This window comes from Stenotrophomonas sp. YJH_SMC_138, from assembly GCF_059369855.1.
This window is the reverse complement of sequence record NZ_JCAFTB010000001.1, coordinates 737410-793083: the sequence shown is the minus strand read 5'-3', so window position 1 is coordinate 793083 and position 55674 is coordinate 737410. Positions and strand designations below refer to the sequence as shown.

The window sequence follows — 55674 nt, the reverse complement described above, 5'->3', positions numbered from 1 at the left end:
CGTCGGTTGCGTCCTTGCCGCGCATCCCTGCGCCGGTCTGATGGCTTAGAACATTCCTTCAAACGGGTTCCAGCTGGCGCGACCTTCCACCTTCTCCAGGTAGTAGCTGTAGTTGGTGCTGGAGGCGACCAGCAGATTCATCGCGATGAACAGCATGCGCCCGACGACGTCGGGAAGGAACATGCTGACGATGGCCAGCGCGATGTTGATGCCGATGACCACCAGCGCCTTGCGCCACATGCCCAGGATCAACAGGTAGATCGCACCGAAGAACAACGCGAAGAAGTTCAGGTTGATCTTCAGGCGGTCACCGAACGACAGCGCCTTCCAGGCCTGCTTGAAACCGGGATTCTTGGGCGCGCCATGCTGGCGGAAGAAGTTGAAGCGGAACTGCCACTTCGGGCTGAACTGGGACAGGTCAGTGGTATTCATTTGGGGGAAACATCCCTGTGAGAAAACGTTTTCATGATAAGGCAAGTCCTATTCAGGATCCAAGGGCTGCCGTCAAAAATGTGACGCGTGCCGTGTTCCACAGGCTGCGGCCGGGTGCCGCACCGTCACCCGCCCGCCTTGTTTTTAGGATAGGGTGCGCAGTTCCGCTGCCGCCCCGGTTGGACCCGTGCGGCGGCGGGATGTCCATGGAGGTTGCATGACCACACCTGCTACACCGGAAAACGCACCGGGACCGGTGCTCCTGCCGACACCTGAAGTGGTGCAGGCACAACAACTGCTCGCACGCCAGCAACTGGCGGTGGCGATGGACCGTGCGCGCACGGCCGCCACGCGGGACGCGGCACCGGCCGCGCTGGAAAGCGAGTAACCCGCAATACCGTCGATCGCGCTGGCATGTCGCCAGCGCGATCACGGCGCGTGCCGCCGGTCAGAAGCGCGCGGTCATGCTGAGGAAGTAGCTGCGCCCGGCGACGAAGTAGTCGGTGGAGCCTTCCGCATACAGCTTCTTGTCGGCCAGGTTGCTGACGCCACCGCGCAGGGTCAGCACCTCGTTGACGTTCCATGCCACGGTCAGGTCATACAGGGTGTAGGCCTTGAGGAAGGTCGTGGCGGTGCCGGTCTGCTTGCCGGTGTACTGCGCCGACAGGCTGCCGGAGAACACCGTATTCGGCGACCAGTCCAGCGACGAGTAGCCGGAGAATTCCGGCGTATCGATCAGGTTGCGGCCGGTGGTCAGGTTCCTGGCTTCCTTCATCCAGGTCGCCGAGGTGCGCCAGCGCCACTGCTCACCGAAGCGGACGTTGAAGTTGCCTTCCATGCCGCTGGTGCGCGCGCGCTGCACGTTGCTCATGCGCGTCCACCAGATGCCGTTGAAGCGGCCCAGCGGTGCGTATTCGATCTTGTTCCGGAAGTCGGTGTGGAAGTAGGTCACGCCAACATCGATCAGGTCATTGTCGAAGCTGATGCCGATCTCGCGGTTGGTGCTGGTTTCCGGATCCAGGTCCGGGTTGCCGGCCATGTAGCACCCGCCGCGGGTATACCCCAGCGGGATCAGCGAGGTGCAGCCACGGCCGCCGGACTGGGTGGCAGCGGTGGCCGAATTCTCGGTCAGGCTGGGCGCACGGAACCCCTTGGAGACGCCACCGCGGATGGTCCACTGTTCGGCCGGATGCCAGACCAGGTACGCACGCGGGCTGACGTGGCCGCCGAACTTCTCATGGTGGTCCAGGCGCGCGCCCACGGTCAGGGCCAGGGTGCGGTGCAGCTTCAGTTCGTCTTCGACAAACAGCGCCCAGGTATCCACTTCCAGGCTGGAGCCGCTGACGGCGTTGCCGGCGTAGTCGATCGGCGCGCGGCCGATGGTATCGGTGTTGGTCAGTTCCTGGCGCTTCCACTGCCCACCCACGGCAAACTGGTGTTCAACGCCCAGAGTGAACGGCGTGGTCAGGCTGCCTTCGATGATCGTGTCGGTGGCCTCTGAGCGGCCGGTGGCGCCGATGTCGTTCTTGTATTCGGTCCAGTACGCGCTGAGCCTGGAGGTGCCGAAGCTCCACGTGCCATCGTGGTTGAGCGCCAGCGAGCTGCGCTTGAGCTCACTGGCTCCCCAGGCGCCTTCGTCCTGCTTTTCCAGCGACGCATCGATGAAGGCCTGCTGCACGCCATGGCCGGCTTCCAGCGACAGTTCCTGTGCGTCGCTCAGCTTCCACTGCAGCAGCGCATCGACAGTGCGGTCCTTCTCGCCGGCGTAGGCATTGCCGTAGACACCGTGGTTGGACTGGTCCGAATCACGGCGCATGCTGTTGGCACCGATGCGCAGGCCGAAGCGTTCGCCCAGCGGGCCGGAGAAGGTCGCGCCGATCTGCTGGGTATCGCCGCGCTTGCCATCACCGGGACGGGTGTAGCTGTGGGTGGCGCTGCCGTTCCATTCGTCGCCGATGCGCCGGGTGATGATGTTGATCACCCCGCCCATGGCGTCGGAGCCGTACAGCGAGGACATCGGCCCACGCACCACTTCGATGCGTTCGATCTGGTCGGGCGAGATCCAGTTCAGGTCCTGGCGGCCGAGGTCGGGGCGGTAGTTGGTCGCGGCCGAGCTGCCCATGCGCTTGCCGTCCACCAGCACCAGCGTGTAGTTGGACGGCATGCCGCGCAGCTTGATCTTGGACTGTTCGCCGACGGCGCTGAGGCCGCCGGTCACGCCCGGCACGCGGCTGAGCAGGGTGGCCAGGTCGGGAACCGGCTGGCGCTCGATGTCCTCACGGCTGATCACGCTGATGCTGGCCGGGGCATCCTTGATCCATTGCTGGCTGCCCGAGGCGGTGACCACCACGGTATCCAGATCCTTGGTGGAGGCATCGGTGCCGGCCTCTGCAGCGGCCAGGCCTGGCAGGGCCAGCAGGCAGGCGGAGGTCAGGGCAGGGGCCAGGCGGGTGCGCGGCAGGCGCGCGGAACGGGAACGGGACGATGGGGACATGGCGGCTTCCATGGGAGGTGGGGTGACCCGGTGGAAGCAGCAGGCGCAGGCAGACAGCAGGCAGCCACCCTTCCGTGGGTCGTCGGTGCGCGCGGTGTGGACCGGCGCAGCTGGGTGGGTCGCGGCCGTGCGGAAGACGGTGACCTGCCTGGTTAATGAAATGATAACCGTTCGCGTTTGATACGATCTAGTACCCGGGGCGATGCAATGACATCTGGCCATCCCCCGACGTGATCGCCTGCTATTTGCTGAATGGGGATAAATCCCGGCGTAGGCCTTCGCACCCGGCTTACATTCAGCGCCCTAGACTGGGCCGCATTTTCGATTCCGCCCCGTTGGAGATCGTGTGGGTTCCGGTAGTGACAGACATCGACTGTGCGGCCTGAAGCCGACACAGTCTGGACAAGTGCGGGCGCCGGGAAAGCGCGCCGGGAACCTTGGTGCATGCAGCCCGGCCGGGATGGCCGGCCGTGCCGACGGCGCGGAGTAGGCGGCGATGGGGGTGCAGACCATCCATGCGGAAGCAGAAGCGCCCCGGCTCGACGCCGGCTGGGCGCTGCTGCCCGCTGAATCTCCGTTGCAGATGCCCGAACAGACCCTGCGCGAAGGTGCACTGAAGGTCCGGCGGCATCGCACGTCGCCGCGCCTGATCGGCCTGCGCCGGCTGTACATCTTCGGTGGCACGCTCGGCATGACCGCCGCGGCCACGCGGATGATGTGGCGGGTGCTGTCGGCCAATGGCATCAGCGTGCTCGAAGCCTGCCTGCTGGTGCTGTTCGTTGGCCTGTTTGCCTGGATCGCGCTGTCTTTCGCCAGCGCCCTGGCCGGCTTCCTGACCGCCGTGTTCGACCGTGGCTATCGCCTCGGCATCGACCCGGACAAGCCGCTGCCGACCGTGCACAGCCGCACCGCGCTGCTGATGCCGACCTACAACGAAGACCCGCGCCGCCTGCTGGCGGGCCTGCAGGCGATCTACGAGTCGGTGGCGGCCACCGGCCAGCTCGGCCGATTCGATTTCTTCGTGCTCAGCGATACCCGTCGCGAGGACATCGCCGCTGCCGAGGAGCGGGTGTTCGGCGAGCTGCGCGAGCGGGTGCCGGACGGGCAGATCCGCCTGTTCTACCGCCGCCGTGGTGACAACAGCGGGCGCAAGGCCGGCAACATCGCCGACTGGGTCCGTCGCTTCGGCGGTGCCTACCCGCAGATGCTGATCCTCGACGCCGACAGCCTGATGACTGGCGACAGCATCGTGCGCCTGGTGGCCGGCATGGAGCACAACGCCGACGTCGGCCTGATCCAGACCCTGCCGTCGGTGATCGGCGGCCGCACCCTGTTCGCACGCATGCAGCAGTTCGGTGGCCGCGTGTACGGGCCGGTGATCGCCCGTGGCGTGGCCTGGTGGCATGGCGCCGAGAGCAACTACTGGGGCCACAACGCCATCATCCGTACCCGCGCCTTCGCCGACCACGCCGGCCTGCCGGCGCTGCCGGGGCGCAAGCCGTTCGGCGGCCACGTGCTCAGCCATGACTTCGTCGAAGCAGCGTTGATGCGTCGTGGCGGCTGGGCCGCGCACATGGTGCCCTACCTCGGTGGCAGCTATGAAGAGGGCCCGCCGACGCTGACCGATCTGCTGGTACGCGACCGCCGCTGGTGCCAGGGCAACCTGCAGCACGGCAAGGTCGTGGGCAGCCGCGGCCTGCACTGGATCAGCCGCACGCACATGCTGATCGGCATCGGCCACTATTTCACCGCACCGATGTGGGCAATGCTGATGCTGATCGGCATCGCCATCCCGCTGTTCCAGGAGGGCATCGACTTCAATGCCCTGCTGCACCTGTCGCCCAGCGTGTACTGGCGCGCACAGGACGAAGAGCAGGTGGTGCGCCTGTTCGCCGCCACCATGGCGGTACTGCTGCTGCCCAAGGTGCTCGGTTACCTGGCGATGCTGCTGGACCCGGTCGACCGCCGTGGCTGCGGCGGTGCGATCCGTGCCTTCGTGTCGATGCTGGTGGAAACCGTGCTGGCCGCGCTGATGGCGCCGGTGGTGATGTACGTGCAGTCGCGGGGCGTGGCCGAAGTGTTGTCCGGCCGCGATTCCGGCTGGGATGCGCAGCAGCGTGACGACGGCGGCATCTCGTGGCTGGCACTGATCCGCGGCTACGGTGGCCTGGGTGTGTTCGGCGCCTTCATGGGCGTGCTGGCCTGGGCCGTGTCGCCGTCGCTGGCGGCGTGGATGGCGCCGGTGGTGATCGGCATGGTGTTGGCCATTCCGGTGGTGGCGCTGACCTCCTCGCGTGGTCCGGGCGCCTTCCTGCATCGCCTGGGCCTGCTGGACATTCCCGAAGAGAACATCCCGCCACCGGTACTGGTCCGCGCCGCGCAGCTGCGGCGCGAAGCGGCCGAGCAACCGCCGCTGTACTGATTGCCCCACGCCAGCGGCATAATGCGGCTCGAACTTGAAGGAGCCGCATCATGCTGCAAACGGTGGAACAGGAAACCGGCGCCTCGCCGCAGTGGTCGGTGATCTGGCTGCACGGCCTCGGCGCCGATGGCCATGATTTCGCGCCGATCGTGCCGGAGCTGGTGCGGCCGCACTGGCCGGCGCTGCGCTTCGTGTTCCCGCACGCACCGGTGCGGCCGATCACGATCAACAACGGCGTGCCCATGCGCGGCTGGTACGACATCGTCGGCATGGACTTCCGGTCGCGTGCCGACATGGCCGGCGTGCAGGAATCGGTGGTGCAGCTGGACGCGCTGATCGCGCGCGAGATCGAGCGTGGCGTCGCGGCGGAGAAGATCTTCCTGGCCGGCTTCTCGCAGGGTGGTGCGATCATCCTGACTGCTGCGCTGTCGCGTACCGCGCCGCTGGCCGGCGTGATCGCCCTGTCCACCTATCTGCCCGAAGCCGACAGTGCCACGCGCGTTGAAGGCGCGGTGCAGGTGCCGGTGTTCATGGCCCATGGCAGTGGCGACCCGGTGATTCCGCAGGCCGTGGCGGCCCACAGCGCACAGGCGCTGCGTACGCTGGGCCTGGACGTGGCGTGGCACAGCTACCCGATGGCCCACCAGGTCTGTGCCGAGGAAATCCAGGCACTGGGTGACTGGCTGCAGGAACGGCTGGGCGCGGCCTGAGCCATGCCCCTGGCCAGCCCATCGCCGTGGATGCCGGAACTGTGCCGCCTGCCGCGGCTGGCGGCGATGCTGGGCCTGGCCGAGCTGGTGGTGGTGGTGCTGGCCCTGGCCCCGGATGGCAGCCGCCACTGGACCGTTGGCGAGCTGCTGTCGGCCAGCGGCTTCGCGCTGTGGCTGGCGCTGGCCGTGACCGCCAGCCTGTGCCTGCTGCGGCAGGCGCTGTCCAGGCTGCCGCAGGTGATGGGGGCGGTCGCTGCCATCGCACTGGCGGCCCTGATCGCGGTCGTCTGCGCCGGCATCGTGCACGCGCTGTACGCGGTGCTGGGTGACAGCTTCGCCAACGGCATCAGCTTCTGGCGCTTCACCCTCGGCAGCGCCGCCACCACCGCGCTGATCACCGCGCTGGCGCTGCGCTACTTCTATGTCAGCGACCGCTGGGCCGCGCAGGTGCAGGCCAATGCACGCGCCCAGGCCGATGCGCTGCAGGCGCGCATCCGCCCGCATTTCCTGTTCAACAGCATGAACCTCATCGCCAGCCTGCTGCATCGGGACCCGGCGGTGGCCGAGCGTGCCGTGCTCGACCTGTCCGATCTGTTCCGTGCTGCGCTCGGTGCAGGCGAGGGCGATTCCACCCTGCGCGACGAATGCGAACTGGCCGAGCGCTACCTGTCGATCGAATCGCTGCGCCTGGGCGAACGCCTGCAGGTGCGCTGGCAGCGTGACGAGCCGCTGCCGTGGGACCTGCCATTGCCAAGGCTGGTACTGCAGCCGCTGGTGGAAAACGCCGTGCTGCATGGCATTTCGCGCCTGCCCGAGGGCGGCACCATCGAGCTGCAGCTGCTGCGCGAGGGCAACGATCTGCAGATCCGCGTGCGCAATCCCGCGCCTGATCCGCAGGCGCCCGGGCTGGCCCTGGCGCGGGGGGCTGGCCATGCCCAGCACAGCATCGGCCATCGGCTGGCCTGGCGCTTTGGCAGTGCCGCGCGGATGACGGCTGGCTGGAGCGAGGGCTACTATGCCTGCCAGGTGACAGTGCCGATCCAGTGAGGGGACGATCGTGAGGGTAGTCATCGCCGATGACGAACCACTGGCGCGTGAGCGCCTGCGCAGCCTGTTGGCCGCACAGGACGGCGTGGACGTGGTGGCCGAGGCCGGCAACGGCGAGCAGGCCCTGCACGCGTGCGCGGAGCTGCAGCCGGACCTGGTCCTGCTGGACATCGCAATGCCTGGGCTGGACGGCCTGGAAGCAGCCCGCCACCTGGCCAGCTTCGAACCGCGGCCGGCGGTGGTGTTCTGCACTGCCTACGATGCGCATGCGCTGTCGGCCTTCGAAGCGGCAGCCATCGATTACCTGATGAAGCCGGTGCGCGCCGAACGCCTGGCAGCGGCGATTGCACGGGCACGCACGTTCCTGGCCGGTCGCGATGGCCAGCCGCAGGCGCACAGCGGGCAGCAGGCACGCAGCGTACTGTGCGCACGCCTGCGCGGCAGCCTGCGGCTGATTCCGCTGGACGACATCCACTACCTGCAGGCCGAAGAGAAGTACGTGGTGGTGCACCACGCGCGCGGCGAGGACCTGATCGAGGAATCGCTGAAGTCGCTGGAGGAAGAGTTCGCCAGCCGCTTCATCCGCATCCATCGCAACTGCCTGGTGGCGCGGCACGAGCTGGTGGAGCTGCGCCGCGGCTCCGGCGGGCAGGTGCAGGCGGTGCTGCGGCATGGCAGGCAGCCGCTGGAAGTCAGCCGCCGCTGTGTGGCGACGCTGAAGCAGGAACTGCGGCATCTGTGAGTGGTCCCGCGCGGCCTGCGGCCGCGACTGCTATGAAATCAACAGCAACAGCAACAGCGGGTCATGGCTCGTTGTTTCTACGTGCTGGGCCGGGCCGGGGTGGGGCGGCGGGACACGCTGCAAGTACATCCATGTAAGCTCGATGGCGCCATCCATGGCGCCAACGGTCCCGCCACCCCGCCCCGGCCCAACCCTCTCGTTTTTCCCGCGTCGGACGGCAAAGGCATTGTTGTTATCGGGTGGGGGAAGAGGGGTCAGATCCCTTTTCCTGCGGAAAAGGGATCTGACCCCGGAAGCCGTCGGCTGTTGCCTTTGCTTCTGCACTCTTTTTTTTGATCTTCCGTGGCTGGCGCACACGGAAACTGTCAGAGGCCGGGCGGGGTGGGTTCGCGGGGGTGTCCGCGGCATGGATGCCGCGGCCAAGCCTCCACGGACGGATTCACGGCGTCCCCCGCGAACCCACCCCGCCCGGCCAAGCGCGGCTGTTGCTTTCACGACCCCGCCGCCAGCCACGAGGGGCTCCGCCGTTGGCCGTATCCGCGCCGAAGGCGCGATAATGACCGGATGGAAACCGTCCGCATCGCCACCCGCAAGAGCCCGCTCGCCCTCTGGCAAAGCGAACACGTCGCCAACCGCCTGCGCCAGGCCCATCCCGGGCTGCATGTGGAACTGGTGCCGATGAGCACCCGCGGTGACGAGGTGCTCGACCGCTCGCTGGCCGCCATCGGTGGCAAGGGCCTGTTCCTGAAGGAGCTGGAGCTGGCCATGCTGCGCGGTGAGGCCGACTGCGCCGTGCACTCGCTGAAGGATGTGCCGATGGAACTGGACGAACCCTTCGCGCTGCCGGCGATGCTGACCCGCCACGATCCAGCCGATGGTTTCGTCTCCAACCTGTACGCCTCGCTGGACGCGCTGCCGATCGGTGCGCGGGTCGGCACCTCATCGCTGCGCCGCCAGGCCCAGCTGCGCGCGCTGCGCCCGGATCTGGAATTGCTGGACCTGCGCGGCAACGTCAACACCCGCCTGGCCAAGCTTGACAATGGTGGCTACGACGCCATCGTGCTGGCCGTGGCCGGCCTGGAGCGCCTGGGCCTGGGCGGGCGCATCGTCGCGCGCCTGCAGCCGCCGCAGTGGCTGCCGGCACCGGCGCAGGGCGCGGTGGCGGTGGAGTGCGACGGTGGCAATACGCGCCTGATGGCGCTGTTCGCCAGGCTTGATGACGCCGCTACCCGCGCCTGCGTGGAAGCCGAGCGGGCGATGAACCGCGCGCTGCATGGCAGCTGCCACGTGCCGGTGGCGGCCATCGCGCAGTGGCAGGGCGACGACCTGCACCTGCAGGGCCTGGTCGGCAGTGCCAGCGATGGTCGTGCGGTGCGCGCCGAGGCGGTGGGACCGGCCCGGGATCCGGAGGCGCTGGGCCAGCGCGTGGCGAAGATGCTGCTGGAAGCCGGTGCCGGCGAACTGCTGAACGTCTGAGCTACCGCCGGTAGTGCCGGCCGCTGGCCGGCAACCGCGTGCCCAGTTGAATGCAGTTGCCGGCCAGCGGCCGGCACTACCGGAAGAAGAACGGGCGCCCTGGGCGCCCGTTCTGCTTACTTGAACTTGTAGACCACGTTCATCGTGGTCAGCGTATCGGTCTTGCGCTTGTCCTCGGCCACGTCACTGTTGTAGCGCGCCTGCCAGCCGGCCTTCAGTGCCAGGTGCTCGTTCATGCTCACCGAGACACCGAAGTCGTTCTGGCCGAAGGTGTTGTACGAACCGGATTCGACCAGCAGCGTGTTGACCAGGTCGGTGTTGTCAGTCAGCGAATACTTCATGTCGAACAGGCCACGGCCGATCAGGCCGGTGCGGGTGCGGTCGTCCTCGGTGCTGTGGGTGCGGCGCACACCGGGGCCGATCTGCGCGTCGAACGAGAAGCGCTCGGTGTTCCACAGGCGGGTGCCGTAACCCAGACCGAACGAGCTCTGGCGGTCGTAGGTGGCGAAGTCGTCGCGTTCCGTACGCACCGTCGCGGTCAGCTGGCGGTGTTCGCCCAGCTGCAGCGCGCTGCCGGCACTGCCGGTGTAGCGGTTGGCGGTGGTGTTGTTGCGGCGGGTGGTGGTGCCGTCGTCGTTGGTTTCGGTCACCTTGGAGCTGGAGCGCAGGCCGAACAGGTCCATGCTGTGCACCCAGTCACCGTCGGTGTAGCGCAGGCGCAGGCGGCCGTTGAAGCTCTCGGTGCTGCTGTTGCCGCGTGCCGAGGCAAACCCGAGCTCGCCACCACTGCCGCTCCACGGCGAGGACATCGCCGCCAGTTCGGAGGCATCCTGTGCGTATGCGAGCGGCGCACACAGCAGCAGGGGGATCAGCAGGGACACGCGCAGGGACATCGAGGCTTCTCCGGAACGGTTGACAGCCGGTGATGATACTGGAAGCGTGATGGCGGTCCGAATCGATCCAATGCGCGCTTCAGCGAACGTTGGCGCGGTCGCCTATTCAGGGCAGATCGACGCGCACCTCAGGGTCGTTGAAGCGCGAATAGCGCAGGCGCAGCTGGAAGCTGCGGCCATTGCTGCTGCCGCTGCGTACGATCTGGCGTGGCAGGCCCTGGGCATCCACCCAGTACTCCAGGCGTTCGCCGGGCTGGGCACCGCGCAGCCGGTAGTGCCGGGTCTGCACCCCGTCCAGCGACTGGCTGCCGAGATCTTCGGCCTTCAGATCGGCGGGCAGGGCATCGGCGGGCAGCGGGTTGCGCCATTGCTCGAGCAGGCCGGGCGGGGTCGGCACTTGGCGGATCGCGCCGTCGGCCTGCAGGAACATGGTGTCGCCGATGATGGTCTGCGGCCCCGCCGGCGTCTCCACCCGGAAACGATCGGGCGCGACGAAGTCCATGGCGCTGCGCACCGGCTGTGGTGCGCCCAGCACCTCCAGTTCGGCGTGGAAGCTGCGCAGGGCCGCGAAACGCTGGCTGGCGCCCAGCACCGCCTGCGTCGGATCGGCGACGGGTACCGGGGGCTCGGCGCCGGCCGGCGCCGGCGCGCGATCACAGGCGGCCAGCAGCAGGCAGGCCAGCAGGGACAGGGCAGGCAACCGGCGCATCGGGCATTCCATGGGGGTGGGGGCGACCACGATAGCCCAAACGTCCCACACAAGACCCGCGACTCGGACATAATCGGGGGTATGGACCGATACGAACGCATCACCGCCCTGCATCGTCTGCTCAAGTCCGCGCGCTATCCGGTGACGGTGGCGACCCTGCAGGACAAGCTCGGTTGTTCCCGCGCCACCGTCTACCGCGACCTGGCCTTCCTGCGCGATGCGCTGATGGCACCGATCGAGGGCGACGGCGAGGCGGGCTTCCGCTATCAGGCTGACGAGAGCGACCGTTTCGAGCTGCCCGGCCTGTGGCTCAGCTCGGAGGAGCTGCATGCCCTGCTGGCCTCGCAGCACCTGCTGGCGCGGACCGGCGGTGGTGTGCTGTCGTCGGTGCTGGCACCGCTGCAGCAACGCATCGAGAGCCTGCTGGCGGCCCAGGCCGGCGTGTCCAGCTGGCCGGTCGACCGCGTGCGGGTGATTCCGCACCGTGGCCGCAAGTTTGACGAAGGCAGCTTCCGCAGCGTCGCATCGGCCGTGCTGGAGCGCCGCCAGCTGGCGTTCGAGTACCGTGCCCGTTCCACCGACGAGCCGACCAAGCGCACCGTCTCGCCGCAGCGCCTGACCCACTATCGCGACAACTGGTACCTGGATGCCTGGGACCATGACCGCGACGCCCTGCGCAGTTTCGCGGTCGACCGCATCCACAAGGCGCGGGTGGTCGACAGCACCGCGCGCGACGTCGCCGACAGCGAGCTGGACGAGCAGCTCGGCGCCAGCTACGGCATCTTCTCTGGCGCGCCGAAGGGCTGGGCGACCATCCTGTTCAGCGCCAAGGCCGCGCGCTGGGTGGCCGACGAGCACTGGCATTCCAAGCAGCAGGGCCGCTTCCTGGCCGACGGCCGCTATGAGCTGAAGGTGCCGTACAGCGTCTCGCGCGAGCTGCTGATGGATGTGCTGCATTACGGCTCGGATGCCGAGATCGTCGAGCCCATGATGCTGCGCGAGCAGGCCAAGGCGTTGCTTGAGCTGGCCCTGAGCAACTACGAAAACTCCTGACACTCCCCCGAGAATTCAATCCCCCATGAAAAAGACCCTGTTGCTGCCCCTGCTCGCCGCTGCGCTGGCCCTGACCGCCTGCGGCAAGTCCGGCGAGCCCTCGCAGAAGCTGGTGGTGGCCGCCACGGCCGTGCCGCATGCCGAGATCCTCGAGGTGGTCAAGCCGATCCTCAAGCAGGAAGGCGTGGACCTGGACGTGCGGGTGTTCAATGACTACGTGCAGCCCAACGACCAGCTGGTGCAGAAGCAGGTGGATGCGAACTACTTCCAGACCGAGCCCTACCTGGATGCCTACAACCGCGACCGCAAGACCGACCTGGTGAAGGTGATCGGCGTGCACATCGAGCCGTTCGGTGCGTACTCGCGCAAGGTCAAGTCGCTGGCCGAGCTGCGCGAAGGCGCCGACGTGGTGATCCCGAACGACCCGAGCAACAACAGCCGCGCGCTGATCCTGCTGCACAAGGCCGGCGTGATCGAGCTGAAGGACCCGACCAACGCACTGGCGACCCAGCGCGACATCATCGCCAATCCGAAGAACCTGAAGTTCCGCGAGCTCGACTCGGCGATGCTGCCGCGCGTGCTGGACCAGGTCGACCTGGCCCTGATCAATACCAACTACGCGCTGGACGCAGGCCTCAACCCGACCCAGGATGCGCTGGCGATCGAGAGCAAGGACTCGCCGTACGTGAATTTCCTGGTCGCGCGCCCGGACAACAAGGACGACGCCCGCGTGCAGAAGCTGGCCAAGGCCCTGACCAGCCCGCAGGTGAAGGCGTTCATCGAGACCAAGTACAAGGGCGCAGTGCTGCCGGCGTTCTGACGCCAGCGCCCATTCGCCTGTAGAGCCGAGCCTATGCTCGGCTCTGCTTTTTGCGGTATCCCGCCAGCAGCAGCCGAGCATGGCTCGGCTCTACAGTGTCACTCCACGTGCCGCAGCAGGGCAGGGCATTGCCATTTCAATCGACGTGGAAGGCGAGGGTGGCGGCCACCGCCTGCTGCCATCCCGCATACAGTTTCTCGCGCCGGGCCACCTCCATCCGTGGCTCGAAGCGCCGGTCCAGGCCCCATTGCGCGGCGATCTGTTCGCGGCTGTTCCAGAACCCCACTGCCAGGCCGGCCAGATAGGCCGCACCCAGCGCGGTGGTCTCGGTCAGTCGCGGCCGCAGCAGCGGCACACCGAGAATGTCGGCCTGGAAACCGGCCAGGAAGTCGTTGCCGATCGCACCGCCATCAGCGCGCAGCTCGGTCAGCGCGATACCCGCATCGGACTGCATCGCATCGAGTACATCGCGGGTCTGGTAGGCCATCGCTTCCAGCGCGGCGCGCACGAAGTGCGCCTTGCGGGTGCCACGGGTCAGGCCGAACATCGCACCGCGCACATCACTGCGCCAATAGGGCGCGCCGAGGCCGACGAACGCCGGCACCAGGTAGGCGCCGCCACTGTCGGGCACCTGCGCAGCCAGCGCCTGGCTGTCGCTGGCGCGTTCGATCATGCGTAGTCCATCGCGCAGCCACTGCACCACCGAGCCGGCGATGAAGATCGAACCCTCCAGCGCGTACTCCACGCGCCCGTCCAGGCCCCAGGCAATGGTGGTCAGCAGGCCGTTGCGCGACCGCACCGCCTGCGCGCCGGTGTGCATCAACATGAAGCAACCGGTGCCATAGGTGTTCTTGACCATGCCCGGCTGGAAACAAGCCTGGCCGAACAGCGCCGCCTGCTGGTCACCGGCGATGCCGGCGATGGGGATCGGGTGGTCGAAGAAGAACTGCGGCCGGGTGTGTGCGTACACCGCGCTGGAGTCGCGCACCTGCGGCAGCATCGCGCGCGGAATGTCGAGCAGGGCCAGCAGGTCGTCATCCCAGTCCAGCGTGTGGATGTTGAACAGCAGCGTGCGCGCCGCATTGCTGTAGTCAGTCACATGTGCCTGGCCACCGCTGAGGTTCCACACCAGCCAGCTGTCGATGGTGCCGAACAGCAGCTCACCACGTTCGGCGCGCTGCTGCGCACCATCCACGTGGTCGAGGATCCAGCGCACCTTGGTCGCGGAGAAATAGGCGTCGATCAGCAGCCCGGTCCGCTCGCGGATCAGTGCTTCATGCCCGTCGGACTTCAGCCGCTCGCAGATGGCGTGGCTCTGCCGCGATTGCCAGACAATGGCGTTGTGGATCGGCTGGCCGGTGGCACGGTCCCAGACCACGGTGGTTTCGCGCTGGTTGGTGATGCCCAGCGCGGCGATATGGCGTGGGTCGATCTGCCCGCGGCTGAGCAGTTCGGTCAATGTGGCATAGACGCTGGTAAGGATCTCGCGGGGGTCATGCTCGACCCAGCCGGGCTGCGGGAAGATCTGCGCGAACTCGCGCTGCGCGCTGCCGACGATGCCGCCGGCGCGGTCGAACAGGATCGCGCGCGAACTGGTGGTGCCCTGGTCGATGGCCAGCACGTAGCGGGGCGTCATGCAGCGTCTCCAATGGCGATGGGGAAATCCTAATGCATCGATCGCGTCGCGCGCGGCTGCCCTGGTAGCTGCCAACCTGGGTTGGCACACGTGGCAACACGGGGGTCAGAGCCCTTTCCGTGGAAAAGGGATCCGACCCTCCATCCACGCCTGCAGCCGTGCCACCTGCGCAGCATCCAGCCGCAACCCCAGCTTGCTCCGGCGCCACAGGATATCGTCGGTGTCACACGCCCACTCGCGTTCGCGCAGGAAGTCCACTTCGCGTGCATGCAGGCCACCGCCGAAGTCCTCGCCCAGATCGTGCAGGCCCTGTACACCCTGCAGCAGTTCCGCGCTGCGACTGCCATAGGCCCCGGCCCAGCGTCGCGCGATACCTGCGGGCAACCACGGTGCCAGCGCCAGCAGGCGCGAGCACGCCTGTGCGGCGTCGCCCCAGTCGCTGCCCGGCAGCGGGTCTCCGCGCGCCGTCCAGGCCGGTCCCATCTGTGGCAGGGCAGGGCGCAGCAGGTCCAGTGCCTCCTCGGCCAGCACCCGGTAGGTGGTCAGCTTGCCGCCCAGTACATGCAGCGCCGGTGCCGGGTCCACCTGCACCTGCAGGCGGTAGTCGCGGCTCAGCTGCGCTGCGCGCGGATCCGGGTCGGCCAGCAATGGACGGACACCGGCGAACGCCCAGACCACCTCGTCCGGGGCGATGGGGTCACGCAGGTAGCGATTGGCCGCTTCGCACAGGTAGGTCACCTCGGAAGGCAGCACGCTGCAGCGCGCCGGGTCACCGCGATAGTCGGTATCGGTGGTGCCCACCAGCAGGTGGTCGTGGGCGAAAGGCAGCAGGAACACCACCCGTCCGTCGGGCTGCTGCAGCAGGCAGGCGCTGTCATCGGGCCAGGGCCTGCGCAGCACGATGTGGCTGCCCTGCACCAGGCGCAGCGCAGGGGCGCCGCTGCGCGTCTGCATCCGTTCCAGCAGGCCCCCGGCCCACGGGCCCGCCGCATTGACCACGGCGCGGGCATTCACGGGGTGCCGCTGGCCATCGGCGGATTCCAGAACGGCCCGCCACCGGCCCTGCACGGGGTGCAGGTCGATGCAGCGGCTGCGCACCTGCACCTGTGCGCCCCGCTGCGCGGCATCCAGGGCGTTGAGCAGTACCAGCCGCGCGTCATCGACCTGCGCATCGGCGTAGCTGAAGGCCTGCCGCAGCGCCGGGGAGAGCCACTGGCCGAGCGGATCGTGCTGCAGTTCCAGTGCGCGTGACGCGGGGAAGGCGGGGCTGCGCCGGCCCAGATGGTCGTACAGCCACAGCCCCGCGCGCAGCATCCAGCGCGGGCGCAGGTGCGGTTCCCACGGCAGGACGAAGCGCAGCGGATGGACCAGATGGGGCGCCTGCCGGCGCACCACCTCGCGTTCGCCCAGCGCCTTGCGCACCAGCCCGAACTCGCCCTGCTCCAGGTAGCGCAGGCCGCCGTGGATCAGCTTGCTGCTGGCGCTGGAGGTGTGCGCGGCCAGGTCATGCTGTTCGCACAGCAGCGCGCGCAGGCCGCGACCGCTGGCGTCACGGGCGATGCCGGCGCCATTGATGCCGCCACCGATCACCAGCAGGTCGACGTCGTCCATCGTGTCTCCGCGTCCTGTGCCTGTAGAGCCGAGCCGCGCCACCCTTGACCGTGGGCGCCATTGAACGTAACGCATCGCAATGCGCGCGGAGCCCGCCGCTCGACTCGGAATAGGGGGCTTGGCTCGACTCTACAAAAAAGCAGCCGAGCATGGGCTCAGCTCTACACGCGGAACGCGGGTGACGGAAACGACGACGGGCCCCGAAGGGCCCGTCGCGTTGCATCAGTGAAGCAGGTGCTGCCTGGATCAGAAGCGGGCGCCGATGCCGAAGCCGACGGTCCACGGATCCATCTTGGCTTCGCCGATCTTCTCGCCGCCGACCTTGATGTCCGGGCGGGCGCGCATGTAGCGGGCGTCAGCACGGGCGAACCAGGTGGAGTTGATGTTCATGTCGACGCCGACGGTGCCGATCACGCCCTTGGCATCCTTGAAGCGGATGTCGGTGTCAGCGCCGTTGCCCAGCTTCTCGTTGCTGAAGCTCGACTGGTAGTAGCCCACGCCCACGAACGGGCGGAACACGTTGTCAGCCTGGCCGAAGTGGTACTGGCCGCTCAGCGCGACCGGCTGCTGCTCGACCGAACCCAGGCGGGCGTTGTTCGGGCCCTTGAACTTGTTGTCGAACTTGTCGGCAGCGCCCCACAGCTCAACGGCCCAGTTGTCGTTGATGTAGTAGCTGAAGCTGACGGTCGGCGCCGGGCCACCGTCGGTCTTCTTCACGCCGGTGATCGGGTCGTTCTTCGGCTCCAGCAGCGAGATGCCGCCAACAACGGCAAAATGCTTGCCCGAAGCGGTATCGGTGGTGCTGCTGTCCTGGGCGAAAGCGGCCGGCGCGAAGGCGGCGGAGGTCAGCAGGGCGAGACTCAGGATACGGATGGAGCGCATGGGGGTATCTCCTAATGTTTCTTGTTTTGGGCCCCCGGTTGCGGGGCGAGCACACCGTAGTCGCCCCAACATGAATCGAATCCGACGCACGTTAAAAAATAGTTTTCCTTGTTCAGCGACGGGTGCGGAATGCCTTTATTCATGGCGTTTTCTGCTCTCGCCGACATTCATGCAGTTGGAGAAGATGTGAGCACGGCAACGTTGTGCATTGGCCTGCCAGCGCAGGTGAACGTGGGATGCCGGGTGCTGCTGCTGGGCTCGATGCCAGGCGTGGCATCCCTGCAGGAGCAGCGCTACTACGCGCATCCTCGCAACCGCTTCTGGCCGCTGATGGCCGATATCTGCGGTTTCGACGCGGATCTGCCCTATTCGCAACGGCTGCAGGCGTTGAAGGCCGCAGGCATCGGCCTGTGGGATGTGATCGGGCGCTGCGAGCGGCGCGGCAGCCTGGATGCGGACATCGTGCGTGGCACGGAAGTGGCCAATGCACTGCCGGAACTGATCGCCACGTTGCCTGAGCTGACGCTGATCGGCTGCAATGACGGCGCGTCATTGCAGGCATTCCAGCGCTGGGTGTTGCCGCGGCTGGAGGCCCCGCCGAAGGTGGTCGCGCTGCCGTCGACCAGCCCTGCCAATGCGGCGTGGTCGTTGCCGCGCCTGCGCCAGGCCTGGCAGCCGGTGGCCGACGCGCGGGCGACATGAAGCGGACATCGCCTGGACAATACGCTACCGACTGGTCGCGCACCCGACCCATGGGCAACAGCCTGTCCCGGCTGCGTGCGTACTGAAAACACCTGTAACGGTTGGCGCTGGACCCCGCTGGCCGCACAATAGACGTTTCCCTACACCAGATTGCCGGAGTTATCCCCATGGCCGAAATCAAGGAAGCACTTGTCCCCGATATCGGTGACTACAGCGATATCCCGGTAATCGAGGTGCTTGTCGCCGTCGGCGACACGGTCAAGAAGGACCAGGGCCTGGTGACGCTGGAAAGCGACAAGGCGACCATGGAAGTGCCGTCCTCGGTGGCGGGCGTGGTCAAGGAGCTCAAGGTCAAAGTGGGCGACAGCCTGTCCGAAGGCAAGGTCGTGGCCCTGATCGAAGTGGCCGAAGGCGAAGCCGCCAAGCCGGCCGCTGCCGCACCGGCACCGGCACCGGCCAAGGCCGCTGCCCCGGCTGCCGCCACCCAGAGCGCGCCGGCCGCAGCTGCGCCGGCCGCTCCGGCTGCCAGCGGTGGTGCGGTTGAAGCCCTGGTGCCGGACATCGGCGACTACGCCGGCATTCCGGTCATCGAAGTGCTGGTCGCCGTGGGCGATACGGTCAAGAAGGACCAGGGCCTGGTCACGCTGGAAAGCGACAAGGCCACCATGGAAGTGCCGTCGTCTGTGGCCGGCGTGGTCAAGGAGATCAAGGTCAAGGTGGGCGACAATCTGTCGCAAGGCGACATGGTTGCCATCATCGAAGCCGAGGGCGCTGCCGCGCCGGCGCCGACCAAGGCCGCTGCTGCTGCCGCTCCGGCTGCCGCAGAGACCGCCACCAAGGTCGAGCCGGTCGCTGTGCCGGCGCAGCCGGACAAGCTGGCGGCCCGCGAGATCGCCTCGGCCGGTACCCCGTCCAGCCCGCCGGTGCAGTTCAATGCCGATGGCGTGTTGCCGGCCAAGGTGCCGTACGCCACCCCGGCGGTGCGCGTGTTCGCCCGCGAGCTGGGCGTGGACCTGCTGCAGATCAACGGCACCGAGAAGGGTGGCCGCATCACCAAGGGTGACGTACAGAAGTTCGTCAAGGCCGCGCTCAGCGGTGGCGTGCCGGCCGCTGCCGGTGGCGCCGTCGCCGCTGGTGGTGGCCTGAACCTGCTGCCGTGGCCGAAGGTCGACTTCAGCAAGTTCGGCGAGACCGAAGTCCAGCCGCTGTCGCGCATCAAGAAGATCTCCGGTGCGAACCTGGCCCGCAACTGGGCCATGATCCCGCACGTCACCCAGTTCGAGCAGGCCGACATCACCGACCTGGAAGGCCTGCGCGTGGCGTTGAACAAGGAGAACGAGAAGGCCGGCATCAAGCTGACCATGCTCGCCTTCCTGATCAAGGCCAGCGCCGCAGCGCTGAAGAAGTTCCCGGAATTCAACGCCTCGCTCGATGCCAGCGGTGAAAACCTGACCCTGAAGAAGTACTTCCACATCGGTTTCGCCGCCGACACGCCGAACGGCCTGGTCGTGCCGGTCATCCGCGACGTGGACAAGAAGGGCGTGGTGCAGATCGCGCAGGAAACCGGCGAACTGGCCAAGAAGGCACGCGACGGCAAGCTGGGCCCGGCGGACATGAGCGGCGGCTGCTTCTCGATCAGCTCGTTGGGCGGCATCGGCGGCACCGCGTTCACCCCGATCGTCAACGCACCGGAAGTGGCCATCCTCGGCGTCTCCAAGTCGTCCATCCAGCCGGTCTGGAACGGCAAGGAATTCGCACCGAAGCTGATGCTGCCGCTGTCGCTGAGCTACGACCACCGCGTCATCGACGGCGCACTGGCCGCACGCTTCACCACGTACCTGTCGCAGGTACTGGCCGACATGCGCCGCGTGCTGCTGTAAGGCACCGCTTCGCCCCCACCGTGCGGCCGCAGCCCCTGGCGCGGCCGCGTGAACAGATGCAGTGACAGCCCGCCGGCGCCGCCGGGCGGGCACGAGGAAAACCCACCATGGCCACGATTGAAGTCAAGGTTCCCGACATCGGCGATTACAGCGATGTGCCGGTGATCGAAGTGTTGGTCGCCGTCGGCGACACGGTGAAGAAGGACCAGGGTCTGGTAACCCTGGAGTCGGACAAGGCCACCCTGGAAGTGCCGTCCTCGGCCGCTGGTGTGGTCAAGGAAATCAAGGTCAAGCTGGGCGATACCCTGTCCGAAGGCGCCGTGGTCGTGGTGCTGGACGCTGAAGGCGCCGCCGAAGCCCCGGCCAAGGCCGCCGCGCCGGCTCCGGCCGCCCCGGCCAGCAAGCCGCCGGTGACCCCGTCGCACCGCGCCCCGGCCGAACCGGCTGCGCCGAAGCCGGCGCTGTCCAGCGGCAAGCCGGCCGACATCGAATGCGAGATGGTCGTGCTGGGCTCCGGCCCGGGCGGCTACACCGCAGCCTTCCGCGCCGCCGACGTCGGCCTGGATACGGTGCTGGTCGAACGTTACGCCAGCCTCGGCGGCGTCTGCCTCAATGTCGGCTGCATCCCGTCCAAGGCGCTGCTGCATGCTGCTGCGGTCATCGACGAAGTGGCCCACGCCGGTGATTTCGGCGTCGAGTTCGGCAAGCCGACCATCACCCTGGACAAGCTGCGCGCGTACAAGGAAAAGGTCGTCAACCAGCTGACCAAGGGCCTGGCCGGGATGGCCAAGCAGCGCAAGGTCCGCAACGTGCAGGGCGTTGGCAGGTTTGTCTCGGCCAACGAGCTGGAAATCACCGCGGCTGACGGCAGCACCCAGCTGCTGCGCTTCCAGAAATGCATCATCGCCGCCGGTTCGCAGGCGGTGAAGCTGCCGAACTTCCCGTGGGACGACAAGCGCGTGATGGATTCCACCGATGCGCTGGAGCTGGCCGAAGTGCCGGGCTCGCTGCTGGTCGTCGGCGGCGGCATCATCGGCCTGGAAATGGCCACCGTGTACAGCGCGCTGGGCAGCAAGGTCACCGTGGTCGAGTTCATGGACCAGCTGATGCCGGGCGCCGACAAGGACCTGGTCAAGCCGCTGGCCGACCGCCTGAAGAAGCAGGGCATCGAGGTGCACCTGAAGACCAAGGCCTCGGGCGTCACCGCCGATGCCAAGGGCATCACCGTGACCTTCGAAGCCGCCGAGGAAGGCCAGGCGCCTGCGCTGGCGCAGGGCACCTTCGACCGCGTGCTGGTGGCCGTGGGCCGCTCGCCGAACGGCAAGAAGATCGATGCCGAGAAGGCCGGCGTGCAGGTCACCGACCGCGGCTTCATCCCGGTCGATCGGCAGATGCGTACCAACGTGCCGCACATCTTTGCCATCGGCGACATCGTCGGCAACCCGATGCTGGCCCACAAGGCCACGCACGAGGGCAAGCTGGCCGCTGAAGTGGCAGCCGGCCACAAGAAGGAGTGGGTCGCCCGCGTGATTCCGTCGGTGGCCTACACCAACCCGGAAATCGCCTGGGTCGGCGTGACCGAGACCGAAGCCAAGGCCAAGGGCCTGAAGGTCGGCGTGGCCAAGTTCCCGTGGGCCGCCAGTGGCCGCGCGATCGGCATCGGTCGCACCGAGGGCTTCACCAAGCTGATCTTCGACGAAGAGACCCACCGCATCATCGGTGGCGCGATCGTCGGCGTGCATGCCGGCGACCTGCTGGCCGAGATCGGCCTGGCGATCGAGATGGGTGCGGAAGCGGAAGACATCGGCCACACCATCCATGCGCATCCGACGCTGAGCGAGTCGGTGGCGATGGCCTCGGAAATCTACGACGGCACGATCACCGATCTGTACATGCCGAAGAAGAAGTAAGGCGTCCGCGCCGTTCCGAACGAAAAGCCCTGGCATCTGCCGGGGCTTTTTTTCTTCGATCAGTGCTGCAGCAAAGGGTGGGGCCACTGCACGGGTGGCAGGCATTTCGACAAATGTCCCCCGTCGCCCGCCTGCGGCGGTCGCCTCCTCCTTTACTTTGTCGAAATGCCCGCCACCCGCGCAGCAGCTCGGCTTGCGGACAGTCGAGAGCAGTGCCAAAGCCGCCCGGATGCCCACTCCCCCCAGCGCTCGACCACGCCTGCGTCTACGGCAATTGCCACCCGTGCAGCGGCTCGGCTTGCAGATAGTCGAGAGCCAGTGCCTGGGCCGCCGGGATGCCTGACACGCGGAGGGAGCGGGGGTTGTGTGCGAAGTAAAGGAGGAGGCGTCGGCCGCAGGCCGGCGCCGGGGGACATTCGCACGCAGCCCCCGCTCCCTCCAGCGCTCGACCAACCCCGCTTCTGCTCGCTGCCAGCAACCCACAAAAAACGCGGCCCCGATGTTCCGGAGGCCGCGCCAGGAGAGAAGATGCCGTGGAAGGGGCAGGGGATCAGAACACGAAGCTGATACCGGCCACCGGGCCCTTGAATTCCTGCTTCAGGCCGACCGTGCCGTCGCTGCCCTTCTTGTCCACGTCCAGCTTGAACCAGTCGTAGCCGGCGAACACACCGAAGTTCTTGGTGAAGCGGTAATCGACGATCGCATTGGCGCGGCTCAGGTCGCCCTTGTAGTCATCGAAACTGCCCCAGCGCGTGTTCAGGTACTGGCCCTGCAGCGTGATCATCCAGCGCTCGGACGGAGTGAAGGTCATGCGCGCACCCACCACCGGTGCCACGCCATCGGCCTTCTCGTTGAGGAACTGGCCTTCATACACCGTGCCCAGGTCCGCGTAGCCCTTGGTGCTGACCTTGGCGTACTCGCCACCGATCTGCAGGCCCAGGTCGAAGGTGTCGGTATCGACGACCGAGTAGTCATAGACCAGGCTGGCCACCTGGTACTTCAGCTCGCCCTTCACGAAGCTGCCGGCCGGCACGCTCTCACCGCCGAAGGAAATGCCCTGGTCAAGCGTCTCGCGACGGTCCTTGTCGTACTTGAAGTAGTTGAACAGCAGGCGCTGACGGTTGCTGATGCGGAACATGCCGTCGATGCGCGGCTCCCATTCCTTGCCACCCAGCTTGAAGTCCTGGTCCAGGGAGATGTCCTGGCCGGCCACGGTGGTGCTGCCACGCAGCGTGTTGTCCGAATCGATGTTCATCGCACCCAGACGGATGGCGAAGCGGTCGTCGCCTTCGGCGGCGTGGGCGGCATTGGCGAACGAGGCGCCGGCAGCGAGCAGGGAAAGGGCGAGCAGGGTGGGTACGGGGCGCATCGAAGAGTCCTTGCAGTGGTTCATCAGAATGAAGACCACTGTGCCGGACGCCGCCGTCCACCATCCGTGAACGTATGGTCCACGGAGTGTGCACGGTTCAGCCCTGTCGCGACGACGCAAAAAGATGGCCCCGGAGACGGGCTTCGGGGCCATCGTGGGACCTGCGGGGCGGAGCGTCGACGAGGTTGCTGCAGGCAGGTCGAAAGATCGGACCGGCGCATCCAGCGAAAGTTCCGCGCCTGCGACCAAAGTTCAATACTGCGGTGCAGCATCACGCGGACGTCATTGTCCCCCGGGTGGCACGCAAAAATGTAACCGTTACCGCAACTTGCGGCTTCCAGGGATGAACAGGCAGCGGTTGTCTCGCAAATTGTCCCATTGCTATAATTTGGCGGCTCGATGAGGCCCCCCTGCTGTAGCCGCCTCAGCCCTCCACTTGCAACCACGCGGGACGTCCTGTGCTGAACTCCGTTGATGCGGGTCGGCGACTGATGCTGCGCGCCGCGGTCTACCCGCTGGCCGCGGTGGCTGTCCTGGCCCTGGCCTTCCTGCTGGTAGGCCCGAAGTATGCCCTCGGCGCGCTGGCGTCCGGTGTGGCCATTTCGGCCGGCGGCTGGGTTGCGGCACGGATGGCTCTGGGCGGTGGTGCGGTGGCCGCAGGATCGGCGATGGCTCGCCTGATCATTGCGATCGTGGCCAAGTGGGTCGTGGTTTTCGGCGTCCTGCTGGTGGGGTTCCTGGTCTTCAAGCTGCCTGCATTGGCGCTGTTGGCCGGTATCGCCGTCGGCTTGATGTTCCAGGTCCTGGCCATGGCCAGGCGTTGACAGAATTCAATTAACTGAAGGTTCCGGACACATGGCGGGCGAGGCTCTAACCCCTACCAGCTACATCCAGCATCACCTGCACAACCTGACCGCACCGGTCGGCAAGGGTGAGGGTATGTTCTGGCATATCCACGTCGATACCTTCCTCACCGCCGTCCTGATGGGCCTGGTGATCGTTGTCGCGTTCTGGCTGGGAACCCGCAAGGCCACCGCCGGCGTGCCGGGCAAGTGGCAGGCCTTCGTCGAGATCTGCCTGGAGTTCGTCGACCGCCAGGCCAAGGACACCTACCACGGCAAGAGCAAGCTGGTCACGCCGATCGCCATCACGATCTTCTTCTGGATCCTGTTGATGAATCTGCTGAAGATGATCCCGGCCGATTTCATCGCCAAGCCGCTGGAATGGGTGGGCGTGCACTACTGGAAGCCGGTGCCGACCGCTGACGTCAATGCCACCCTCGGCATGGCCATCAGCGTGTTCTTCCTGATGCTGTTCTTCGCGCTCAAGTCCAAGGGCCTGGTCGGCTTCGTTAAGGAATTCCTGACGGCGCCGTTCGGCAAGTGGATGATGCCGTTCAACCTGATCCTCAACATCGTCGAGTGGCTGAGCAAGCCGATCTCGCTGGCGATGCGACTGTTCGGCAACATGTTCGGCGGCGAAATCGTGTTCCTGCTGATCTGGGTGCTGGGTGGTGCCGGTTTCTTCGGCGCCATCGCGGGTGGTGTGTTCGGCCTCGGCTGGATGCTGTTCCACCTGCTGGTGATCCCGCTGCAGGCCTTCATCTTCATGATGCTGTCGATCGTGTACCTGAGCCTGTCGGAAGACGCTCACTGAGTTTCAAGCTTCAACGCGTTTCAACCTTCATCCGTTTCATCACCCTTAGCAACTTAAGTTCCTGGAGATAACCATGTACTTCGCCGTCCTGACCAACTTCGCGCAGATTCAGAGCTCCACCGCCCTTGCCGTCGGCATCATGATCGGCCTGGCCGCGCTGGGCGCCGGTCTGGGTCTGGCCATCATGGCTGGTAAGTTCCTGGAGTCGGCCGCGCGCCAGCCGGAACTGATCCCGGTCCTGCAGGTCCGCATGTTCATCACCGCCGGCCTGATCGACGCCGCGTTCATCATCTCGGTCGCCGTTGGCCTGCTGCTGGCCTTCGCCAACCCGCTGTCGGCTGCCTTTGCTGGCGCCGTCACCAAGGCTCTGGCCGGCTGATACAGCGGTTTGAGACGACCGGGTGCTGATGCACCCGGTTTCGGATGAAGGCCGGATGTGCCGCTTCGGCGGCACGTCCACCCCGAAACCAGCGATCGAGCTAACCATGAATATCAATTTCACCCTTCTTGCGCAGGCGCTGGCCTTCGCTGGTCTGATCTGGATCATCGCGACCAAGATCTGGCCGCCGCTGATGAACGCGATCGAAGAGCGCCAGCAGAAGATTGCTGAAGGCCTCGCTGCTGCCGACCGCAGCCAGAAAGATCTGGCCCAGGCGCAGGAGAAGGTCAACGAAGCGCTGAAGGAAGCCCGCACCAAGGCCAACGAGATCATCGATCAGGCCCACGCGCGTGCCAACCAGATCGTTGATGCAGCCCGTAACGAAGCGATCACCGAAGCCACCCGTCAGAAGGAACTGGCCCAGGCTGAAATCGACGCCGCCGCCAACCGTGCCCGTGAAGATCTGCGCAAGCAGGTGTCCGCGCTGGCCGTGACCGGTGCCGAAAAGCTGCTCAAGCGCGAAATCGACGCCAACGCCCACAAGGCGCTGCTCGACGAGCTGGCCTCGGAGATCTAAGGATGAGCCAGGCCCTCACGCTTGCCCGCCCGTACGCCCGCGCCGCGTTCGCGACCGCGCGCGACGAAGGTGCGTTCGCGCCGTGGTCGGACGCCCTGGCGTTCTCCGCCCACGTCGCCGCCGACCCGCGCGTGGCGGCCCTGCTCGCCAACCCGGAGCTGGGTCGTGACGACGCCGTCGCCCTGCTGGCGCCGGTGTCGCACGGCGAGACCTACTCGCGCTTCCTGGCCATCCTGGCCGAATCGCATCGTCTGCCGCTGCTGCCGGAAATCTCCGGCATGTTCGACGCCCTGCGCGCCGAAGCCGAGCACGTGGTCAAGGCCACGGTGACCTCGGCTTCCGAGCTGTCGGCCGGCGAGCTGGACGCGATCAAGGTCGCGCTGCGCAAGCGCTTCAACCGCGAGGTCGACGTGACCACCGCGGTCGATGCTTCGCTGATCGGCGGCGCCGTGATCGACGCCGGCGACGTGGTCATCGATGGTTCGCTGAAGGGCAAGCTGGCCCGTCTGCAGACCGCGCTCGCTAACTGAATTCATTTAACGTCCGGCCCCGCTGCCGGCACTAGGACTTGACGATGGCAACCACGCTCAACCCCTCCGAAATCAGCGAACTGATCAAGAACCGCATCGAGAAGGTCAAGCTGGCCGCGGAATCGCGCAACGAAGGCACCGTGACCAGCGTGTCCGACGGCATCGTGCGCATCTTCGGTCTGGCCGACGTGATGCAGGGCGAAATGATCGAACTGCCGAACAACACCTTCGCCCTGGCCCTGAACCTGGAGCGCGACTCGGTCGGCGCCGTGGTCCTGGGTGACTACGAGCACCTGCGCGAAGGCGACGTCGCCAAGACCACCGGCCGCATCCTGGAAGTGCCGGTCGGCCCGGAACTGCTGGGCCGCGTCGTGAACGCGCTGGGCGAGCCGATCGACGGCAAGGGCCCGCTGGGCACCGACCTGACCGCTCCGGTGGAACGCGTTGCTCCGGGCGTGATCTGGCGCAAGTCGGTCGACCAGCCGGTGCAGACCGGTTACAAGTCGGTCGACTCGATGATCCCGATCGGCCGTGGCCAGCGCGAGCTGATCATCGGTGACCGTCAGACCGGCAAGACCGCCATGGCGATCGATGCGGTGATCAACCAGAAGGGCACCGGCATCAAGTGCGTGTACGTTGCGATCGGCCAGAAGGCGTCGACCATCGCCAACATCGTGCGCAAGCTGGAAGAGAACGGCGCGCTGGCCCACACCATCGTGGTGGCCGCGACCGCTTCCGAATCGGCTGCCATGCAGTACATCAGCGCCTACTCGGGCTGCACCATGGGTGAGTACTTCATGGACCGCGGCGAAGACGCGCTGATCGTGTACGACGATCTGTCCAAGCAGGCCGTTGCCTACCGCCAGATCTCGCTGCTGCTGAAGCGTCCGCCGGGCCGTGAAGCCTACCCGGGTGACGTGTTCTACCTGCACTCCCGTCTGCTCGAGCGCGCTGCCCGCGTGTCCGAGGAATACGTCGAGAAGTTCACCGAAGGCAAGGTCACCGGCAAGACCGGTTCGCTGACCGCGCTGCCGATCATCGAGACCCAGGCCGGCGACGTGTCCGCCTTCGTTCCGACCAACGTGATCTCGATCACCGACGGCCAGATCTTCCTGGAAACCGACCTGTTCAACGCCGGCATCCGCCCGGCCGTGAACGCCGGTATCTCGGTGTCGCGCGTCGGTGGCTCGGCCCAGACCAAGATCATCAAGAAGCTGTCGGGCGGCATCCGCATCTCGCTGGCCCAGTACCGTGAGCTGGCTGCGTTCGCGCAGTTCGCCTCGGACCTGGACGAAGCGACCCGCAAGCAGCTGGAGCGTGGCCAGCGCGTCACCGAGCTGATGAAGCAGAAGCAGTACGCGCCGATGTCGATCGCCAACCAGGCGCTGTCGATCTACGCCGTCAACGAGGGTTACCTCGACGACGTGCCGGTCAACAAGCTGCTGGCGTTCGAAGAAGGCCTGCACGCCCACTTCGCCAACACCCAGGGCGAGCTGATCAGCAAGGTCAACGCCACCGGCGGTTGGGACAACGACATCGAAGGTGCCTTCAAGAAGGGCATCGCCGAGTTCAAGACCACCGGCAGCTGGTAATCGCGGTCCTGTAGAGCGGAGCCGCTGGCTCCGCTGGACCAGATGACAAACGGTTGAACAACGCGGGGCATCAGCCCCGCGCCACGGGAAACAAGAGATGGCAAGCGGACGCGAAATCAAAACCAAGATCAAGAGCGTGCAGAACACCCGCAAGGTGACGCGCGCCCTGGAAATGGTCTCGGCCTCCAAGATCCGCAAGGCGCAGGATCGGATGAAGACCTCGCGTCCGTACGCGCAGGCGATGAAGCAGGTGATCGGTCATCTGGCCCAGGCCAGCACCGACTACCAGCATCCGTTCCTGGTCGAGCGCGAGCAGGTCAAGCGGGTCGGTTTCATCGTGATCTCCTCCGATCGCGGTCTGGCCGGCGGCCTGAACAACAACCTGTTCCGCAAGATGCTGGGCGAAGCCAAGGCATGGCAGGACAAGGGTGCCGAAGTGGACCTGGTGACCATCGGCCAGAAGGCTTCGACCTTCTTCCGCCGCGTGAAGGTCAACATGGTCGGCAGCGTGACCCACATCGGCGACGTGCCGAAGCTGGAATCGCTGATCGGTGTGATCAAGGTCATGCTCGACGCCTTCACCGAAGGCAGGATCGACCGCGTGTACCTGGTCTACAACCGCTTCGTGAACACCATGGTGCAGAAGGCCAGCTTCGATCAGCTGCTGCCGCTGCCGCCGGCTGAGAAGCAGGTCGCTCACCACGACTGGGATTACCTGTACGAACCCGATGCCGCGACCGTGCTCGAGCACGTGATGACGCGTTACATCGAGTCGCTGGTGTACCAGGCACTGCTGGAAAACGTCGCCTCCGAGCATGCGGCACGCATGGTTGCGATGAAGGCGGCGAGCGACAACGCCAACAAGCTGATCGGCACCCTGCAGCTCGTCTACAACAAGGCGCGCCAGGCAGCGATCACCCAGGAAATCTCCGAAATCGTCGGCGGCGCGGCAGCAGTCTGACCGCGTTCGTTCAAAGCACACATTAGAGGATGCAGCAATGAGTCAGGGCAAGATCGTTCAGATCATCGGCGCGGTCGTCGACGTCGAATTCCCGCGTGAATCGGTGCCGAAGGTGTACGACGCACTGAAGGTGGAAAACACCGAGATCACCCTCGAAGTCCAGCAGCAGCTGGGCGACGGCGTGGTGCGTACCATCGCCCTCGGTTCCACCGACGGCCTGAAGCGCAACCTGGTTGCCGTCAACACCGGCCGTGGCATCTCGGTGCCGGTCGGCGCCGGCACCCTGGGCCGCATCATGGACGTGCTTGGCCGTCCGATCGACGAAGCCGGCCCGGTCGCTGCCAGCGACAACTGGGAAATCCACCGCGCTGCGCCGTCGTATGAAGACCAGTCCCCGGCCACCGAGCTGCTGGAAACCGGCATCAAGGTCATCGACCTGATGTGCCCGTTCGCCAAGGGCGGCAAGGTCGGCCTGTTCGGCGGCGCCGGCGTCGGCAAGACCGTCAACATGATGGAACTGATCAACAACATCGCCAAGGCGCACAGCGGTCTGTCCGTGTTCGCCGGCGTGGGTGAGCGTACCCGTGAGGGCAACGACTTCTACCACGAAATGAAGGACTCCAACGTCCTGGACAAGGTGGCGATGGTGTACGGCCAGATGAACGAGCCGCCGGGCAACCGTCTGCGCGTCGCCTTGACCGGCCTGACCATGGCCGAGTACTTCCGCGACGAGAAGGACGAAAACGGCAAGGGTAAGGACGTCCTGCTGTTCGTCGACAACATCTACCGTTACACCCTGGCCGGTACCGAAGTGTCGGCACTGCTGGGCCGCATGCCGTCCGCCGTGGGTTACCAGCCGACCCTGGCCGAGGAAATGGGCGTCCTGCAGGAGCGCATCACCTCGACCAAGAACGGTTCGATCACCTCGATCCAGGCCGTCTACGTTCCCGCGGACGACCTGACCGACCCGTCGCCGGCGACCACCTTCGCCCACCTGGACTCGACCGTGACCCTGTCGCGTTCGATCGCCTCGCTGGGTATCTACCCGGCCGTCGATCCGCTGGACTCCACCAGCCGCCAGATGGATCCGCTGGTCATCGGCCACGAGCACTACGACACCGCCCAGCGCGTCCAGCAGACCCTGCAGAAGTACAAGGAACTGAAGGACATCATCGCCATCCTGGGCATGGACGAACTGTCCGAAGAAGACAAGCAGGCCGTGTCGCGCGCCCGCAAGATCGAGCGCTTCTTCAGCCAGCCGTTCCACGTGGCCGAAGTGTTCACCGGTTCGCCGGGCAAGTACGTGCCGCTGAAGGACACCATCCGTGGCTTCAAGGCCATCGTCGATGGCGAGTACGACCACCTGCCGGAGCAGGCGTTCTACATGGTCGGCGGCATCGAAGAAGCGGTCGAGAAGGCCAAGAAGATGGCCGAGAAGGCCTGATCCGGGACGGGCGGGAGCGATCCTGCCCGACCTGACGCCGGCGCCGGGCAACCGCCCGCGCCGGTGGACCCCCACGGCGGCATTGCGCCGCCGCGAACAGCGAAGAGATTTGCATGAGCACGATCCGTTGCGACATCGTCAGCGCCGAGCAGGAAATCTTCCGTGGCGAAGCGACCCTGGTCGTGGCCACCGGTGAGCTGGGCGAACTGGGCATCGCGCCCAAGCACGCGCCGCTGATCACCCGCCTGAAGCCGGGCAAGGTGGTGGTGACCACGCCGAACGGCGAGCAGCTGGATTTCGCCATTTCCGGCGGCATCCTGGAAGTGCAGCCGCAGGTGGTGACCGTGCTGGCCGACACCGCGATCCGCGCGCAGGACATCGACGAAGCCTCGGTCCGCAAGGCCAAGGAAGAAGCCGAGCGCATCCTGGCCAACCGCGGCGAAGCGATGGAAGTGGCTGAAGCCCAGCAGAAGCTGGCCGAAGCCGTCGTCCAGCTGCAGGCGCTGGAGCGCCTGCGCAAGAATCTCAAGCACTGAGGTTCGCGCGTCATCAAGCACAAGCGCCGGCTAGCTGCCGGCGTTTTTGTTTGTTCGCCACAGGAGCAGGGAATGCAGCACTACTCGACAGCGATTGAAGGCGGCAGCTGGCAGCGGCCGTGGCGCACACCGGCAGGCGTGTTCCTGATTGCGTGGATCGTTCTGTGCCTGCCATGGCTCAGTGGCATCAAGACCATTCCCTTTGATGCCGTGCAGCAGTTCTTCCCGGCGGTCAGTTTCAGTGCCGAGCAGTTGCGTCACCTGCAGGCCCCCTGGTGGAATCCGTATCTCTACGGTGGCTACCCGCAGGTGGCCGATCCGCAGATGATGACGCTGCAGCCGACGATGCTGCTGCCGATGCTGCTGGCGCCGGGCTCCCTGCACCTGTTCACGGTGGTGGTGCTGCTGCATGTGCTGGCAGGCGGCCTGGGTGCACTGCGGTTGAGCCGCGTGCAGGGCATGCCGCCGCCGGCGCAGCTGCTGTTCGCACTCACGCTGATGTTTGGTGGCGTGGCCGCGTCGCGCCTGCAGCACACGCCGATGATCATCAGCTACTGCCTGCTGCCCTGGCTGTGGCTGGGCCTGGAGCAGGTCCGCCGGCGGGGACGGATGCGCGACATCCTGCTGGCCGGTGTGGCCGGCGGGATGTGTGCGCTTCAACTGACCCAGGTCACCTATTTCATCATCCTCACGTGCGTGATCTACGCCGTGGCTGCTGTCGTGCTGGCACAGGGGCAGCGCATGCGCCTGCTGTGGCAGCTGGGCGTGGTGGCCATTCTCGCCGGTGGTGTCAGTGCGCCGCAGTGGCTGTCCACGCTGGCCTGGCTGGACCAGACCAATCGCAATGGCCTGACGCTGGAAGCCGCGCTGCCGGGTGCCATCCACTGGCAGACACTGGTGACACTGCTGTCGGGCAACGTGTTCTCGCAGGGGCGCGGCGACAGCTGGGCCTTCGGTGATATCAGCGCCGATTACCTCTATGTGGGGGCAGTGCCGCTGGCGCTGTGGCTGCTCTGGGGCGGTGAGGTGCTGCGGCGCAAGCCGGCGGCGACGCGCGTCGCGCTGTGTGCGCTGACGCTGGCGATCATGGTCGCGGTGGGTGGCGCCACGCCGCTGTTCCCCTGGTTGTTTGGCTGGCTTCCGGGGCTGGACCTGTTCCGGCGCCCGTCCGATGCGCTGTTCCTTACCGTGCCTGCGGCGGCGTGGCTGGGTGCCAGTGCCCTGCAGGTTGCCCTGCAGCGGCAGCCATTGCGATTGCATCGGGTGTCCGTGGCGGTCGTCGCAGTGCTGGGCGCGTGCGCTGCGTGGCTGGCGATCGATCATGGTCATCCGCTCGCTTTCGCCTGGCTTGCGGTCAGCGCCGCGCTGGGCGTAGCCGCGGTGTGGGTGCTGCGCCGCCACCAGTCACCTGCGCGCTGGGTGCTGGCGCTGGTGCTGTTGGACCTGCTGTTGTTCAACGTCGGCACCAGGTTCAACGCGGGCAGCGGCACAAAGTCGGTGCTCACCGCCGATCGTGCGGGTCCTGCGCAGCGCGCCTATGCGCTGCTGGCGGCAGAGCGGCATATCGGCATACCCGAGCGCGCGGTGGTCTTCGGCATCGGCGGACTCACCAACGGCGCGGCGGTGCATGCCATTGCGCTGGCAAACGGCTACAACCCGCTGCTGGCAAGCGACTATCTGCAGATGACCGGGATGCCGGGCGAGCCGGTGGATACCTTCCAGCAGAAGGTCCCCACTGCCTGGATGCCAGACACCGCTGCTCCCCTGTACGACCTGCTGGGCGTGCGTTGGCTGCTGGCCCAGGAGCCGTTCCCGGGCTCCAGCGCGCAGGGCGACCAGGTGGAACTTGCGCGGCGTGACAGCGTGCTGCCACGGGTGCTGAATCCGCGGCAGGTGCGCCGCCATGAGGAGCGTCTACCGCCTGCGCCGCTGTTCAACCAGACCGATTTCAACCGGCAGCTATGGCTGCCGGCAGCCGCCAGCAGCCACTGTGCCGAACAGGATGCCGGCGAGGCCACGGTACAGGTGCTGCACTACCAGCCTGGACGCATCGAGCTGACGGTGGTGGCCGACCATGCAGCATGGGTGGTGATCAACGAAACCACCGGTCGTGGCTGGCAGGCGCAGCTCGAGGATGGCCAGGTACTGCCGCTGCTGCGCGGCAATGGCCTCTTCCATGCGTTGTGCGTGCCGGCCGGGCAGCATCAGGTGCGGTTGCGCTACAGCGCGCTGCAGCTGTGGCGTGAGGGACTGGGAGCGCGCCTGCGCCGTGACGGTGATCGCTGACCGCTGACCGCGATCAGCGGTACACCACGTAGCGCATCAACAGGAACGACACGCACGCCAGCCCGCCTTCCACCAGTGGCTTGGCCAGCCAGGTGTACTGCAGGCCCAGCGCGTGGTCGACCAGGCTCACCAGCAACGTGCTTGCCGCAGTCAGCAGCAGCCACAGCCCGAAGAAGCGTGCAAAGCGCTTCCAGCCCAGCTTGTGGGTGCCGGCCTCGGCAAAGGTGTAGCGGCCGTTGAGCCAGAAGCCCAGCAGCATGCCGGCCAGGCGCCCGGCGACGTTGGCCGGTGCGACCGGCATGCCAAGCGCGGTGGCGACCACGAACACCAGCCAATCGACCAGCAGCTGCACGAGCCCGATCACGAGGTAGGCGCTTCCCTGGCGGACAAGGCTCATCGGCATGGTGAAGGAGGAGGGATGCCCATGTTAACGGCGTACGCTCTAGAATCGTCGGCAACGAACCACGGACTGCCGTTCCCATGACCCAAGCCCTGCACGTCATCATCCTCGCCGCCGGCGCCGGCAAGCGCATGAGGTCGGTGCTGCCGAAGGTGCTGCAGCCGATCGCCGGCCAACCGATGCTGGCGCACGTGATCGATGCGGCCCGCGAACTGCAACCGGCGGCCATCCATGTGGTCTACGGCCATGGCGGTGAGGCGGTGCGGCAACAGTTCGCCGACCAGCCCGACCTGCAGTGGGCTGAACAGGCGCAGCAGCTGGGTACGGGCCACGCGGTGGCGCAGGCGATGCCGCAGGTGCCGGATGCCGTGCAGGTGCTGGTGCTGTACGGCGATGTACCGCTGATCCGTGCGCAGACCCTGCGCGATCTGCTGGCGCAGCCGGGGCGGTTGGCGGTGCTGGTCGCCGAGGTTGATGACCCGACCGGTTACGGCCGCGTGCTGCGCGATGCCGAAGGCAAGGTGGGAGCGATCGTCGAGCAGAAGGACGCGACCGACGACCAGCTGCGCGTGCGCACGATCAACACCGGCATCATCGCCGCGGAGTCGACCGCGCTGCGCCGCTGGCTGTCGCAGCTGTCCAACCGCAATGCACAGGGCGAGTACTACCTGACCGATGTGTTCGCGTTTGCCGCGCATGAGTACACCCCGGCCGAAATGGCACTGGTGGCCGACGCGCAGGAAGCCGAGGGGGCAAACGATCCCTGGCAGCTGTCGCAGCTGGAGCGTGCCTGGCAGCATCGCGCCGTGCGTGCGCTGTGCGCACAGGGTGCACGCGTGCGCGACCCGGCACGACTCGACATCCGTGGCACCGTCACCGTGGGCAGTGACGTGCTGATCGATGTCGATGTCGTTCTCGAAGGCAACATCGTGCTCGGCGACGGCGTTACCATCGGTCCGTTCAACCGCCTGAAGGACGTTACTCTCGGCCCCGGTACCGAAGTACGCGCGCACTGTGATCTGGAGGGTGTGGTCACCGAAGGCGCGGCGCTGGTCGGTCCGTTCGCGCGCCTCCGCCCAGGTACCGTGCTGGCCGATGGCGTGCACGTCGGCAACTTCGTCGAAACCAAGAAGGTCACCCTCGGCGTCGGCAGCAAGGCCAACCACCTCACCTATCTGGGTGATGCGGTGATCGGCAGCAAGGTGAACATCGGTGCCGGCACAATCACCTGCAACTACGACGGCGTGAACAAGTCGACCACCACCATCGGCGACAACGCGTTCATCGGTTCCAACAGTTCGCTGGTGGCGCCGCTGACGATCGGCGAGGGCGCGACCATCGCTGCCGGTTCGGTCATCACCCGCACCGCCCCGGACGGCAAGCTGACACTGGCCCGCGCACGACAGGAAACCATCGATGGCTGGAAGCGCCCGGTCAAGAAGTCCTGAGCCACGTATTCCGCATGCCGACGAGCTCGGCGTGCTGCCGGCAATTGAACAGCGTGCCGGCGAACTGCTGAAGGATCACGAAGCCCATCCGGTATTTGCCGGCCACGGCCTGGATCTGCCGACGCTGCAGGACGGCCTTCAGCGGGGCCAGCTGTGGGTTGTGGATGGCCCCGGCGGCGACATTGCCGGCTACCTGCTGGGCGGCGAGCTGTGTGGCGAGTTCCATGTCCTGCAGATGGATGTGGACCCGGCGCACGCGCGTCGTGGCCATGGCCGCGCATTGCTGCGGCACGCCTTGGCGCAGGCCAGGGCCACCGGCTTTGCTGCAGCGGTGCTGACCACCTTGAGCGATGTGCCATGGAATGCAGCCTTCTATGCCAGCGAAGGGTTCGACGTAGTGCCTGAGGCTGAGTGGAACGACGGCCTGCGCGCCGTCATGGCCGAAGAGGCTGCGCTCGGGTTTCCGATGCACCTGCGGGTGGCGATGCGGCGGACCTGGTAGGTGCCGGCCCTGGTCGGCACATCCGCGCATGGCGTGGAGCTACCCGATCGGCCCGCTCAACCCACCGGCAACAGGATCGACACGCACAACCCGCCATCGCCGCGGTTCTGCAGCGACACGCGGCCACCGTGCGCTTCCACGATCTCGCGCGTCAGTGCCAACCCCAGGCCGGTGCCGTTGCGCTTGGTCGAATAGAACGGCATCAAGGCGTTCTGCAGCACCTGCTCGTTCATGCCCTTGCCGCGATCCAGTACGTCCAGGCGCAGCCATTGCGGCAGCCGCGTGAGTTGCACCTGTACGTCATCGTTGGGCGGATCGGCCTCGGCGCAGGCTTCATGCGCGTTCTTCAGAAGATTCAGCAATGCCTGCCCGAACTGCGCGATGTCGATGCGGCTGCTCAGGTCCTCGTCCGGCTCGCGTTCCATGGTGAACGGGATCTGCTGGCGCAGGCTGGACAGGAACGGCGCCCAGTGCACGGTCTGCAGTTGCGGCTGCGGCAGCTTTGCGAAGCGTGCATAGCCACGGATGAAGCCTTCCAGGTGGCGTGCGCGGTCCTCGATGGTGGTGAAGATCTCCGGCAACCGGTCGAAGCGTTCGCGCTGCACCAGCACGCCACCGGAGTGGGCCAGCGAGGCGATCGGTGCCAGTGAGTTGTTGAGCTCGTGGCTGATCACCCGGATCACCTTCTTCCACGTCTGCACTTCCTGGCGGCGCAGTTCGGCGGTGAGCAGGCGTACCAGCAGCAGGTCGTGCGGACGTCCGTTGAGCTGGAAGGCGCGGCGCGACAGGTGGTAGACCTGCTCGTCATCCTCGTCGCCGTCCTCGCCCTCGGCATGCACCGCGAACAGGCTGTCGCCGCCGCGGGCGATGGCATCGCGCAGCTCTACCGGCACCTGTTCCAGCACCTCTTCCAGACGCTGGCCTTCCAGCTTCCAGCCGCCATGCAGCAGCTTGCGCGCAGCCAGGTTGGAGAACACCACGCGGGCGATGCCATCGCCGCCGGAGGCAATCAGCAGCATGGCCACCGGCGTGTTCTGCACCATGGTGTCCAGCAGCAGTTCGCGCTGCACCAGGCCCTGCCGCTGTTCGCGCAGCACATCGCCCAGCTCGCGGTGCGCCTGCACCAGGTCGCCCAGTTCGTCGTTGCCCGGCCAGTACACGCCGAAGTTGTACTCGCCGTCGCGGTAGCTGCTGGTGGTGCCGGACAGTGCACGCATCAGCGAGCGCACCGGTGCGGTGGCACGGCGCAGGGTCCACCACATCAACGCCAGCAGGATCACGGCCGACGCCGTGGTCACCACCCAGCCATGGTTCATCCAGTACGCCAGCAGCCACGGCAGCGCAGCGGCCAGCGCCAGCACCGGCAGCAGGCGCAGGAACAGGCGGAAGGTGAACGAGCGCCGTTTCATTCGCGTGGGATGCCGTGGCGGTCCATGCGCCGGTACAGGGCCTGGCGGCTCAGGCCGAGTTCGGCAGCCGCCTGGGCGATGACGCCGTGGTTGCGTGCCAGCACGTCCTCGATGCGCTCACGGTCGGGATCGTTGCCAGCGCTCGGTGCAGGTCGTGGCGCCGGTGCGGTGCGCGGCAGGTTCAGGTCGGCCACCTCGATGCGGTTGCCGGTCGCCAGCAGTTCGGCACGCTGGATCACGTTGCGCAGTTCGCGCACGTTGCCCGGCCACGGGTGCCGTTGCAGGGCGGCGCTGGCGGCACTGGACAGCGGCTTGCCGGCCGTCAGGAAACGCTCGGCCAGTGGCACGATGTCGCCCGCGCGCTCGGCCAACGGCGGTAGTACCAGTTCCACTGTATTGAGGCGGTAGTAGAGATCTTCGCGGAACGTGCCGTCGCGGATCATCGCCGGCAGGTCGGCATTGGTCGCGCTGACCACGCGGACTTTGACCTGGCGTTCGCGATTGGAACCCAGGCGCTCGAAGCGGCCGGTTTCCAGCACACGCAACAGCTTCATCTGCCCGCCCAGCGACAGGTTGCCGATCTCATCCAGGAACAGCGTGCCTCCGTCGGCGGCTTCGAACTTGCCCTCGCGTGCCTTGTTGGCGCCGGTGTAGGCGCCGGCCTCGGCACCGAACAGTTCGGCCTCGATCAGCTCCGACGGCAACGCGCCGCAGTTGACCGTGATGAACGGGCCCTTGGCCACCAGTGAATTGGCCTGGATGATCTGCGCGATCTTCTCCTTGCCGGCACCATTGGGACCGGTGATCAGCACCGGCAGCTCGGAGCGCGCGACCTGGCAGGCCAGGGCGATGACGCGCTCGCTGGCCGGATCGGCGAAGACCGCACCGCACAGGTCGTACTTTTCTTCCAGCGCATTGCGCTGGCGCAGCTCACGGCTGCGGCGGCGGTCCAGTTCGCGCCGCGCCTCGGACAGCTCCAGCAGGTTGTTGACCGTGGTCAGCAGCTTGCGGTCGTCCCAGGGCTTGGCCAGGTAGTCGGCGGCGCCGGCCTTGACCAGGTCCACCGCGCTGCTCAGGTGGGTCCAGGCGGTCAGCAGGATCACCGGCAGGTCCGGGTGGCGTGCGCGGATCTGTGCGAACAGCGCTTCGCCCTCCTCGCCGGAGGTGGTGTCCTCGCTGAAGTTCATGTCCTGGATCACCAGGTCGACCGGCTGCGACTCGAGCAGGGCCAGCCCCTCGGCCGGGCTCTGCGCCTGCAGGGTGTCGATGTCGTGCAGGGAGAACAGCACGTCCAGTGCGGTGCCCACACTGGCGTTGTCGTCGATGATCAGGATCGAAGGCATCAAGCGGTTCTGCAGAAAGGGATGGGCGGCGCCGATGGAGCCGTGTTCGTGTCCATACGCCGGGAGAGCCCGGCGCCACCCATCAAGCATAGCCAAACCCGTAGCCGTCGGGGCGGCGGGCTCAGCGTCGGGGCGGCGGCGGTGGCGGTGCTGGCGGAGGCGGAGCGACCAGCGCCCTGCGCCAGGCAGCGGCGTCCACCGCGACCGTCAGTTCCTGCCTGTCGCGCTGCAGCAGAAGATAGGCCCTGGCGGCGCTTGAACGCCGCAGGGCCTCGGCAAGATGCTCGATCCTGCGTACGGTGGTGTCATCCACCCGCAGGATGCGATCGCCGCTGCGCACGCCGAAGCGGGCTTCCGGGCCGGCGGCTTCCACGCGCACCTGGCCTTCGCTCGAACGCAATGCCAGGCGCGCATCGTCCTGGCGCCACTCCAGTGTCTGCGAGCTGCCACCGCCGGCCAGTGCCGGCAGTGGCAGGAGCATCATCATCAGCATCCAGCGGATACGCATCTCATGCGCCCCGCGTGGCAACCGCAGGCGGTACCGCTGCCGCGCGCCGGGCCGGCCCGAACACCGCGATCTGGCCAAGCACCCACAGCAGCAGTGCGCCCAGCGGCAGGTAGTGCAGCGGCATGCGCGGCAGCTCGTACATGTTCATCAGTGCCAGGTTGATCGCATAGGCGGCCAGCATGCCCAGCACGATGCCCAGCGTGGCCAGCAGGAAGTTCTCGGTCTGGAAGTAGCGCAGGATCTGCCCACGCGTCGCGCCGAGCGCGCGACGGATACCAATCTGCTTGCTGCGCTGCTGCACCCAGAAGCTGGCCAGGCCGATGATGCCCAGTGCGGTGACCACCAGCAGCGAGATGCACACCGTGATCAGCAGCCCGACCATGGCCCTGTCGTTCTTGAAGTAGTCATTGCGCTGCGCCTCATAGGTCAGCTTCTCGCGCACCAGCCGGTTGGGGTCGTTGCGTTCAAGCGCGGCGATCGCGCCCTTGAGTACTTCCTCGCGCCGTTCCGGAGCGGTGCGCAGGACGTACGGGCCCTGGGTGAAATCGGTCCGCACAGGCAGCACCATCGACAGCGTGGTGTTGTTGTTGTAATCGGTGGGCGTGGCCAATGACGCGACAATACCCACCACGTGCAGTGGCTGCTTGCCCATGTAGAACGTCTTGCCCAGTGCGTTCTCGCCGGGGTACAGCCTGTCGGCGAGCGTGCGGCTGATGATCACCGAGGAGGCGGTATTGGTGGAGGCGTTCTTCTGTGCATCCTCGACGTTGCTGTATTCACTGGGCTGGAAGTCGCGGCCGGCGGTCAGCTGCAGTCCAAGCGTGGACAGTCCACCTTCGCCGAACATGTACATGGTGACGAAGGCGGTCGGACGTTCCTGTTCCTGCTTCAGCGAAACGCTGGTATTGGAGGAGTTCGGGCGGAACGGCAGCTGGTTGACCTTCGCGGCGGCGGTGACCCCGGGAACGGCGCGCAGGGCGGACAGGTCCTCCTGGGTGCGGGCCTGGCCATTGGTCTGCTTGCCGATGCCGCTGACCCGGACGAACACCAGCTCGTTCTCGGCCAGGCCGCTGGTCTGGCTGATCCGTTCAACGCGCTGGGTGACCAGGAACAGGGCATTGCAGACGATGGCGCAGGTCAGGGCGACTTCCAGCACGATCAGGGCGGCGGCTGTCTTGTGCCGGCGCAGGGTGCTGAGGATGGGGCGGATATCCATGGGAGGTCCTCGTACTCGTGCTTACTGCGACTTGAGCTGGATGGCCGGGGTAACCTGCATCGCGCGCCAGGCGGGCAGGAAACCAGCGGCGAGGCTGGCGAACAGGGTCAGGCCAATGGCCAGCAGCAGCATGCTGCCGTCCAGGTGGGCCAGGCTCGCGTAGTCCACGGGTTGCTGGCGCACCGCATACAGGCCGAGCAGGGCCAGGCCGATGCCGAGCACGCCGCCGGCAACGCCGATCGCACCGGCTTCAACCAGGCATTGCAGGAAGATCTGCCCACGGCTGGCACCGAGGGCGCGGCGCACGCCGATCTCGCCGCTGCGGCGCAGGAACTTCGCCAGCAGCAGGCCCACCGTGTTGACCAGGCAGACGCCGAGAAAGCCCAGTGCCAGCCACATCTGCAGGCGCACGTCGCTGGGCACGGCATTCTTGAACGTCAACCACTCCATCACCGGGCGCAGGCGCACGTTGGTAGGGCGCTCGAAACGGCCCGCTGCGCGCTGCTGGTCCGAGTAGTTGGCCAGGTAGCTGCGGTAGTCCTCGACCTTGGCCGGATCCAGCTCCACCCAGTACTGGATCCAGCTGCAGGGCGCGTTGATCGAGTTGCTGCTGCCATCCGGATTCTCGCCGAAGCAGTTCATGTTGCCGTTGCTGCCGAACTCCAGGTCCATCGCAGTGGAAAACGGCACCAGCAGGTCTTCATCCTTGCCGTAGTTGCCGGTGGTCAGATCGAAGAAGTGGGGTTCGGGATTCCACTTCTTCATCACGCCGATCACCCGCAGTGAATGGCCACTCAGGCGGATCTCGCGACCGGTGCTGTCGGCACCCTGGAACAGCTTGTCGTTGATCGCTTTCGACAGCACCACCACCCGGCTGCGATTGTCATCATCGCTGCTGTTCCAGGCACGCCCGTACTGCATCGGCACGTCGAACATCGGGAAGAAATCGGCCGACGTCCAGCGCGTATCCACCGAGAACGGCTTGAGCGTGCTGAGCTCCGGTTCCACCGTGCCGCCGCCCGCGCTCATCATCGCCTGGCGGATGCCGCGCTTCTCGCGCAGCAGGGTCTCGGCGTCGCGCCGTGTCATCTGTTCCTCAGGCTCCTCACCCGGGGTATAGCCGCCGCGCGGGCGCGGATCGACCTGCACGTAGAACAGCTGGTCGCTCTTGCCGGGAATCGGGTCGCCGGACAGCACGTGGAACACCGTCAGCGTGGTCATCGAGGCACCGATGCCGAGCGCGATGGCGACCACCATCAGTGCGGTCAGGATCTTGTTGCGGCGGAAGCTGCGTACCGCCAATCGGGTGTAGTAGGCGAACATGGGAGTGCCCTCACTCGTTGACGGCAACGACGTGGCGCGGCGGGGCAGCCAGCACCGGTTCGCGCACCAGGTCGGTCACCTGGCCATCGACGATGTGCACGTTGCGCTGCGCGCGCGCGGCCAGTTCCGGGTCGTGGGTGACCATCACGATGGTGGTGCCGGCGGCATTGATCTCCTCCAGCAGTTCCATCACGCCGCGGGCCATCTGCGTATCCAGGTTGCCGGTCGGTTCGTCGGCCAGCAGCAGGCGCGGGCTGCCGGCCAGCGCACGCGCGATCGCCGCACGCTGCTGCTGGCCGCCGGACAGTTCGTTCGGGTAGTGCTTCATGCGTGAGCCCAGGCCGACCTGGGTGAGCGCCTTCTCGATGCGTTCGCGGCGCTCGTTGGCACTCATCTTCCGGTAGCGCAGCGGCACGTCGACGTTGTCGAACAGGTTCAGGTCGGGAATCAGGTTGAAGCCCTGGAAGATGAAGCCGATCTTCTGGTTGCGCAGGCGGCTGCGGGCGTCATCGCCAAGCGTGCTCACGTCCTGGCCGTCAAGCAGGTAGGTGCCGCTGGTGAAGGTTTCCAGCAGGCCGGCGATGTTGAGGAAGGTGGTCTTGCCGGAGCCGGACGGGCCGGTGACCGCGACGAACTCGCCTTCCTTGACCTGCAGTTCCAGCGAGCGCAACGCGTGGGTTTCCACCTGTTCGGTGCGGAAGACCTTGGCGACCGAACGCATTTCGAGCATGTACATGGGGTGTCCTCTCTCCAGGATTCAGGTATCAGGTATCAGTTGACGGAGACGCGTTCGGCGTCCTTGAACAGGTCGCTGCCGGAGACCACGATGCGGTCGCCCGGCTGCACACCCGACTTGATTTCCACTTCGCCCAGGCTGCTGACGCCCAGTTCCACCGGACGCCGCACCGCGGTGCGGCCATCCATCACGTAGGCCACGCCATTGCCCTGTTCGACGAACGGGCCGCGCTCGACCTTCAGCACGTCCTTGCGGGTATCGAGCAGCACGCGCACCGACATCCGCTGGCTCTGGCGCAGGCCTTCCGGCTGCGCGCTGGCGAAGCGCACGCGGGCGTTGACCTCGCCGTTGACCACTTCCGGCGACACCGCGCTGATCTCGCCCGGGAACGGCTTGCCATTGCCGCCGGTCAGCTGCGCCGGCATGCCGATCGCCAGGTCGCGGGCGAAGCTCTCCGGCACCTTGATCTCGACCTCGAACTTGGACAGGTCGACCACGCCCAGCACCGGCGCGTTGGCAGCCAGGTTGGTGGACTGGACCGCCTGCACCTGGCCGACCTGGCCGTCAAACGGTGCGCGCAGGGTCAGTGCGTCGACCTGGCGCTGCACTTCGGCCACCACGGCCTTCTGGCGGTCGGCCAGCAGGCGCTTGTTGCGGGCATCCAGGTCGGCGCCCTGGCTCTGCAGGCGCGCATCGGTGGTGGCGTTGGCCAGGGTGATGTCGGCCTTCTTCAGCGAGTCCTTGGCCTTGGCCAGGTCGATCTGTGGCACCGCACCGCCGTCGTAGCCGCGCTGGAAGCGCTGCAGGTCGCGGTCGGCGGCCTGGCGCTCGATGGTGGCCTGGTCGGTTTCCTTGCGCGACTTGGCGCGGGCCAGGGTGGCGTCCAGCGCGGCACGGCTGGCCTCGGCTTCCAGGCCGGCCAGGGTGGCCTGTTCCTGGGCCAGCTTGCTGCGCAGTTCCGGGCTGTCGATGACCGCCAGTTCCTGGCCCTTCTTGACCACGTCACCGGCGACCACTTTCAGGTCCACGGTGCCGGCCGAGATGGCGTACAGGATCGGGCTGTTGGCGGCGATCACCCGGCCGTCGGCGGCGATGTCGCGGACCAGGTCGCCGCGCTTCACTTCGGCGATGCGCACCCGGCTGCTGTCGAAGGAGCGGCTGGCATTGGACCAGGCATGCACGGCCCAGCCGATGCCGGCCAGCAGCACGATGGCGCCCAGCGCCGGCCAGCGGTAACGCTGCCAGTTGGCGCGGGTGGCGCCGGCCGGGGCGGAGGAAACGATCTGGTCCTGTGCGGAAGTGTCGCGGATCATCGGGTGCGTGCCTGACGGTGGTAGCCAGTACCAAGCACGTAGCGTGCCAACTTTATTTCCTTTCAGTTCAACAGGTTGGGCGGGCCGCTGGAGTGTCCGGGTGTCCGCGGACACCTTTCCGGACACTTTCATTAAGCGGACAGGAGGGGGAAGCCGGACACGCGGGCTAGAATGCGCCGATCGTCTTCAAGGAAACGCGTGACATGTGTGGAATCGTGGGTGCAATCGCCGATCGCGACGTGGTGCCGGTGCTGATCGAAGGCCTGAAGCGGCTTGAGTACCGTGGTTACGACTCCTCGGGCATCGCGGTGATCGATCACGCCGAGCGCCCCGAAGTACGTCGTGTCCGCCGCACCGGTCGCGTGTCGGAAATGGCCACGGCGGCCGAGGCCGAAGGGTTCAATGCGGTGCTGGGTATCGGCCACACCCGCTGGGCCACCCACGGCGGCGTCACCGAGGCCAACGCGCATCCGCACATCAGCCACGGCGTGGCGCTGGTGCACAACGGCATCATCGAGAACCACGAAGAGCAGCGCGAGAAGCTGCGCGCGCTGGGCTACACCTTCGAGTCGCAGACCGACACCGAAGTCATCGCGCACCTGATCCATCATCACCTGAAAGGCGGCGATGACCTGCTGGTGGCGCTGCAGCACACGGTGAAGGAGCTGACCGGCGCCTACGCGCTGGCCGTGGTCAGCCGCGCCGAGCCGGAGCGCTTCGTCTGCGCGCGCATGGGCTGCCCGCTGCTGGTGGGCCTGGGCGAGGGCGAGAACTTCGTCGCCTCCGACGTCTCGGCGGTGATCTCGGCCACCCGCAAGGTGATCTTCCTGGAAGAGGGCGACACCGCCGAGATCCGTCGCGATGGCGTGCGCATCTTCGATGAGCATGACCGGCCGGTCGAGCGCGATGTGCACCTGTCCGACGTGTCGCTGGCATCGCTGGAGCTTGGCCCGTACCGCCACTTCATGCAGAAGGAAATCCACGAGCAGCCGCGCGCGCTGGGCGACACCATCGAGGCGGCGATCGACGCCGGTGGTTTCCCGGCCGAGCTGTTCGGCAAGAATGCCGAAGCGGTGCTGTCGGGCATCGAGGGTGTGCAGATCATTGCCTGCGGCACCAGCTACTACGCCGGCCTGACCGCGCGCTACTGGATCGAGGCCATCGCCGGCCTGCCGTGCAGCGTGGAGATTGCCAGCGAGTACCGCTACCGGGCCGCGTATGCCAACCCGAAGCACCTGATCGTCACCATCTCCCAGTCCGGCGAAACGCTGGATACGATGGAGGCGCTGAAGTACGCCAAGGCGCTTGGCCACAAGCACACGCTGTCGATCTGCAACGTGCCGGAAAGCGCGATTCCGCGCGCCAGCGAGCTGGTCTGCTACACCCGCGCGGGCGCGGAGATCGGCGTAGCTTCGACCAAGGCCTTCACCACCCAGCTGGCCGCGCTGTTCCAGTTGACCGTGGTGCTGGGCAAGCTGCATGGCCGCATCGACGCGGCGCAGGAAGCGGATTACCTGGAGCAGCTGCGCTTCCTGCCGGGCAGCGTGCAGCACGCACTGAATCTGGAACCGCAGATCGCGGCGTGGGCCGAACGCTTCGCGCGCAAGTCCAATGCGCTGTTCCTGGGCCGTGGCCTGCATTACCCGATCGCGCTGGAAGGCTCGCTCAAGCTCAAGGAGATTTCCTACATCCACGCCGAGGCCTACCCGGCGGGCGAGCTGAAGCACGGCCCGCTGGCGCTGGTGGACGAGGACATGCCGGTGGTGGTGATTGCCCCCAATGACAGCCTGCTGGAGAAGGTGAAGTCGAACATGCAGGAAGTGCGCGCCCGTGGTGGCGAGCTGTTCGTGTTCGCCGACCAGGACAGCAACTTCAATGAGTCCGAAGGCGTGCACGTGATCCGCACGCCGCGCCATGCCGGCGTGCTCAGCCCGATCGTGCACACCATTCCGGTGCAGCTGCTGGCCTACCACACCGCGCTGGCACGCGGCACCGACGTGGACAAGCCGCGCAACCTGGCCAAGAGCGTGACGGTGGAGTAACACTCCCGGATCCGTTGAATGCTGCATGCGAAAGGGGCCGGCGTGGCCCCTTTCGTTTGCGTCGGTAGCGGTGCCAAGTGGGACAGCCGCCGGGTGTTCTGTCCGCCGTCGGCAGCAGGCAATCATTCTTTAATGCGTGGCATCGGCTGTATTCAGCGGCGGTTTCAGCCGCGGTGCCATTCTCTGGATCGTCGGTTGGTTCCCACGACGAACTGTCCTATCGATGCCGGTAGTGACCGATGGTCGCAGTCGTAGAATCGATTTGACCGAGGTCCGGGTTGAGCGGTTGAGCCCACCTCGTTCGCGTTGCAGCACATCGCCTGCCGATCCATTCCACGCGGCGGCCGGGTGCGCCAGACGTGCGCTGAAAGGTCTGTTCCCGGGGAGGGGGCGTATCGGAAGAGCACACTTTTTTGACTTCAGTGACCTGCACCAGGAAACAAGAATGAACGTCCGCGAACTCCTGCAATCCAAGAAAGAAGCTGTCATCACCATCGACGCCGAAGACACCATCGGTGCCGCCGCCCACAAGATGAGCGCGAACAGGATCGCTGCGCTGGTGGTGATGAAGGACGATGCCCCGGTCGGCATCATTTCCGAGAAGGACATCGTGCGTACCCTGGCCGACGACGGCCCGCAGGCCGGCCGCCGGGTGATCTCCAGCCTGCCGTCCACCGGCCTGGAAGGCATTGCGCCGGACGCGACGCTGAAGCAGGCCATGTCGTTGATGACGTACTCGCGGCGCCGTCATCTGATGGTGACCGACGGCAACCAGCTGGTCGGCATCCTCAGCCTGGGCGATATCGTGAAGAACCTGCTGGGCGAGCTGGAACTGGAAAAGGCCGTGCTTCAGGACATCTACATGGCCGCCCACTGAGGGCTGCAGCGCTGGAAGCAGGGAAGCCGGGCATTGCCCGGCTTCTTCGTTCACGGCTTCGGTGATATCAGAACGTGACCTTTACCGAGTCGGCGCTGTAGTTCGCCGGACCGTGATAGACCACTTCGATGTTGTTGCCGTCCGGGTCGAGCACGAAGGCGCCGTAGTAGCCCGGGTGGTAGGGGCGTTCGCCCGGCGCGCCGTTATCGGTGCCGCCGGCGGCGATCGCGGCGGTATGGAAGGCATCGACGGTGGCGCTGTCGCGGGCCTGGAAGGCCAGATGGTGCCGGCCGGTCAGCTGGCCGGCGGCGGCCTCGCTGCTGGCGCTGGAAATGAACAGCTCATCGGCCCAGAAGTAATCATCGCCTTCGCCGGCGATCGGGATGCCGATGGTGTCGAACACCGCCTGGTAGAAGCGGCGGCTGGCCACCAGGTCACGCACCACCAGCTGGATGTGGTCGATCAGGCGGCCGCGGTGCAGTTCCATCGTTTCCATACGAACCTCGCAAAAAAGGGGACGGAGGGGATTAAGTCGCTTCCGGCCAATAGTGCCAGAAACGACTTAATCCCCTCCGTCCCCTTTTTGTCAGTTGGCGATGATTTCGACCCAGTAGCCGTCCGGGTCCTTGATGAAGGCCAGATTCTTCATGCGGCCGTCGGTCAGGCGTTTCTGGAAGGTCACGCCGAGGTCCTCGAAGCGCTGGCAGGCGGCCTCGATGTCCGGCACCGACACGCAGATGTGGCCGAAGCCGCGCGGGTCGCTGTTACCGTCGTGGTACACCGCACCGGCCTGGGTTTCGGTACCGTGGTTGTGGGTCAGTTCCAGCACGCCCGGCAGGCCGGCCATCCACAGGCGGCGCTGGCTGTCGTCTTCTGGCACCACTGCGCCGGCCGGCACGTAGGCCAGGAAGTACAGGCTGAACTGGGCGTCCGGGAAGTCGCGCTTGTCGATCAGCTGGTAACCCAGCACGCGGGTGTAGAAGTCCAGCGAGGCGGTGATGTCCTTCACCCGCAGCATGGTGTGGTTGAACACGAAGCCGCTGGTTTCGGCCGGGGCCTGGGCGGCGACGCCGGGGACATCGCGCAGGGCGGGAATGGTCATGGGGGAGGTCCTTCAGACGGGGCCGTTGCCGGCCGGATGGCGCCATTCTACCGGCCCGCACCTGACGGCACCGCGACGTACAATGGCCGGATCGCACCGTTCCGTCCTGATAACGATTGCCCGCCATGTCGCAGCGTGAATGGGTGGCCGCCGCCATCCGCAAGATCGAAGCCGATTTCAACCGTTCCGCCGATACCCATCTGATCCCGCTGGCGCTGCCCGGGTTCGAGGGCATCGACCTGTACCTGAAGGACGAGTCGAGCCATCCCACCGGCAGCCTCAAGCACCGGCTGGCGCGCTCGCTGTTCCTGTACGCGCTGGCCAACGGTTGGTTGCGCGAGGGCCGGCCAGTGATCGAGGCCTCCAGTGGCTCGACCGCCGTGTCCGAAGCCTATTTCGCGCGCCTGCTGGGCCTGCCGTTCATTGCGGTGATCCCGGCCACCACCTCGCCGGAAAAGATCGCGGCGATCGAGTTCCATGGGGGCCGCTGCCACCTGGTCGAGCGCGCCTGCGACCTCAACTGTGATTCGGAAAAGCTGGCCCGCGAAACCGGCGGCCACTTCATGGACCAGTTCACCTATGCCGAGCGGGCGACCGACTGGCGTGCCAACAACAACATCGCCGAATCCATCTTCAAGCAGATGGCCGAAGAGCCCAGCCCGGTTCCGGAATGGATCGTGTGCAGCCCGGGTACCGGCGGTACCGCCGCCACGCTGGGCCGTTATGTCAGCTACCGCCGGCATGACACCCGCATCCTGTGCGCGGACCCGGAAGTGTCGGTGTTCTTCGACGGCTACAAGGCTGCCGTGGCCGGTGAACAGGACTGGCGTGGACTGACCTGTAGCGGTGGCTCGCGCGTGGAAGGCATCGGCCGGCCACGGGTGGAGCCGAGTTTCATCCCGACCAGTGTCGATGCGATGGTGAAGGTGCCCGATGCGCTGAGCCTGGCCGCGATGCGCCATGTCAGCCGCCAGCTCGGCCGCCGTGTCGGTGGCTCCACCGGCACCAACTTCATCGGCGTGCTGCAGGCCGCGCAATGGATGCGTGAGGCGGGCCACCAGGGCAGCATCGTCAGCATCCTGTGCGACAGTGGCGAGCGCTATGCGCAGAGCTATTACGACCCGGCGTGGTATGGGCGACAGGGAATCGATGTCGACGGCGCCGATGCGCAGCTGGCGGCGGCGGTGGCCGGGCAGGGGTTGCCCGAACTGCCGTGGTGCAGCCTGGAAGCGTTGTAACGCGGCAACGCACGGCCGGCTGTGCATCGGCTGGGTAGCGTCTACTGTTGGTCGACCGCTCCACGTTCAGGTCGCCAGAATCCCGCGCTGCGCGCGAAAGTCGACCCACAGTCGACTCCACCCGGTCGCCGGGGCGTCTCAATACCCCGCTGCGGTGAACGCATCCAGCACCGCGTCGCGCAGCGCATCAGGCAACGCCTCGATGTCCATCGCGCGGTCATCCAGGTGCAGGCTGGGGTCCAGGATGCTGGCGCGTCCCTGGGCCAATGCCTGCAGCCACAGCAGCACGCAGATCACGAACTCGCGCTCGTGGCCCAGCTGCAACTGGCTGGCGCCGCGCTCGATCACCTCGAACGGGTACCACTCCTGGGCATCGTTGAACGTGCCGCCCTGCTGCAATACCGCCTGCAGCTGCTCCAAATGGCGGGGGGCGTCGTCGCCGGCATCGCACAGCGCGGCGATCCAGGCCAGTTCTGCCGGGCTGGCGGACAGCGCCAGCGAGCGCGCCGGTGAGATGGATGCCACTGCAGCCAGACCTTCCATGTAGGGCCTCGTTCGGTAAGTACCGCTGCGGACTCCCCCGCAGCCAGAGCTTCGGTGCGCGGCCGTCAGGCCGACGTGAACGCCGGCGCATGCCCCCTTGTCAGCCGCGCCTGTCAGCGCCATATCTGGGAAGCTGCCCGCCCGCCGGGCCCGTTCCCTGGAGATCTGCCGTGACCGTTGCCAACCCCCTGCTCGACTTTTCCGGACTGCCGCGCTTTGACGCGATCCGCCCCGAGCACGTCGCGCCGGCGCTGGATGTGCTGCTGGCCGAGGCCGAAGCTGCCGTCAGCGCAGCCGAGCGGGTGCAGCCGGTGCGTTGGGACACCTTCGTCACCCCGCTGGATGACGCCACCGAGCGCCTGTGGCGTGCCTGGGGCCTGGTCGGCCACCTGCAGGGGGTGGTCAACACCCCGGAACTGCGTGAGGCCTACAACGGCAACCTGCCGCGGGTGACCCGTCTCGCCAGCGCGCTGGGCCAGAACCTGGCGCTGTATCGCCAGTACCAGGCACTGGCCGCCAGCCCGGAGGCGGCGCATTTCAATGAAGCCCAGCGCAAGGTGCTGGACAACACGCTGCGTGACTTCCGCCTGGGCGGTGCCGAGCTGGCACCTGAGGCGCAGCAGCGCTTTGCGGCGATCAAGGAGGAACTGTCGGCGCTGTCGGCGAAGTTCTCGCAGAACGTGCTCGACGCCACCGATGCATGGTCGCTGTACATCGAGGACGAAGCGCGACTGCTGGGCCTGCCGGAAGACGTGAAGGCTGTCGCGCGCGCTGCGGCAGAGAAGGACGGCAGGACCGGCTGGAAACTGACCCTGCAGATGCCGTGCTACCTGCCGGTGCAGACCTGGGGTGAAGACCGCGACCTGCGCGAGATCCTGTACCGTGCCAGCGCGCAGCGTGCATCGGAGTTCGGCGATGACGCGCTGGACAACAGTGGCAACATCGACCGTATCCTTGCCCTGCGCGCCGAACTGGCCGCGTTGCTCGGCTTCGATTCGTACGGCCATTACTCGGTGGCGACCAAGATGGCGCAGGATCCGGCCGAAGTGCTGGGTTTCCTGCGTGACCTTGCCGCGCGAGCCAAGCCGTTCGCGGCCAAGGACCGCGCCGAGCTGGAGCAGTTCGCACGCGAGCAGCTGGGCATCGATGCCCTGCAGGCCTGGGACCTGGCGTTCGCCGCCGACCGCCTGAAGCAGGCGCGTTACAGCTATTCCGAGCAGGAAGTGAAGCAGTATTTCACCGAACCGAAGGTACTGGGCGGCCTGTTCTCGGTGATCGAGCAGCTGTATGGCCTGCATGTGCAGGAAGACAGCGCACCGGTGTGGCACGAAGACGTGCGCTTCTTCCGCCTGGTCGATGCGCAGGGCGCGCTGGTCGGCCAGTTCTACCTGGACCTGTACGCACGCGAGGGCAAGCGCGGCGGTGCGTGGATGGACGATTGCCGCAACCGTCGCGTGCGTGGCGACGGCAGCGTGCAGACGCCACTGGTCTACCTGGTGTGCAACTTTGGCCGGGGCGCCAACGGCAGGCCGGCGACCTTCAGCCACAATGAAGTGACCACGCTGTTCCATGAGATGGGCCACGGCCTGCACCAGCTGCTGACCCGCATCGGCGAACTGGGCGTGGCCGGCATCAACGGCGTGGAATGGGACGCGGTGGAGCTGCCCAGCCAGTTCATGGAGAACTTCTGCTGGGAATGGGACCACCTACAGGGCATGACCGCGCACGTGGACAGTGGCGAGCCGCTGCCGCGCGCGCTGTACGAGCGCATGCTGGCTGCGCGCAATTTCCATAGCGGCATGGCCACGGTGCGCCAGCTGGAGTTCGGCCTGTTCGACATGCTGCTGCACAGCCAGTTCGAACCGGCGCAGGACAGCGTGCTGGCACTGCTGGACCGAGTGCGCGCGGAAGTGGCCGTGAACCACCCGCCGGTCTGGAACCGCTTCCCGCACCAGTTCAGCCACATCTTCGCCGGTGGTTACGCCGCGGGTTACTACAGCTACAAGTGGGCCGAAGTGCTCAGCGCCGATGCCTACGCCGCGTTCGAGGAAGCGCCGCAGGCACTGGCTGAAACCGGTGCACGCTTCCGCGATGAGATCCTGTCGCGTGGTGGCAGCCGCCCGGCGGCGGAGAACTTCAAGGCCTTCCGCGGCCGCGCGCCGCAGATCGACGCGCTGCTGCGGCACTCGGGCATGGCGTAAGCGAAAAAAGGGGACGGAGGGGATTAAGTCGTTTGTGCACAAACGACTTAATCCCCTCCGTCCCCTTTTTCTATTCGGCGTAGATCATCTTCCGGGTCATGCCGCCGTCGACGATGAAGTCCTGGCCGGTGCTGAAGCCGGACAGCGACGACAGCAGGTACACCGCCAGCGCGCCGATGTCCTCGGGGCGGCCGACCCGGCCGACCGGGTGCTGTGCCTGGTCGATGGCGGAGTACTCCGGTGCGTGTCGCCGCGAGGGAGCCTGCCAGGCCGTGGTGCCGATCCAGCCCGGACTGATGCTGTTGACCCGCACCGTTGGGCCGGCACTGATCGCCAGCGCATGGGTGAACGCCACCAGCCCGCCTTTGGCCGCAGCATAGGCCTCGCTGTGCGCTTCGGATTGCCAGGCGCGGGTCGAGGCGATGTTGATGATTGCGCCGGCGGCGCTGGCCGTCAGCGCCGGTAGTGCGTGCTTGCTGCACAGGAAGGCACCGTGCAGCGAGGACAGGCGGCGCTGCCACTCGTCCCAGTCCATGTCCTGCAGCTGCGTGCCATGCGGTCCGGCGATGCCCGCGTTGTTGACCAGCCCGTCGATATGGCTGAAACGCCGCAGGGCCACGGCGATGAAGTCGCGCACGCTGGTTTCGTCGGTGATGTCCAGCCGCTGGAATGCGGCCTCGCCACTACGCTGCCATTCCGCCAGGCACGCCTCGCCGGCCTCCACGTCCAGGTCGCCGATCAGCACGCGTCCGCCGGCACCGAGCACGGCCTGTGCGATGCCACGGCCGATGCCGTTGGCGCCGCCGGTGACCAGCACCACCTTGCCCGACAGCGGCGCGGCCGGCCATGCGGCAATCGGCGGCACCGTGCTCACGTCAGGTCTTCGCCACGCAGGCGGCGATGCCAGCCGTCCACGCCGATGCGGTCCAGGGTCTGGATGTTGCGCTCGACGATCACGTCCGGGTCCGGATAGACATCCACTGCGCGCGCCACGCTGTCTTCGCGCAGCAGGTGCAGGGTGGGGAAGGGCGCGCGATTGGTGTAGTTGCTGGCGTCGTCCGCTGCCACGCCGTCGAACTGGTAGTCCGGGTGGAAGCTGGCCACCTGCAGGATGCCCTGCAGGTCCAGTGCCTCGATCGCGGCGTCGGCGTTGTCGAGGAAATCGTTGTAGTCGAGGAAGTCCGTCAGCACCTGCGGATGCACGATCAGCGTGGTATCGATCTGCTCGGCCGGCGTATCGCGCAACAGCACCAGTTCCTCGGCCAGCTGCTCAACCAGCGCTTCCGGCGTGGTCGCATCACTGAGCACGATGCGGACCTGGTCCTTCACATACACCGCCTTGGCGAACGGGCACAGATTCAGGCCGATGACGATGCGCTCCAGCCACAGGCGGGTGGCAGCGATCGGGTCATCGGTGGGCAGGGGGGAATCGGTCATGGCGGGCACGTCGGCTGGCGGGGCCGCCATTGTAGGCGCGTCGCTGGCAACGCGCCGTCGTGCCTGCCGCTGGCAGCGCCGGGGCAGGCCCGGCGGATGCCTCAGTCGCGGAAGTTGTTGAACTGCAGCGGCAGCTCGAACTTGCCGGCCTTGAGCACGGCGATGGCGTCCTGCAGGTCGTCGCGCTTCTTGCCCTGCACGCGCAGCTTGTCGCCGTTGATCTGGCTTTCCACCTTCAGCTTGGCATCCTTCAGCGCCGCCGCGATCTTCTTGGCGATCTTCTGCTCGATGCCCTGCTTGACGGTGATCTTCTGCCGGGCCTGGGCCAGGTTGGTCTCGATGTCGCCGAACTCCAGGCTGAGCACGTCGATGCCGCGTGCGGCCAGGCGAGCACGCAGGATGTCGTTCATCTGCTTGAGCTGGAATTCGGTCGGCGCGGTCTGGTTGATGACATCGCCGTCGCGCTCGAACTTTGCGTCCACGCCCTTGAAGTCGAAGCGGGTGGCCAGTTCGCGGTTGGCCTGGTCGATGGCGTTGGTCAGCTCGTGGGTGTCGACTTCGGACACGACGTCGAAGGAAGGCATGGGCGGTGCTCCGCAGGTTTCAGTGGCGATCATTCTATCGCGAGGGCCCGCATGCCCGCCCTTTGTAGCGCCGAGCCCACGCTCGGCGCCTTTGTGAAGAGCAGCCGAGCGTGGGCTCGGCTCTACAGAAAGCGACGACCGGGCGATAATGGGCCATGAACGTGCAACGCTCCCCTTCGCGTGCGGTGGCCTGGATGGTCGCTGCGGTCGCCTGTTTCTCGCTGATGGACGCTGGCATGAAGCAGCTGTCGGCCAGCTATCCGACCCTGGAGGTGACCTTCCTGCGCGGCGCGGCCTCGTTGCCGTTCGTGCTGGTCTGGGTGTTGGCCAGCGCCGGCCCGCGCTCGCTGGTGCCGCGTCGCTGGGGCCTGCACCTGCTGCGTGGCGCGCTGGGCATGGCGATGATCGGCTGCTTCGTGTTCGCCCTGCGCGACCTGCCGCTGTCCACCGCCTACACCATCTATTTCGTCGCCCCGCTGCTGATCGCCGCCTTGTCGGTACCGCTGCTGGGCGAGCGGGTCGGGCCACGGCGCTGGGTCGCCATCGGCATCGGCCTGGTCGGCGTGCTGGTGGTGCTGCGGCCGGGCGTGGACGGTTTCATCTCGGTGCCCGGCCTGATGGTGCTGGCTGCGGCCACCGCCTATGCCGTGGCGGCGATCACGGTCAGCCTGCTGACCCGCACCGATACCTCGCAGTCGATGGTGGTCTGGTTCCTGGTGATCATGGCCATCGGTGCCGGCCTGCTGTCCCTTCCCGGCTGGGTGCCGCTGCAGCTGGCGCATGCGCCGCTGATCGCCGGCATGGGCCTGGCCGGGGCGCTGGGCCAGATCGCCCTGACCAAGGCGTTCCAGCTGGGAGAGGCCTCGATGATCGCGCCGCTGGAGTACAGCGGGCTGGTCTGGGTGATCGGCTGGGACCTGGCCTTCTGGGGCCAGCTGCCTGATGGCTATACCTGGGTGGGCGCCGCGATCATCGTGGCTTCGGGGCTGTACCTGCTGCATCGTGAGCGCCTGAACCGGGTGCAGCCACCTAAGCCGCTGGACCATCCCTGAGCCGGTTGGGCCTGGGAATGGGGTCAGAGCCCCTGCGGGGATCCGACCCCGGGGTCGGATCCCCGCAGGGGCTCTGACCCCAGCCAACACGTCGGCGCGGGCGGCTTAGAACCAAAAGGAATAACATTCTGGCCCATGGCGCGGGCGCGCGACCGCCTGCGCTGGTAGGCTGCACGCCCCCTTCCGTCACCCAGCCGGTGAGCCACGCCCGTGATCGAGTTCCAGCGCCTGCACAAATCCTATGCCGTTGCCGGCCGCGAAGTCAGCGCGCTGCAACCGCTGGACCTGACCATCGAGGCCGGTGAGGTATTCGGCATCATCGGCCATTCCGGCGCCGGCAAGTCGACCCTGATCCGCATGATCAACCGCCTGGAAGAACCCAGCGGTGGCCGGCTGCTGATCGGTGGCGAGGATGTCACCGCACTGGACGCGGACGGCCTGCGCACGCTGCGCCGGCGCATCGGCATGATCTTCCAGCACTTCAACCTGCTGTCGTCGCGCACGGTGGCTGGCAATGTCGCCTTCCCGCTGGAACTGGCCGGCACGCCGCAGGCGGAGATCGACGCGCGCGTGGCCGAGCTGCTGCAGACCGTGGGCCTGGAAGCGCATGCGCAGAAGTATCCGGCGCAGCTGTCCGGCGGCCAGAAGCAGCGTGTCGGCATCGCCCGTGCGCTGGCGACCCGCCCGCAGATCCTGCTGTGCGACGAGGCCACCAGCGCGCTGGATCCGCAGACCACCGCCTCGGTGCTGTCGCTGTTGTCGAAGATCAACCGCGAGCTGGGCCTGACCATCGTGCTGATCACCCACGAGATGGACGTGATCCGCCGTGTCTGCGACCGCGTGGCCGTGCTCGATGCTGGCCAGATGGTCGAGACCGGTCCGGTTACCCGGGTGTTCCTGCATCCGCAGCACCCGACCACGCGGCGGTTCGTCAGCGAATCGGAGCACGTGGACGAAGGGGCGTTGCACCGCGATTTCGACGTGGTGGGCGGGCGCATCGTGCGCCTGACCTTCCTCGGCGGCGACACCTACGAACCCCTGCTGGGCAGCGTCGCGCGCCAGACCGGGGTCGACTACAACATCCTGTCCGGCCGTATCGACCGGATCAAGGACACCCCCTATGGCCAGCTGGTGGTCGCCCTGGTGGGCGGTGACCAGTCCGCCGCGCAGGCTGCCTTCGTGGCTGCCGGCGTGCATGTCGAGGAGCTGCGTCGATGATCATCGCCACTGCCGGCGGTTTCTTCCGTCACCTGGATGCGGGCAAGTGGGCCGACATCGGCCAGGCCACCTTCGACACCCTGCTGATGCTGCTCGGTTCGCTGCCGCTGACCCTGGCCATCGGCCTGCCGCTGGGCGTGCTGCTGTACCTGTTCGGGGCGCCGCAGATGAAGCGCCGGCCGTTTGCCTATGGCGTGCTGGCTCTGGTTGTGAACCTGCTGCGCTCGGTGCCTTTCATCATCCTGATGATCGTGCTGATCCCGGTCACGCTGTTCCTGATGGGTACCTCGCTGGGCGTGCGCGGCGCGATCGTGCCGCTGGTGATCGGCGCGGCGCCGTTCTACGCGCGCCTTGTCGAGACCGCGCTGCGCGAAGTGGATCGTGGCGTGATCGAGGCGACCCAGGCGATGGGCGCCACCACCTGGCAGCTGGT

General features: G+C 66.7%; 52 protein-coding genes (1 of these 52 only partly in view). 30 read left to right on the top strand and 22 right to left on the bottom strand.

Annotation, left to right across the window (positions count from 1 at the left end; translation table 11 throughout):
* Positions 1-45 precede the first annotated feature (45 nt).
* Complete coding sequence (locus tag AC5P7I_RS03445) at positions 46-432, bottom strand: DUF2628 domain-containing protein (protein WP_014648516.1); 387 nt, start codon at positions 430-432, stop codon at positions 46-48.
* A gap of 217 nt (positions 433-649) precedes the next feature.
* On the opposite strand from AC5P7I_RS03445, the gene AC5P7I_RS03440 reads away from it, so the two are divergent.
* Entirely contained in the window at positions 650-820 is a 171-nt protein-coding gene (locus tag AC5P7I_RS03440) for a hypothetical protein (RefSeq protein WP_005419553.1), read from the top strand.
* Between the two features lie 60 nt (positions 821-880).
* Here the strand turns inward: AC5P7I_RS03440 and AC5P7I_RS03435 are convergent, their stop codons facing one another.
* Entirely contained in the window at positions 881-2926 is a 2046-nt protein-coding gene (locus AC5P7I_RS03435; RefSeq protein ID WP_262087853.1) for a TonB-dependent receptor domain-containing protein, read from the bottom strand.
* Between the two features lie 496 nt (positions 2927-3422).
* Here AC5P7I_RS03435 and mdoH point away from each other — a divergent pair, with 496 nt between their 5' ends.
* From mdoH to hemC, 5 genes are all read left to right on the top strand, one after another.
* The gene (gene mdoH, locus AC5P7I_RS03430; protein WP_262087854.1) at positions 3423-5348 is read left to right on the top strand and encodes a glucans biosynthesis glucosyltransferase MdoH; all 1926 of its coding nucleotides are present in this window, start codon (positions 3423-3425) and stop codon (positions 5346-5348) included.
* 50 nt (positions 5349-5398) lie between these two features.
* Positions 5399-6058, top strand: coding sequence for an alpha/beta hydrolase (locus AC5P7I_RS03425; RefSeq protein WP_046432661.1), 660 nt, complete (start codon positions 5399-5401; stop codon positions 6056-6058).
* 3 nt (positions 6059-6061) lie between these two features.
* Entirely contained in the window at positions 6062-7105 is a 1044-nt protein-coding gene (locus tag AC5P7I_RS03420) for a sensor histidine kinase (RefSeq protein WP_414615637.1), read from the top strand.
* Between the two features lie 10 nt (positions 7106-7115).
* The gene (locus AC5P7I_RS03415; RefSeq protein ID WP_014648511.1) at positions 7116-7847 is read left to right on the top strand and encodes a LytR/AlgR family response regulator transcription factor; all 732 of its coding nucleotides are present in this window, start codon (positions 7116-7118) and stop codon (positions 7845-7847) included.
* Between the two features lie 564 nt (positions 7848-8411).
* Entirely contained in the window at positions 8412-9323 is a 912-nt protein-coding gene (hemC, locus tag AC5P7I_RS03410) for a hydroxymethylbilane synthase (protein WP_164077342.1), read from the top strand.
* A 116-nt stretch (positions 9324-9439) separates the two neighbouring features.
* Here the strand turns inward: hemC and AC5P7I_RS03405 are convergent, their stop codons facing one another.
* Positions 9440-10216 carry a DUF481 domain-containing protein gene (locus tag AC5P7I_RS03405; protein WP_032961276.1) on the bottom strand — a complete coding sequence of 259 codons (777 nt, stop codon included), beginning with the start codon at positions 10214-10216 and terminating at the stop codon, positions 9440-9442.
* A gap of 106 nt (positions 10217-10322) precedes the next feature.
* Complete coding sequence (locus tag AC5P7I_RS03400; RefSeq protein ID WP_134966655.1) at positions 10323-10925, bottom strand: LolA-like protein; 603 nt, start codon at positions 10923-10925, stop codon at positions 10323-10325.
* Between the two features lie 81 nt (positions 10926-11006).
* Between AC5P7I_RS03400 and AC5P7I_RS03395 the strand changes: the two genes are divergently transcribed.
* Both AC5P7I_RS03395 and AC5P7I_RS03390 read left to right on the top strand, forming a co-directional pair.
* Positions 11007-11978: a helix-turn-helix transcriptional regulator gene (locus AC5P7I_RS03395; protein WP_014648507.1), complete on the top strand. Its 972-nt coding sequence runs from the start codon at positions 11007-11009 to the stop codon at positions 11976-11978.
* A gap of 25 nt (positions 11979-12003) precedes the next feature.
* Positions 12004-12798: a MetQ/NlpA family ABC transporter substrate-binding protein gene (locus tag AC5P7I_RS03390; RefSeq protein ID WP_014648506.1), complete on the top strand. Its 795-nt coding sequence runs from the start codon at positions 12004-12006 to the stop codon at positions 12796-12798.
* A gap of 136 nt (positions 12799-12934) precedes the next feature.
* Here the strand turns inward: AC5P7I_RS03390 and glpK are convergent, their stop codons facing one another.
* The 3 genes from glpK to AC5P7I_RS03375 form a co-directional block, all read right to left on the bottom strand.
* On the bottom strand, positions 12935-14434 hold the full coding sequence (gene glpK / locus AC5P7I_RS03385) for a glycerol kinase GlpK (RefSeq protein ID WP_262087855.1): 1500 nt from the start codon (positions 14432-14434) through the stop codon (positions 12935-12937).
* A 105-nt stretch (positions 14435-14539) separates the two neighbouring features.
* Positions 14540-16045 carry a glycerol-3-phosphate dehydrogenase gene (gene glpD, locus AC5P7I_RS03380; RefSeq protein ID WP_262087856.1) on the bottom strand — a complete coding sequence of 502 codons (1506 nt, stop codon included), beginning with the start codon at positions 16043-16045 and terminating at the stop codon, positions 14540-14542.
* A 246-nt stretch (positions 16046-16291) separates the two neighbouring features.
* The gene (locus AC5P7I_RS03375) at positions 16292-16927 is read right to left on the bottom strand and encodes an OmpW/AlkL family protein (RefSeq protein ID WP_014648503.1); all 636 of its coding nucleotides are present in this window, start codon (positions 16925-16927) and stop codon (positions 16292-16294) included.
* 186 nt (positions 16928-17113) lie between these two features.
* Here AC5P7I_RS03375 and AC5P7I_RS03370 point away from each other — a divergent pair, with 186 nt between their 5' ends.
* From AC5P7I_RS03370 to lpdA, 3 genes are all read left to right on the top strand, one after another.
* Entirely contained in the window at positions 17114-17629 is a 516-nt protein-coding gene (locus AC5P7I_RS03370; protein ID WP_262087857.1) for a DNA-deoxyinosine glycosylase, read from the top strand.
* 167 nt (positions 17630-17796) lie between these two features.
* Positions 17797-19509, top strand: a complete 1713-nt coding sequence (aceF, locus tag AC5P7I_RS03365; protein WP_262087858.1) for a dihydrolipoyllysine-residue acetyltransferase — start codon at positions 17797-17799, stop codon at positions 19507-19509.
* Between the two features lie 107 nt (positions 19510-19616).
* Positions 19617-21419, top strand: coding sequence for a dihydrolipoyl dehydrogenase (gene lpdA / locus AC5P7I_RS03360; protein WP_046432640.1), 1803 nt, complete (start codon positions 19617-19619; stop codon positions 21417-21419).
* A 550-nt stretch (positions 21420-21969) separates the two neighbouring features.
* Here the strand turns inward: lpdA and AC5P7I_RS03355 are convergent.
* On the bottom strand, positions 21970-22788 hold the full coding sequence (locus tag AC5P7I_RS03355; protein WP_046432636.1) for a hypothetical protein: 819 nt from the start codon (positions 22786-22788) through the stop codon (positions 21970-21972).
* A gap of 458 nt (positions 22789-23246) precedes the next feature.
* On the opposite strand from AC5P7I_RS03355, the gene AC5P7I_RS03350 reads away from it, so the two are divergent.
* From AC5P7I_RS03350 to AC5P7I_RS03305, 10 genes are all read left to right on the top strand, one after another.
* A complete protein-coding gene (locus AC5P7I_RS03350; RefSeq protein ID WP_014648497.1) occupies positions 23247-23612 on the top strand; it encodes a hypothetical protein in 366 nt (121 codons plus the stop codon).
* A gap of 31 nt (positions 23613-23643) precedes the next feature.
* Positions 23644-24444 carry a F0F1 ATP synthase subunit A gene (gene atpB / locus AC5P7I_RS03345; RefSeq protein WP_014038569.1) on the top strand — a complete coding sequence of 267 codons (801 nt, stop codon included), beginning with the start codon at positions 23644-23646 and terminating at the stop codon, positions 24442-24444.
* A gap of 73 nt (positions 24445-24517) precedes the next feature.
* Positions 24518-24823 (top strand): F0F1 ATP synthase subunit C, encoded by a 306-nt coding sequence (gene atpE / locus AC5P7I_RS03340; protein WP_005411133.1) that lies wholly within the window; start codon positions 24518-24520, stop codon positions 24821-24823.
* A gap of 106 nt (positions 24824-24929) precedes the next feature.
* Entirely contained in the window at positions 24930-25400 is a 471-nt protein-coding gene (locus AC5P7I_RS03335) for a F0F1 ATP synthase subunit B (protein ID WP_005419512.1), read from the top strand.
* A 2-nt stretch (positions 25401-25402) separates the two neighbouring features.
* On the top strand, positions 25403-25930 hold the full coding sequence (locus AC5P7I_RS03330; protein WP_032129048.1) for a F0F1 ATP synthase subunit delta: 528 nt from the start codon (positions 25403-25405) through the stop codon (positions 25928-25930).
* Between the two features lie 44 nt (positions 25931-25974).
* On the top strand, positions 25975-27522 hold the full coding sequence (gene atpA, locus AC5P7I_RS03325; protein ID WP_005419511.1) for a F0F1 ATP synthase subunit alpha: 1548 nt from the start codon (positions 25975-25977) through the stop codon (positions 27520-27522).
* A 97-nt stretch (positions 27523-27619) separates the two neighbouring features.
* Positions 27620-28483, top strand: coding sequence for a F0F1 ATP synthase subunit gamma (gene atpG / locus AC5P7I_RS03320; RefSeq protein ID WP_014648494.1), 864 nt, complete (start codon positions 27620-27622; stop codon positions 28481-28483).
* 37 nt (positions 28484-28520) lie between these two features.
* Positions 28521-29927, top strand: a complete 1407-nt coding sequence (atpD, locus tag AC5P7I_RS03315) for a F0F1 ATP synthase subunit beta (RefSeq protein WP_005419510.1) — start codon at positions 28521-28523, stop codon at positions 29925-29927.
* Between the two features lie 113 nt (positions 29928-30040).
* Positions 30041-30463 carry a F0F1 ATP synthase subunit epsilon gene (locus AC5P7I_RS03310; protein ID WP_005419509.1) on the top strand — a complete coding sequence of 141 codons (423 nt, stop codon included), beginning with the start codon at positions 30041-30043 and terminating at the stop codon, positions 30461-30463.
* 72 nt (positions 30464-30535) lie between these two features.
* Entirely contained in the window at positions 30536-32749 is a 2214-nt protein-coding gene (locus tag AC5P7I_RS03305; protein ID WP_262087859.1) for a YfhO family protein, read from the top strand.
* Between the two features lie 13 nt (positions 32750-32762).
* Here AC5P7I_RS03305 and AC5P7I_RS03300 read toward each other — a convergent pair whose 3' ends face one another.
* Complete coding sequence (locus AC5P7I_RS03300; RefSeq protein WP_041863846.1) at positions 32763-33146, bottom strand: GtrA family protein; 384 nt, start codon at positions 33144-33146, stop codon at positions 32763-32765.
* An 83-nt stretch (positions 33147-33229) separates the two neighbouring features.
* Between AC5P7I_RS03300 and glmU the strand changes: the two genes are divergently transcribed.
* A complete protein-coding gene (glmU, locus tag AC5P7I_RS03295) occupies positions 33230-34597 on the top strand; it encodes a bifunctional UDP-N-acetylglucosamine diphosphorylase/glucosamine-1-phosphate N-acetyltransferase GlmU (RefSeq protein ID WP_014648491.1) in 1368 nt (455 codons plus the stop codon).
* On the top strand, positions 34566-35099 hold the full coding sequence (locus AC5P7I_RS03290) for a GNAT family N-acetyltransferase (protein ID WP_046432626.1): 534 nt from the start codon (positions 34566-34568) through the stop codon (positions 35097-35099). The genes glmU and AC5P7I_RS03290 overlap by 32 nt, the downstream gene beginning before the upstream one ends.
* 56 nt (positions 35100-35155) lie before the next feature.
* Here AC5P7I_RS03290 and AC5P7I_RS03285 read toward each other — a convergent pair whose 3' ends face one another.
* The 7 genes from AC5P7I_RS03285 to AC5P7I_RS03255 form a co-directional block, all read right to left on the bottom strand.
* Positions 35156-36508, bottom strand: coding sequence for a sensor histidine kinase (locus tag AC5P7I_RS03285; RefSeq protein WP_014648489.1), 1353 nt, complete (start codon positions 36506-36508; stop codon positions 35156-35158).
* On the bottom strand, positions 36505-37851 hold the full coding sequence (locus tag AC5P7I_RS03280) for a sigma-54-dependent transcriptional regulator (protein WP_014648488.1): 1347 nt from the start codon (positions 37849-37851) through the stop codon (positions 36505-36507). Before AC5P7I_RS03280 ends, AC5P7I_RS03285 begins: the two co-directional genes overlap by 4 nt.
* A 121-nt stretch (positions 37852-37972) precedes the next feature.
* Positions 37973-38344 (bottom strand): PDZ domain-containing protein, encoded by a 372-nt coding sequence (locus AC5P7I_RS03275; protein ID WP_014648487.1) that lies wholly within the window; start codon positions 38342-38344, stop codon positions 37973-37975.
* A gap of 16 nt (positions 38345-38360) precedes the next feature.
* Positions 38361-39575 carry an ABC transporter permease gene (locus AC5P7I_RS03270; protein ID WP_014648486.1) on the bottom strand — a complete coding sequence of 405 codons (1215 nt, stop codon included), beginning with the start codon at positions 39573-39575 and terminating at the stop codon, positions 38361-38363.
* Between the two features lie 21 nt (positions 39576-39596).
* Positions 39597-40898 carry an ABC transporter permease gene (locus tag AC5P7I_RS03265; protein ID WP_014648485.1) on the bottom strand — a complete coding sequence of 434 codons (1302 nt, stop codon included), beginning with the start codon at positions 40896-40898 and terminating at the stop codon, positions 39597-39599.
* A 10-nt stretch (positions 40899-40908) separates the two neighbouring features.
* Entirely contained in the window at positions 40909-41634 is a 726-nt protein-coding gene (locus tag AC5P7I_RS03260; RefSeq protein ID WP_262087860.1) for an ABC transporter ATP-binding protein, read from the bottom strand.
* 35 nt (positions 41635-41669) lie between these two features.
* Complete coding sequence (locus AC5P7I_RS03255) at positions 41670-42947, bottom strand: efflux RND transporter periplasmic adaptor subunit (RefSeq protein ID WP_014648483.1); 1278 nt, start codon at positions 42945-42947, stop codon at positions 41670-41672.
* Positions 42948-43150: 203 nt separating this feature from the next.
* Here AC5P7I_RS03255 and glmS point away from each other — a divergent pair, with 203 nt between their 5' ends.
* Positions 43151-44989 carry a glutamine--fructose-6-phosphate transaminase (isomerizing) gene (gene glmS / locus AC5P7I_RS03250; protein WP_014648482.1) on the top strand — a complete coding sequence of 613 codons (1839 nt, stop codon included), beginning with the start codon at positions 43151-43153 and terminating at the stop codon, positions 44987-44989.
* 445 nt (positions 44990-45434) lie between these two features.
* Positions 45435-45866, top strand: coding sequence for a CBS domain-containing protein (locus tag AC5P7I_RS03245; RefSeq protein ID WP_014648481.1), 432 nt, complete (start codon positions 45435-45437; stop codon positions 45864-45866).
* 67 nt (positions 45867-45933) lie between these two features.
* Here the strand turns inward: AC5P7I_RS03245 and AC5P7I_RS03240 are convergent, their stop codons facing one another.
* Positions 45934-46362, bottom strand: a complete 429-nt coding sequence (locus AC5P7I_RS03240; RefSeq protein WP_041863842.1) for a VOC family protein — start codon at positions 46360-46362, stop codon at positions 45934-45936.
* A gap of 90 nt (positions 46363-46452) precedes the next feature.
* Complete coding sequence (gloA, locus tag AC5P7I_RS03235; RefSeq protein ID WP_014648479.1) at positions 46453-46968, bottom strand: lactoylglutathione lyase; 516 nt, start codon at positions 46966-46968, stop codon at positions 46453-46455.
* A gap of 125 nt (positions 46969-47093) precedes the next feature.
* Here gloA and AC5P7I_RS03230 point away from each other — a divergent pair, with 125 nt between their 5' ends.
* Positions 47094-48206 (top strand): PLP-dependent cysteine synthase family protein, encoded by a 1113-nt coding sequence (locus tag AC5P7I_RS03230; protein WP_014038552.1) that lies wholly within the window; start codon positions 47094-47096, stop codon positions 48204-48206.
* A gap of 138 nt (positions 48207-48344) precedes the next feature.
* On the opposite strand, the gene AC5P7I_RS03225 is transcribed toward AC5P7I_RS03230, so the two are convergent.
* Positions 48345-48749, bottom strand: a complete 405-nt coding sequence (locus tag AC5P7I_RS03225; RefSeq protein WP_014648478.1) for a hypothetical protein — start codon at positions 48747-48749, stop codon at positions 48345-48347.
* 170 nt (positions 48750-48919) lie between these two features.
* Here AC5P7I_RS03225 and AC5P7I_RS03220 point away from each other — a divergent pair, with 170 nt between their 5' ends.
* Positions 48920-50950 carry a M3 family metallopeptidase gene (locus AC5P7I_RS03220; protein ID WP_262087861.1) on the top strand — a complete coding sequence of 677 codons (2031 nt, stop codon included), beginning with the start codon at positions 48920-48922 and terminating at the stop codon, positions 50948-50950.
* Between the two features lie 70 nt (positions 50951-51020).
* On the opposite strand, the gene AC5P7I_RS03215 is transcribed toward AC5P7I_RS03220, so the two are convergent.
* The 3 genes from AC5P7I_RS03215 to AC5P7I_RS03205 form a co-directional block, all read right to left on the bottom strand.
* A complete protein-coding gene (locus AC5P7I_RS03215) occupies positions 51021-51824 on the bottom strand; it encodes an SDR family oxidoreductase (RefSeq protein WP_262087862.1) in 804 nt (267 codons plus the stop codon).
* The gene (locus AC5P7I_RS03210; RefSeq protein WP_049406028.1) at positions 51821-52387 is read right to left on the bottom strand and encodes a DUF1415 domain-containing protein; all 567 of its coding nucleotides are present in this window, start codon (positions 52385-52387) and stop codon (positions 51821-51823) included. The genes AC5P7I_RS03215 and AC5P7I_RS03210 overlap by 4 nt, the downstream gene beginning before the upstream one ends.
* A 101-nt stretch (positions 52388-52488) precedes the next feature.
* A complete protein-coding gene (locus AC5P7I_RS03205; protein WP_006471121.1) occupies positions 52489-52971 on the bottom strand; it encodes a YajQ family cyclic di-GMP-binding protein in 483 nt (160 codons plus the stop codon).
* Between the two features lie 155 nt (positions 52972-53126).
* On the opposite strand from AC5P7I_RS03205, the gene AC5P7I_RS03200 reads away from it, so the two are divergent.
* The 3 genes from AC5P7I_RS03200 to AC5P7I_RS03190 form a co-directional block, all read left to right on the top strand.
* Positions 53127-54023: a DMT family transporter gene (locus AC5P7I_RS03200; protein WP_014648474.1), complete on the top strand. Its 897-nt coding sequence runs from the start codon at positions 53127-53129 to the stop codon at positions 54021-54023.
* Positions 54024-54233: 210 nt separating this feature from the next.
* Complete coding sequence (locus AC5P7I_RS03195; RefSeq protein ID WP_014648473.1) at positions 54234-55241, top strand: methionine ABC transporter ATP-binding protein; 1008 nt, start codon at positions 54234-54236, stop codon at positions 55239-55241.
* Positions 55238-55674, top strand: partial view of a methionine ABC transporter permease gene (locus tag AC5P7I_RS03190; protein WP_014648472.1) — the 5' portion only. It continues 253 nt past the right edge of the window; the window shows 437 of its 690 coding nt (coding positions 1-437); its start codon is at positions 55238-55240; its stop codon lies off the right edge, out of view. Before AC5P7I_RS03195 ends, AC5P7I_RS03190 begins: the two co-directional genes overlap by 4 nt.

What these genes read in the sequence shown, in the direction of transcription:
- AC5P7I_RS03445 (WP_014648516.1), bottom strand. Translation starts at nt 432, where the DNA reads ATGAATACCACTGACCTGTCCCAGTTCAGCCCGAAGTGGCAGTTCCGC.
- AC5P7I_RS03440 (WP_005419553.1), top strand. Translation starts at nt 650, where the DNA reads ATGACCACACCTGCTACACCGGAAAACGCACCGGGACCGGTGCTCCTG.
- AC5P7I_RS03435 (WP_262087853.1), bottom strand. Translation starts at nt 2,926, where the DNA reads ATGTCCCCATCGTCCCGTTCCCGTTCCGCGCGCCTGCCGCGCACCCGC.
- mdoH (WP_262087854.1), top strand. Translation starts at nt 3,423, where the DNA reads ATGGGGGTGCAGACCATCCATGCGGAAGCAGAAGCGCCCCGGCTCGAC.
- AC5P7I_RS03425 (WP_046432661.1), top strand. Translation starts at nt 5,399, where the DNA reads ATGCTGCAAACGGTGGAACAGGAAACCGGCGCCTCGCCGCAGTGGTCG.
- AC5P7I_RS03420 (WP_414615637.1), top strand. Translation starts at nt 6,062, where the DNA reads ATGCCCCTGGCCAGCCCATCGCCGTGGATGCCGGAACTGTGCCGCCTG.
- hemC (WP_164077342.1), top strand. Translation starts at nt 8,412, where the DNA reads ATGGAAACCGTCCGCATCGCCACCCGCAAGAGCCCGCTCGCCCTCTGG.
- AC5P7I_RS03405 (WP_032961276.1), bottom strand. Translation starts at nt 10,216, where the DNA reads ATGTCCCTGCGCGTGTCCCTGCTGATCCCCCTGCTGCTGTGTGCGCCG.
- AC5P7I_RS03400 (WP_134966655.1), bottom strand. Translation starts at nt 10,925, where the DNA reads ATGCGCCGGTTGCCTGCCCTGTCCCTGCTGGCCTGCCTGCTGCTGGCC.
- AC5P7I_RS03395 (WP_014648507.1), top strand. Translation starts at nt 11,007, where the DNA reads ATGGACCGATACGAACGCATCACCGCCCTGCATCGTCTGCTCAAGTCC.
- AC5P7I_RS03390 (WP_014648506.1), top strand. Translation starts at nt 12,004, where the DNA reads ATGAAAAAGACCCTGTTGCTGCCCCTGCTCGCCGCTGCGCTGGCCCTG.
- glpK (WP_262087855.1), bottom strand. Translation starts at nt 14,434, where the DNA reads ATGACGCCCCGCTACGTGCTGGCCATCGACCAGGGCACCACCAGTTCG.
- glpD (WP_262087856.1), bottom strand. Translation starts at nt 16,045, where the DNA reads ATGGACGACGTCGACCTGCTGGTGATCGGTGGCGGCATCAATGGCGCC.
- AC5P7I_RS03375 (WP_014648503.1), bottom strand. Translation starts at nt 16,927, where the DNA reads ATGCGCTCCATCCGTATCCTGAGTCTCGCCCTGCTGACCTCCGCCGCC.
- aceF (WP_262087858.1), top strand. Translation starts at nt 17,797, where the DNA reads ATGGCCGAAATCAAGGAAGCACTTGTCCCCGATATCGGTGACTACAGC.
- lpdA (WP_046432640.1), top strand. Translation starts at nt 19,617, where the DNA reads ATGGCCACGATTGAAGTCAAGGTTCCCGACATCGGCGATTACAGCGAT.
- AC5P7I_RS03355 (WP_046432636.1), bottom strand. Translation starts at nt 22,788, where the DNA reads ATGCGCCCCGTACCCACCCTGCTCGCCCTTTCCCTGCTCGCTGCCGGC.
- atpB (WP_014038569.1), top strand. Translation starts at nt 23,644, where the DNA reads ATGGCGGGCGAGGCTCTAACCCCTACCAGCTACATCCAGCATCACCTG.
- atpE (WP_005411133.1), top strand. Translation starts at nt 24,518, where the DNA reads ATGTACTTCGCCGTCCTGACCAACTTCGCGCAGATTCAGAGCTCCACC.
- AC5P7I_RS03335 (WP_005419512.1), top strand. Translation starts at nt 24,930, where the DNA reads ATGAATATCAATTTCACCCTTCTTGCGCAGGCGCTGGCCTTCGCTGGT.
- AC5P7I_RS03330 (WP_032129048.1), top strand. Translation starts at nt 25,403, where the DNA reads ATGAGCCAGGCCCTCACGCTTGCCCGCCCGTACGCCCGCGCCGCGTTC.
- atpA (WP_005419511.1), top strand. Translation starts at nt 25,975, where the DNA reads ATGGCAACCACGCTCAACCCCTCCGAAATCAGCGAACTGATCAAGAAC.
- atpG (WP_014648494.1), top strand. Translation starts at nt 27,620, where the DNA reads ATGGCAAGCGGACGCGAAATCAAAACCAAGATCAAGAGCGTGCAGAAC.
- atpD (WP_005419510.1), top strand. Translation starts at nt 28,521, where the DNA reads ATGAGTCAGGGCAAGATCGTTCAGATCATCGGCGCGGTCGTCGACGTC.
- AC5P7I_RS03310 (WP_005419509.1), top strand. Translation starts at nt 30,041, where the DNA reads ATGAGCACGATCCGTTGCGACATCGTCAGCGCCGAGCAGGAAATCTTC.
- AC5P7I_RS03305 (WP_262087859.1), top strand. Translation starts at nt 30,536, where the DNA reads ATGCAGCACTACTCGACAGCGATTGAAGGCGGCAGCTGGCAGCGGCCG.
- AC5P7I_RS03300 (WP_041863846.1), bottom strand. Translation starts at nt 33,146, where the DNA reads ATGAGCCTTGTCCGCCAGGGAAGCGCCTACCTCGTGATCGGGCTCGTG.
- glmU (WP_014648491.1), top strand. Translation starts at nt 33,230, where the DNA reads ATGACCCAAGCCCTGCACGTCATCATCCTCGCCGCCGGCGCCGGCAAG.
- AC5P7I_RS03290 (WP_046432626.1), top strand. Translation starts at nt 34,566, where the DNA reads ATGGCTGGAAGCGCCCGGTCAAGAAGTCCTGAGCCACGTATTCCGCAT.
- AC5P7I_RS03285 (WP_014648489.1), bottom strand. Translation starts at nt 36,508, where the DNA reads ATGAAACGGCGCTCGTTCACCTTCCGCCTGTTCCTGCGCCTGCTGCCG.
- AC5P7I_RS03280 (WP_014648488.1), bottom strand. Translation starts at nt 37,851, where the DNA reads ATGCCTTCGATCCTGATCATCGACGACAACGCCAGTGTGGGCACCGCA.
- AC5P7I_RS03275 (WP_014648487.1), bottom strand. Translation starts at nt 38,344, where the DNA reads ATGCTGATGATGATGCTCCTGCCACTGCCGGCACTGGCCGGCGGTGGC.
- AC5P7I_RS03270 (WP_014648486.1), bottom strand. Translation starts at nt 39,575, where the DNA reads ATGGATATCCGCCCCATCCTCAGCACCCTGCGCCGGCACAAGACAGCC.
- AC5P7I_RS03265 (WP_014648485.1), bottom strand. Translation starts at nt 40,898, where the DNA reads ATGTTCGCCTACTACACCCGATTGGCGGTACGCAGCTTCCGCCGCAAC.
- AC5P7I_RS03260 (WP_262087860.1), bottom strand. Translation starts at nt 41,634, where the DNA reads ATGTACATGCTCGAAATGCGTTCGGTCGCCAAGGTCTTCCGCACCGAA.
- AC5P7I_RS03255 (WP_014648483.1), bottom strand. Translation starts at nt 42,947, where the DNA reads ATGATCCGCGACACTTCCGCACAGGACCAGATCGTTTCCTCCGCCCCG.
- glmS (WP_014648482.1), top strand. Translation starts at nt 43,151, where the DNA reads ATGTGTGGAATCGTGGGTGCAATCGCCGATCGCGACGTGGTGCCGGTG.
- AC5P7I_RS03245 (WP_014648481.1), top strand. Translation starts at nt 45,435, where the DNA reads ATGAACGTCCGCGAACTCCTGCAATCCAAGAAAGAAGCTGTCATCACC.
- AC5P7I_RS03240 (WP_041863842.1), bottom strand. Translation starts at nt 46,362, where the DNA reads ATGGAAACGATGGAACTGCACCGCGGCCGCCTGATCGACCACATCCAG.
- gloA (WP_014648479.1), bottom strand. Translation starts at nt 46,968, where the DNA reads ATGACCATTCCCGCCCTGCGCGATGTCCCCGGCGTCGCCGCCCAGGCC.
- AC5P7I_RS03230 (WP_014038552.1), top strand. Translation starts at nt 47,094, where the DNA reads ATGTCGCAGCGTGAATGGGTGGCCGCCGCCATCCGCAAGATCGAAGCC.
- AC5P7I_RS03225 (WP_014648478.1), bottom strand. Translation starts at nt 48,749, where the DNA reads ATGGAAGGTCTGGCTGCAGTGGCATCCATCTCACCGGCGCGCTCGCTG.
- AC5P7I_RS03210 (WP_049406028.1), bottom strand. Translation starts at nt 52,387, where the DNA reads ATGACCGATTCCCCCCTGCCCACCGATGACCCGATCGCTGCCACCCGC.
- AC5P7I_RS03205 (WP_006471121.1), bottom strand. Translation starts at nt 52,971, where the DNA reads ATGCCTTCCTTCGACGTCGTGTCCGAAGTCGACACCCACGAGCTGACC.
- AC5P7I_RS03200 (WP_014648474.1), top strand. Translation starts at nt 53,127, where the DNA reads ATGAACGTGCAACGCTCCCCTTCGCGTGCGGTGGCCTGGATGGTCGCT.